This is a genomic window from Acidimicrobiales bacterium (assembly GCA_035316325.1).
GTDB lineage: Bacteria > Actinomycetota > Acidimicrobiia > Acidimicrobiales > VFJN01 > DASXTK01.
The window spans coordinates 1-56790 of the sequence record DATHJB010000170.1 but is presented as its reverse complement, the minus strand read 5'-3'; the positions used below and the strand labels follow the sequence as shown (position 1 = coordinate 56790).

Sequence of the window (56790 nt, the reverse complement as noted above, 5' to 3'; positions counted from 1 at the left end):
GTGCGTCACCAGCCGACCCAGGAACTGGAAGTTGAGCAGCGACTGCTGCAGCCGGTCGGGCAGCGTCCGGAACGCCGACATGTCCTGCAGCGCCGCCACCACCGAGCCGATGTCCTCCTCCGACATGCCGATCCACCAGGTGGCGCAGTACGTGGTGTTGGTCATCCGGGAGAACCGGGAGCCGGCGCCGAGCACCTCGCGGGCGCTCCCCATCAGCCCGTGCCCGTACAGCGACGCCTGCGTCGGCTGGGCGGTGCCGTCGGCGTTGACGGCCGAGTCGGGGATCGTGCAGATGAACCGGGCCGTGGAGGTGCCGTTGCGCTGCGGGATCGGCGAGCGGCCGGGCCCGTCGCCGTTGTTGAGCACCTGGCCGGTGCTGCCGTCGCCGGTGAGGTAGTTGGGCACCTCGAACGTGCCCTGCACCTCGCGCAGCAGGTTGTCCCGGGTGCTCTCCGTCACGCTCGTTACCTGAAAGGCGGGGGCGGCGTCGCCGAGCTGGGCGAAGGCGTCGTCGCGCATGGCGAGCGCCCGCTCCGACAGGCTGCGCTCGCTGGCGACGGTGAAGTCCCAGGCCAGGATCAGGTCGTCGCGCTCGACCCCGTAGTAGCCGAGGGTCCCGAAGAGGCCCTCCATGTGCCAGCGGCGGTTCTCCAGCGCCGGGATGCCGGTGTCCAGGGCGTCGCGGTAGGCGCGGAAGGCGTCGGTGGGGGCGAGGGGCTCGCCGGCGCCGTCGACCAGGCCCCGCAGGGCCACGACGTAGGTGTGGCCCTCCTCGAAGTTCTGGGTGGGACGCACGAACGTCAGCCGGTGGGCGTCGTCGGGAGCACCGACGTCGGTCTCGGCCCAGTAGGAGCGCCGCTCCCCCGTCGCCACGTCCATGATCACGATCGGTGCGTCCTCGTCGAGCGAGCCGGCCATCTTGGTGATCGGGGCGGCACCGCTGGCGGCCAGGTCGACCCCCGGCAGCAGCACCGTCAGCGCCGAGCCCGGGGAGAAGCCGTCGTTGCGGTTCAGCTCGGCGGGGTCGACGTGCGTGCCGGCGGCGTTGGCCGGCAGGGTCTCGGCCCCGAAGTTCACCCGCTTGCCGGTGGCCGTGTCGGCGTCCGGGACGGTGAAGTAGTCGTTGGGGAAGGGCAGGTAGCAGCGCTCGCCACCCAGCGGGTCGCAGCTCGCCGGGTCGTGCGGCAGCGCGACGTCGATCGTGCCGTGGGTGGGCGGGGGATCGCACGCCACCGCGGTCACGGCCAACACGACGACCAGCAGCGCTCGCTTCATCCGAATCCCCCCGAACCCGTTCTGGCCCCGTCGAGCCAGGAGCCGGAGCAGATAGGCCCGTTCGCTCAGGCTACGCGTGGAGATTTGCCGGCCGGATCACAGCCCCACAGCGAGGCTCCCAGCCAGCAGCACCACCACAACGCATTCTCACGCACGCATCCGCTCAGGCGCACGATGTCTACACCAGACCGACGAGGTGCGCGGCGTCGTTGTGGCGCACGAGGCGCCAGGTGGGCTCCGACGGCTGGTGCCAGGGCCACACGTCGGTCCAGTGGAACTCGGTGATGCCGGTGTTCCGGATGTCGATGTGCAGGCCCTGCACGGCCGACACGCCCCACAGGTGGAACGACTGCTCGATCACGCCGCCGTGGCACGCCACGACGACGGTCTGGTCGGGGTGGTCGCGCACGATCCGGCCGAGCGCCCGCTCCACCCGCTCGGCGAACGCCGCCCACGTCTCGCCGCCCGGAGCGCGGAGGGTGTGCGGATCGAACGTGGCCGGCCGGGGGTAGCGCTCGTCGAACTGCTCCCAGGTGAGGCCGTGGCCCTCGCCGGCGTCGAACTCCCGCAACTCCCGCTCCAGGCGTATGTCGAGGTGGCCGAGGGCGGGGGCGATGATCTCGGCGGTCTCCCGGGCCCGGGGGACGGTGCTGGCGTAGAGGGCGCCGACGTCGCCCAGCTCGCCGGTCTCCTTGAGGCGGTCCCGGAGGGCGGCGGCCTGGCGACGACCGTGGTCGGACAGGCCCCGGCAGTGCTCCTCGCCCGCGATGATGCCGTCGAGGGCGACCTGCGCCTCGCCGTGCCGGATGAGGACCAACCGCGTCATGTCCGTCCGCCGTTCATGTCCCCAACCTAACGGTGGGCCGTCGCCTCGACCGACTCCGCGGCGCCGAAAACGCGACGGCCGGCTGTCGCGGGGACAGCCGGCCGTCGTACCCGTCGAGAGACGGGGGTGGGGTCTTTCAGCGAAGGACTAGAAGTCCTCCATGCCGCCGCCGGGCATGGCGGGGGCGTTGTCCTCGGGCTTGTCGGCGATGACCGCCTCGGTGGTGAGGAACAGCCCGGCGATCGACGCCGCGTTCTGCAGCGCCGAGCGGGTGACCTTCGTCGGGTCGGCCACACCGGCCACCAGCAGGTCCTCGTAGTCGCCGGTGGCGGCGTTGAGGCCGAAGGCACCGTCGAGCGACTTCACCTGCTGGACCGCGACGCCACCCTCGAGGCCGGCGTTCACCGCGATCTGCTTGAGGGGCTCCTCGATGGCCTTCGCCACGAGACGGGCACCGGTGGCCTCGTCGCCCTCGAGCTTCTCGGCGGCCGTGAGGATCGCCGCCTGCGAGCGCACGAGCGCCACACCACCACCGGGGACGATGCCCTCCTCGACCGCAGCCTTCGCGGTGGAGACGGCGTCCTCGATGCGGTGCTTCTTCTCCTTCAGCTCCACCTCGGTGGCGGCGCCGACCTTGAGCACCGCGACACCACCGGACAGCTTGGCCAGGCGCTCCTGGAGCTTCTCCCGGTCGTAGTCGGAGTCGGTGTTGTCGATCTCGGCCTTGATCTGGTTGATCCGGCCCTTGATGTCCTCGTCGGTGCCGGCACCGTCGACGATGGTGGTCTCGTCCTTGGTGATGACCACCTTGCGGGCGGTGCCCAGCAGGTCGAGCGTGGTGTTCTCCAGCTTGAGGCCGATGTCCTCGCTGACGACCTGGGCGCCGGTGAGGATGGCGATGTCCTGCAGCATGGCCTTGCGGCGCTCGCCGAACCCGGGAGCCTTCACCGCGGCCGACTTGAAGGTGCCGCGGATCTTGTTCACCACGAGGGTGGCGAGGGCCTCGCCCTCGATGTCCTCGGCGATGATCAGCAGCGGCTTGCCCGACTGCATGACCTTCTCGAGCACCGGCAGCATGTCGCGCACGGCCGTGATCTTCGAGCTGACCAGCAGGACGTACGGATCCTCGAGGACGGCTTCCATGCGGTCGGGGTCGGTGACGAAGTAGGGCGAGATGTAGCCCTTGTCGAAGCGCATGCCCTCGGTGAAGTCGAGCTCCAGGCCGAAGGTGTTCGACTCCTCGACGGTGACCACGCCGTCCTTGCCGACCTTGTCGATGGCGTCGGCGATCAGCTCGCCGATCTCGGGGTCGTTGTTCGCCGAGATCGAGGCGACCTGGGCGATCTGGTCGCGGGACTCGATGTCCTTCGACAGCGTCGACAGGCTGACGAGCGCGGCGTCGACGGCGACCTCGATGCCCTTCTTCAGGCTCATCGGGTTCGCACCGGCGGCGACGTTGCGCAGGCCCTCGTGGACCATCGCCCAGGCGAGCACCGTGGCGGTGGTGGTGCCGTCACCGGCGACGTCGTCGGTCTTCTTGGCGACCTCCTTGACCAGCTCGGCGCCGATCTTCTCGTAGGGGTCCTCCAGCTCGATCTCCTTGGCGACCGAGACGCCGTCCTTGGTGATGGTCGGCGCGCCCCACTTCTTCTCGAGGACCACGTTGCGGCCCTTCGGGCCGAGCGTGACACGTACGGCGTCGGCCAACTTGTTCATGCCGGCTTCGAGGCTGCGACGTGCTTCCTCGTCGAAGGCGATGATCTTCGGCATCCCTGAATTCCCTCCGTTGGGCGGGGTTGAGCTTTTAGCACTCTCTTGGTGCGACTGCTAACCAGTCAAGCACCCTCGGTCAGCACTCGCAACCGCCGAGTGCTAACCGCCCTCGGTGGGGTTCAACCGCCAGCCACTGCGGGGATGATCGAGACCGTCTCGCCCTCGGGGACCGGGGTCTCGAGGCCGGAGAGGAAGCGGATGTCGTCGTCGGCGACGAACACGTTGACGAAGCGGCGCAGGTTGCCGTCGTCGTCGAGCAGGCGGCTGGAGAAGCCGGGATGGGCCTCGTCCAGGTTGGTCAGCACCTCGCCGACGGTCGTTCCCTCCAGCTTCACCTCGGACTGGCCGGCGGTGAGGGTGCGCAGCGTGGTGGGGATGCGAACGGACACGGTCATGGGGAGGACACCTCGGAGAGGGTGGGACGTCGGCGGGCGATCGTACCCAACCCCTCCCGTGATCCCGGCATTCCTCGGGCCTCCTAGGGTGCGGGCGTGGAAGCTCCCCGCCTGGTCGTGCGTGGCCGTGCTGTCGACCTCTCCCGCCCGGCGCTGATGGGCATCGTCAACGCCACGCCCGACTCGTTCTCCGACGCCGGCGAGTACCCGGACGTGGCCTCGCGCGTGGCCCGGGCGGTCGAGCTGGTGGAGCAGGGGGCGACCGTGATCGACGTGGGCGGGCAGTCCGGCATCACCGGCGTGCCCGAGGTGGAGGCCGACGAGGAGGTCCGCCGGGTGCTTCCGGTGGTGGAGGGGATCCTGGCGGCGCTGCCCGACGTGCTCGTGTCGGTCGACACCTACAAGCCGCCGGTGGTCGAGGCGGTGCTGGCGGCAGGGGCGGCGATGGTCAACGACGTGAGCGGGCTGCTCTACCCGGAGATCGCCGACCTGTGCGCCGAGGTCGGGGCGGGGCTGGTGCTCATGCACAACCGCTCCAGGCCGAAGGAGCGGCTCACCGACCCCCTGCTCTACGACAACGTGACCGGCGACGTCGTGTCGATGCTGAACGCCTCGATCGACGAGGCGACGCGGCGGGGCGTGGCCCGGGAGTCGATCGTGCTCGACCCGGGACCCGACTTCTCCAAGACCCCGTACCAGACGGTGACGGTGCTGCGGGAGATCGACCGCGTGCGGGCCCTGGGCCGGCCGCTGCTGCTGGCCCTGTCCCGCAAGGACTTCGTGGGGGCGATCACCGGGCGGCCGCCCCGGGAGCGCCTGGCCGGGACGCTGGCGGCCGTCGGGCACCTGGCCGCCCAGCCGGGCTACGTGTTCCGGGTGCACGACGTGGCCGAGGTCGCCGACTACCTGGCCGTCGCCGACGTGCTGGCGGGCCGGAACGACATCCCCGAGGACCTCGAGCTGCCCGTCCACCTGCGCCGCCAGCCGCCGCCCCCTCGTCTTTGAAGGGAAACGACCCGTATGTGGTCGTTTCCCTTCAAAGACCGCTGTGAGGCGGGCGCTCCACCACGAGGGCTGTGTCGGCCTCCACGCCGGTGCCGTCCCGCCGGGGGCGGACGTACGGCGACCAGGGCGGCACGACGTCGTCGGGCAGCACCCGGGAGGCGAAGCCGTAGAGCACCTCCTGGGCCATGGGCGCCAGGGCGGCCGTGGGACGGGACCGGTTGCGCAGCGAGCCCAGGTCGACCTCCACCACGGCATCGAGGCCCACCCGGTCGACCACGTCGACCAGCATCGCGACCTCCACCGCGTAGCCCGTGAGCATCGGGAGCGACCGCAGCAGCTCGGTGCGGCCCGCCACCTGGCCGCCGAGGGGCTGGTAGAAGCCCGCCAGGTCGGGGCGCCACAGGTTGAGCAGCGGTCGGGCCATCAGCTCGGTGACGCGGCCACCGTCGAACGGATCGGCCGCATCGGCGCCGTCGGGGTTGATGCGGTGGAACGACCCCTTCACGAACTGGGTCTCGGCGCCCCCGAGCACCAGCGGCCCCACCAGGCCCCGCACGAACCGGCCGATGTCCCCCTCCAGGTCGGCGTCGAGGAACGCCACCACGTCGGTGTCGACCAGGGCCAGCGCCCGCCACAGGGCGTCGCCCTTGCCCAGCACCGGGCCCAGTTCGGGCCACACGTCGGCTGCGGCGACCACGTCGGCGCCGGCCAGCTGGGCCTCCAGCATCGTGTCGTCCGACGAGCCACCGTCGACCACCAGCACCCGGTCGATCACGTCGAGCTTCTGCATCACCACCGCGCCCATCACCGTGTGGGCGACGCTGGCCGCCTCGTCGCGCGCCGGCACCACCAGCGTCGCCGTCGCCGTGCGGTCGGCGAAGGGCTCGACGGTGTAGTCCGCAGCCGCGGCGCGTCGGGGTGTGGGCATCGGCATCCTCGTGGCGGTCCGTCCGGAGGGACCGGGCGGGCAGTCAGTCTGCCGAGGGCTCGTCGTCGTCGGCGCTGTCGGTGGCAGAATTCTCCGGATCGTCGCCGCTCTCCGTGGTCGCGGCGTCGTCCGGAGCGTCCGGCTCCGGCTCGGGCACTGTGTCCGAGTCGACCGGGTAGGCGATGCGGTCGAGCGGCTCGCTGCGCTGCTCGACCTTCTCGACGGGCCCGACGCCGGGCTGGGTGTCCATCGCCGCGAACGCCAGCGCCTCGACCTCGATGGGCTGCTGCAGCACGTAGGTACGCCACAGGTGCCCGACCAGGACCTTCAGCACGGCCACGGTCGGCACCGCCAGCAGCAGGCCGAAGAACCCGCCCAGGGTGCCGCCCGCCAGCAGGGTCAGCATGACGACCGCCGGGTGCAGCCTCACCGCCCGCTGCATCACCACCGGGCTGATGAAGTGGTTGTCGATCTGCTGGACGACGACCATCACCACGATCACCCACAGGGCCTTCGTGGGGTCCCCGGTCGTCAGGGCGACCACCACGCCGGGCACGGCGCCGAGGTACGGCCCGACCATCGGGATCATGTTGAAGATGCCGGCCACCATGCCGACCACCAGCCAGAACGGCAGGTCGATGATGGCGAGGCCGATCGACGCCATCGTCCCCACGATCCCCGCCACCAGGAGCTGTCCGCGGAAGTAGCCGCCGATGGCGAGGTTCAGCCGGTGCGCGACCAGCTGCACCTCCTGCTTGCGGGCCTCCGGCACCAGGCTCTCGGTGACGCGCCGGATGTGGGGCAGGTCGATCAGCAGGTAGAAGGCGATGATCGGCGCCAGCACGAAGATCAGGCCGACGTGGAAGATCCGCAGGCCCATCTCGCGGAAGCTGTCGATCTGGTCGAACAGCTCGTCGCGGCGCTGCTCGGCCCGCTCGGCGGCGGTGACGTCGCCGTCGCCGTCGAGGTCGCGGGGGGCGTGGTCGTCGGACAGCGAGTCCTCGAGCTCGTTCCACGTCGGGATCTGGACCGGCCAGTCGTTCTCGGCCGACTGCTCGGCGCGGTCGTCGACCCAGTCCTCCACCTCCTCGCGCAGCTCGGGCCAGTCGTCGGCCAGCTCGTCCCACTGATCGCCCACCTGCGGGGCCAGGAGGAAGCCGACCAGCACGACCAGGCCGACCCCGCCCAGGTAGGTGGCCGCCGTGCCCAGCACCCGGGGCAGGCCGCGGCGGTGCAGCATCGTGACGATCGGGTTGAGCAGGAACACGATGGCGCCCGCCAGGATCAGCGGCGGCCACACCACCCGGATCACCCAGCCGAGGTACAACAGGATGGCCAGCACCACCGCCATCCCCGTCAGCGCCCAGGCGACCTGCCCGGCGCGGCGTATCGCTTCGGTCATTGCTGCGGGGCGCCCGTTCGGCCGGCGGTGGCGAGGGCCTCGGCCGCGACCTCCTCGATGCACTCGACCGGGGCGCTCTCGGCGCGCTCCCGACCGAACCGCTCCACGAGCGACACGACCCGGAGCCGCCCGCCCGGCCCGTCGCTCTCCACTCGATCCACGATGCCCTCCGCCTCGAGGTCCACTGAGTCGCCCACGATGGCGAGGCAGGGTACGCCCAACGAGGCCGCGAGTTCCGCCACCCCTCCCACGACCTTGCCCTCGAACGACTGCTCGTCGAGGAAGCCCTCGGCGGTGATCACCAGGTCGGCATCCTCCACGGCGTCGGGCAGGGCCACCTCGTCGGCGATGGCGTCGAAGCCGCCCAGCAGGGTGCCGCCGGCCGCGGCAAGCCCTCCGGCCAGGCCACCGGCGGAACCGGCACCCTGGAGCTCCAGAACGTCGACGCCGTGGTCCTCCAGGTACACCTCGGCCAGGCGGATCAGGCGGCGGCGCAGCAGCTCCACCTGGGCGGGCGAGGCACCCTTCTGGGGGGCGAACACCTCGGCGGCGTCGACGAACGCCGTGCGCACGTCGCACATCACGATCAGCTCGATGCCCCGCAGCCTCTGGAGGGGGTAGAGGGCGCGCAGGGCGCCCAGGCCGCCGTCGGTGGTCGCCGAACCGCCCAGGCCCACCAGCAGGCGGCGGGCGCCCAACTCCAGGGCCTTCGACAGGAGCTCGCCGGTGCCGACCGTCGACGCCGCCACCGGGTCGTTGCCCTCGGGGCCGCCCACCAGGTCGAGGCCGGACGCCCGGGCCATCTCGACGACGGCGGTCTTCCCGTCGAGGCGCCACTCGGCGTCGACCGGGTCGCCCAGCGGGCCGGTCACGCGGGTCGTGCGGTTGGGGCCGCCGAACACCTCGAGCGTCCCCTCGCCCCCGTCGGCCACCGGCTGCTCGACGCATTCCCAGCCAGCTGCGGCCGCCGCCCGCCCGAGCGCGGCCGCGACATCGTGCGCCGTGGCCGTGCCACGCAGCTTGTCGGGGGCCGCCACCAAGCGCATAGGCCCGCCAGTCTGCCCGCTGCGTGGGGGTCGGTCGGGTGCCTCACGCTTGGGCGTCCTGCGGCTACGGCGCGGGTGGGGTCCGGGTGACGTGAGGCCAGTAGCCCGCCAACCACCCCGCCACCGCCCCAAGCGGTCTCGGCTGCGCCGAGGCAAGTAGCTTCTGCACGGTGGTGGTGGAACGAGACGTGGTGATCGTGTCCAACCGTGGGCCGGTGTCGTTCTCCGAGCGGGAGGACGGCCAACTGGTCGGTCGACGGGGGGCGGGCGGGCTGGTCTCGGGCATCGGGCCGCTGGTCGCCGGCACCCGGGCGACGTGGATCGCCGCCGCCATCTCCGACGCCGACCGCCGCGCCGCCGCCCACGGCACCGTCGAGGCCGACGGCTTCCGGGCCCGGCTCCTGGCCATCGACCCCGACGTCTACCGGCGGGCCTACGACGAGGTCAGCAACCAGGTCCTCTGGTTCCTCCACCACGGCCTCTACGACCTGCCCCGCTCGCCCGCCTTCGGGCGGGAGTTCCGGGAGGCGTGGGGCGCCTACCGCAAGCTCAACCAGGCGTTCGCCAGCGCCGTCATGAACGACGCCCCGACGGGTGCCGCGGTGCTGGTGCAGGACTACCACCTGGCGCTGGTGGCCCACGACCTGGCCGAGCACCGGCCCGACCTGGCGCTGGTCCACTTCGCCCACACGCCGTTCGCCACCCCGACGTGGCTGCGGGTGCTGCCCGACCACGTGGCCGCCGAGCTGCTGGCGGGTCTCTGCGCCTTCAACGCCTGCGGCTTCCACACCCAGCGCTGGGCCGACGACTTCACCGCCTGCTGCCGGGAGGTGCTGGCGCTGACGCCCCGGACGTTCGTGTCGCCCTTGCCGGCCGACGCCGACGACGTGCGCCGAGCCGCCTCGTCGGCCGCCTGCGACACGGCGTTCGCGTCGCTGTGCTCGGCGGTCGGCGACCGGCTGGTGGTCGGGCGGGTCGACCGCATCGAGCTGTCGAAGAACATCCTCCGGGGGTTCCTGGCCTTCGACGACCTGCTCGACCGGTACCCGGACTGGCGGGAGCGGGTCGTCTTCGCCGCCTCCGTGTACCCGTCGCGGGGCGGGGTGCCCGAGTACGTCCGCTACCAGGCGGAGGTCGACGCGGTGGTCGCCTCGATCAACGACCGGTGGGCGACGTCCGACTGGACGCCGATCGTCTACGACACCAGCGACGACTACCCCCGGTCGGTGGCGTTGCTGCGGCGGGCCGACGTGCTGCTGGTGAACCCGGTGCGCGACGGCCTCAACCTGGTCGCCAAGGAGGCGGCGCTGGTGAACGAGCGCGACGGGGTGCTGTGCCTGTCCCGGGAGGCCGGGGCGTGGGCCGAGCTGGGCGACGTCGCCCTGGCTGTCCCCCCGTTCGACGTCGCCGGCACCGCCGACGTCCTCGACCGGGCGCTCCGCATGTCCCCCGACGCCCGCAGCGACCACGCGAAGCGCCTCCGCACGATCGTCGAGCAGCGCACCCCGTCCGACTGGCTCGCCGAGCAGCTCCGCGCGGCTGGGTGACAGGTCGGGCGGGCCTAGGGCGTGTCGCCGGGGACGAGGGTCCGGAGGAAGGCGAGCACCGCGGTTGGGCCGTCGAGGACCAGGTCGGCCCGGTCGACCAGCTCGGCCGGGGCCTCGGCGCTGGCGACGGCGACCTTGAGGGCGTGCAGCTCGGGGTCGGCGGCGGTCAGGCGGTCGAGGGCGTCGAAGGCGGGGAGGTCGCCCCGGTCGTCGCCCACGTAGGCGACCCCCGCCATCCCACCGGCCAGGTCCTCCAGGGCGGTGCCCTTGTCGGCAGGTATGGGCGGGTGCAGCTCCACCGACATGCGGGCCGGCCGGGCCTGCAGCCCCGAACGGGCCGCCTGGCCCTTGGCCCAGGCGAGCACCGCCTCGGCCAGCTCGGGATGCGAGCGGTAGTGCAGGGTGAGCGACAGGCCCTTCGACTCGACGTCCATCCCGTCGGGGCCCCGCGACCGGGACGTCCGCACGACGTCCTCGACCACCTCCCGCCACGAGCCCGCGTAGGGGTGGTCGGTCCGTTGGCCGTCCCGCACCACCTCGAGGCCGTACAGGCCCGAGACGACCAGGCCGGGCGGGAGCAACGGGACGAGGAAGGCCACCGGCCGCCCCGACAGCACACCGACGAGCCGGTACGACCGGGTCAGCTCCTCGAGGACCTCGATCACGCCGTCGAGCGGGCGGGCCGATGCGGGCTCGTCGACGATGGGCGCGAGCGTCCCGTCGAAGTCGAGGAGCACACCGCTCTCGTCGGCGCGACGGACGATGGGAGCGACAAGAGCCGTGGCGGAGCTCACGCCCCGAACCGTATCGGGGGTGGCTATGGCAACAGGGTCAGAGGGCGCTGGCGAGGTCCGCGCCCAGGAGGACGACCAGGTTGGCGCCGGCCGGGTCGACCTGTGGGGGCTCGGCGATGGCTTCCAGGGCGTCCGGCGGCGAGTTGATGGCCCGGGCCATCTCGGCGGCCTCCTGCTCGTAGCCGGCGGCGTAGAGGACCTTGGTGGTCTCGAGCGTCATGCCGGCGTCGTCGGGCTCGACCGCCTGGTAGCCGTTCTGCTGGAGGATCTCGCTCTGGCTGCCGGCGGCGCCCACCACGTCGGTGGCGTTGAGCACCCGGATCGTCACCTCGGACGGCGGCCGCGCCGCCACCGTGGTCGGCGGCAGGGTGGTGGTCGTCCCCCCGGCGCCACCTGCCGCGTCGCCGCCCGCCTCGGCGTCGATCGCCTCGCTCCCCCCGGCGATGCCACCGTCCCAGTTGCGCAGCAGCAGGAACCCGACGATCACGGCGGTCGCTATCAGCGCCACCCCCCGTGCGGGGTTGGCGCGCGGTTGGGTGCGCTCAGGAACCATTCTCCGGCCTCCTGGAAGGTCCGTGTGGGAGATCTCGACGGTACGCCATCGGACGCCGGCGCCGGTGGCGCCGGGTCATTGCACTCGGAAACGTTGGCGTGACGGCCCCCGCGATGCAAGCATCTAGGGCTCGTTGCCGGAATAGCTCAGTTGGCAGAGCAGCTGTCTTGTAAACAGCAGGCCGTGGGTTCGAGTCCCACTTCCGGCTCACTTGCTCACTCGCTCGACCACGGGCCGACGCCGGGGTCGGTGAGGGCGGAGTCGCTCATCCGTATGAATGTAACGGCCTCGGCGAATGCCCGAGACCGCTTGGGGCGGCGGCGGGGTGGTTGGCGGGACTACCGGCGGCCGCCGGAGTCAGGTGGCGGGGTCGGACGCTTCCGCGACGCCCCAGCAGGCGGGTGCGGATGTTCTCGCCGCGGGCCGCGAGGTCCGCCAGCTCCCACAGGAGATCGAGGAGCCGGGGGTCGGGGGCGCCGACGCCGGCGGGGACCCGGAAGCCGGACGACCGCAGGCACAGCACCAGGTTCAAGACGCGGAGGACGAGGTCGTCGGCCGCGTCCTGCAGCGTCTCGCCGTGCCCGTAGGAGAGGCCGACGAGCGTGAGACGGCAGCCCGCGCCCGTCTCGTGCACCCGCAGCTCCGGTGTCCAGCCCGCTGTCACCAGGGCATTCTGGTCGCCCGGGCCGGGGCGGCCGCAAGTCGTTCCGGGGTCAGGCCTTGCGGACCGACTCGTAGCGCCGGAACTGCGTGTGGGCCACGGAGATGAGCGGGACGCCGCCGCGGCGGTGCGCCTCGACCTCCGCCGGCGACTCCACGAGGAACGACACCCCGCCCGTGAGGAGCAGCACGGCACCCGACTGTTCGGACTGGACCATCAGCATCTCGGGTCCGAAGCTACCCCGAGCGGTGGCGGGCGATCTCGAAACAGGCGAGAGTTCCGGCGGCGGCGACGTTGAGCGACGCGAGCCTTCCCCCCAGGGGGATGGCGACCACCTCGTCGCAGCGCTCGCGGACCAGGCGCGACAGGCCCCGGCCCTCGGCCCCGAGCACCAGGCACACCGGGCCGTCGGCCGGGCTCAGGTCGGCGAGCTGCTTGTCGGCGGCGCCGTCGAGCCCGACCACCAGGACGGCCGCCTTCGACAGCTGCGCCAGGGCGGCGGGGAGGCCGCCGACCAGGGCGATCGGCAGGTACTCGACGGCTCCGGCGGCGGCCTTGGTGGCGGCCGGCGTGACGTGCACCGCCCGGTGGCGGGGCAGCACCACGCCCGTGGCGCCGGCGCACTCGGCGGAGCGCAGCACGGCGCCGAGGTTGCCGGGGTCGGTCACGCCGTCGAGGGCGACCAGGAAGGGGGCGACCTTCCGCCCCCGTTGCGTGGAGCCGCTCAACAGATCGTCGAGCGAGGCCTCCTCGAGGCCTGCCGCCATCGCCAGGACGCCCTGGGGCGCCTCGCAGCGGGCCTGGGCGGCGAACTTGCCGCGGCTCACCTCGCGGACCGGGGTGCGGGCCGCGGCGGCCATCTCGCGGATGTCGTCGAGGATGGGGGCGGCCTCGGTGTCGCCGGCGATCCAGATCTCGTGCGCCTTGCGGCGACCGGCCACCAGCAGCTCCCGGACGGCCTGACGGCCCTCCACCTGGTCGCCGCCGACGGTGCGGCGGTCCTTGCTCTGCCCCCGCCGTGCCGAGGGGATCGCGGTGGTGGTCGTCCGGCTCCCCGGCCGCACCCGGGTCGGCGGCGGTGTCCGCCCGGTACCGCTCGACCCCCGGCTGCCCGCTCCCCGGCCGGTGCCACCCCCGGCCGCGCCTCGACCAGCGGCGCCACGGGCTCCCGACCCGACGCCGCGCCCACCGGTCGTCCCGCCCCGCCTCGACGCACCCTTGCCGGCCGGTGCGTCCCGACCGGGAGCACCCCCGCGTCCTCGTCCTCGGTTCGGCTTCATGTGGCGGTGCTCCTGGTGACGAGGGCGACGGCGAGGCAGGCGATGCCTTCGTGGCGGCCGAGGGCGCCGAGGCCCTCGGCTCGTTTTCCTTTGACGGTGACGGGGGCGCCGACGGCCGACGACAGGCGCTCCTCCATGGCCGACCGGTGAGGGGCCAGCTTCGGGGACTCCAGGACGACCGTGCAGTCGACGTTCTGCGGCGACCAGCCGGCAGCCCGGACGTCGGCGACGGCGCTGGTGAGCAGCTCGATCGAGTCGGCGCCGGCCCAGCGGGCGTCGGTGTCGGGGAAGTGCTGGCCGATGTCGCCCAGGCCGGCGGCGCCCAGCAGGGCGTCGGTGACCGCGTGGGCCAGCACGTCGGCGTCGCTGTGACCGGCGAGGCCGGGTGCGCCGGGGAACTCGACACCGCCGATGACCAGGGGGCGCGCCGGGTCGTCGCTGAAGGCGTGCACGTCGTAGCCCTGCCCGATCCGGATGCCGGGCACGCTCCCGCCGTCGCTCATGGGGCGGCCCGGCCGTAGGTGATGCCGGGGAGCAGGGCCTCGGCGAGCAGGAGGTCGGTCGGGTAGGTGATCTTGAGGTTGGTGGGCGTGCCCGACACCAGCTGGACCGTGCCGCCGATGGCCTCGACCAGCGAGGCGTCGTCGGTGCCCTCGTCGCTGCCGGCGTGGGCGGCGCGCAGCACGGCGGCGTCGAACGCCTGCGGGGTCTGGACCACCACCAGGTCGGCCCGGTCGACGACGCCGTCGGTGCGCGACCGCACCGTGTCGGTCACCGGGATGGCGGGCACGACGGCGTCGGCCCCCTGCTCCACGGCGGCGACGACGGCTTCGAACAGGTCGCCGCCGGCCAGGGGGCGGGCACCGTCGTGCACCAGGACGACGGTGGCCTCGGGGGGCACCGCGTCGAGCCCGGCGCGCACCGAGCCGGAGCGGGTGTCCTCACCAGCGACCACCCGGTCGGCGCCGGGCTCGGGCGACTCCGCGTACTCGCTGGGGACCACCAGGACCACACCGTCGGACACGGACCGGGCGGCCTGGAGCGACCAGTCGAGCACCCGGCGATCGCCGAGCGGCTGGTACTGCTTGTGCTGACCGAACCGCCTGGCGCTGCCGGCCGCGACCACGATCGTCCACACCGAGCCCATGACACGAAGAACCTAGCCACGCAAGCTGAGGGCGGTGGCCACCCGGCGGGGTCGGATGCCGGGGGTGGTGTCCACCCAGATGGCGTTTCCGTGGTTAACGTTCCTGAGCGTGACCCCCGCTGACCTGCTTGCAGGCGTCGATCTCTTCAAGGAGCTTCGCCCCGACGAACTGACGCGCCTGGCCAACGAGAGCAGTCGCGAGAGCCTGCGCCGGGGCGATGTCGTGTTCCGTGAGGGCGACGAGCCGGACCGGCTGTACGTGGTGATCCAGGGTCGCATCGCCATCTCCAAGCGCTCGATCGACGGCCGCGAGGCCGTGGTGGCCCTGGTCGAGGACGGGGATCTGTTCGGGGAGATGGGCTTCTTCCTTCCGTTGGGGCGCTCGGCCGAGGCTCGGGCCCTGGAGCCGTCGACGCTGCTGGCCGTGGCCTTCGCCCCGGTGCGGCAGATCTACGAGGAGCGGCCGGAGCTGCTCTGGGGCGTCGTGTCGATGCTGGCCGACCGGGTGCGGATCATGGACGACGTCCTGGCCGACTCGGTGTTCCTCGACGTGACCGGCCGCACCGCCAAGCGGCTGCTGGAGATCGCGTCGGGCAACGACGAGTTCGTGCTGCCGGTGACCCAGGAGGAGCTGGCCGCCATCGTCGGCGCCTCCCGCGAGCGGGTGAACAAGGCCATCGCCAGCTTCGTCCGCCTCGGCTGGATCGAGCAGGCCGACCGCCGCTACAAGATCACCAACCGCGAACAGCTCGAACGCCGCGCCCGGTAGCTCACCACCATGGTTCGCCGTGGTCGGAGCGGGGCTGCGGGTTACGAGTAGCGGTCCAGGATGCTCGTCTCGGCGAGGCGGGACAGGCCCTCCTTGATCGAGCGGGCCCTCGACTCGCCGACGCCGGTGACGTCGTCGAGGTCGTCGATCGTGGCCCGCATGATCTTCTGCAGGGAGCCGAAGCGGTCGATGATCCGGGCCACCACCGACTCCGGCAGCCGCGGGATGCGGGACAGCAGCCGCCAGCCCCGGGGCTCGACGTGGGCGTCGAGGTCGAGCGCCGTGCCCGGCAGGTGGAGGGCCGCCCCCACCGCCTTGAGGTCGAGCAGCTCCTCGGTGCCGAGGTCGTCGAGGGCCGCCATCGCCTGGTCGATGTGCCAGCCCGACTCCTCGTGGAAGTAGTCGAGCACCACCAGGCGGCGGTCGTCCTCCACCCGGCCCATCAGCTCGTCGAGCTGCAGGGACACCAGCCGGCCGTCGACGCCCAGCTCCACGATGTCGGCGGCGATCTCGTCGGCGATGCGGCCCACCATCTCGGTGCGCTGCAGCACTGCCACGACGTCGCGCACCGTGACCAGGTCTTCCACCTCGAGCGCCGCCAGCGAGCTGGTCACAGCGTCGAGCCTGGTGCGGTAGCGCTCCAGCGTCTGCAGGGCCTGGTTCGCCCGGGTGAGCAGCTGCGGGATCGTGGCCAGCGGGTGCTTCCGGTCGCCGACGTAGACGGCGATGATCGCCATGTCCTCCGACACCGAGATCACCGGCACGTCGATCGACCGCGCCACCCGCTCGGCGGTGCGATGGCGGGTGCCCGTCTCCGACGTGGGCACGTTGGGGTTCGGCACCAGGTGCACGTTGGCCCGGGCGATGCGGCTGGCGTCGCTGGCCAGGATGATCGCTCCGTCCATCTTCGCCAGCTCCGACAGCCGCTGCGGGCTGAAGGCCGCATCGAGCAAGAAGCCACCGGAGCAGATGTTCAAGACCTCGGGACCATCGCCCACGACGATCAGAGCACCCTTGTTGGCCTGGAGGATGCGGTCGAGCCCCTCGCGCAGCAGCATGCCCGGTGCCACCGCGGCCAGGGCCGCCAACAGCTCGGGAGTGCGCCGGGTCACCACGCCGCAAGCGTACTGTGCCCATGTCTCACGACCCGTTGACGAGGCGTGTTGCGGTCACCGCTTCGTGCAGGGCGCGGAATCGCCCCACCCGGAGACCGGCGGGTGGATCGGGTGCCGACGCAGGCGCGAGGGCCGACGTGAACCCCAGCCGGGCCGCCTCCGCCAGCCGCCGATCGGTGCCCTGGACCTGCCGCAGGCCGCCGCACAGCCCGACCTCGCCGCAGGCGACCATCTGCGGCGGCAACGGCCGATCGGTCAACGCCGACGCCACCGCCAGGGCGATGGCCAGGTCGGCGCCCGGCTCCCGCACCCGCACGCCGCCGGAGACGGCCACGTGCACGTCGTGTTTGCTCACGAACAGCCCGATGCGTCGCTCCAGCACCGCCAGCACCTGGGCCAGCCGACCGCTGTCGACGCCCTGGGCCGTGCGCCGCGGCATCGGCGCCTGGGTGGGCACCACCAGCGCCTGCAGCTCGACCAGCATCGGGCGCTGGCCGTCGAGCACCGGCGCCACCACCGAGCCGGGGATGCCGACCTGCCGGTCGGTCAGGAACAGGGCGCTCGGGTCGGGCACGCCCATGAGCCCGCAGTCGCCCATCTCGAACAGGCCCAGCTCGTGGGTGCCGCCGAAGCGGTGCTTGGTGGCCCGCAGCAGGCGCAGGGCGTGGTGGCGCTCGCCCTCGAACGACAGCACCGTGTCGACCACGTGCTCCAGCACCTTGGGCCCAGCGAGACCGCCGTCCTTGGTGACGTGGCCCACCATGACCACGGTGAGGTCGCGCCGCTTGGCTTCCGCCACCAGCGTCTGCGCGCAGCCCCGCACCTGCGTCAGCGACCCCGCCGCCGCCCCCAGCTCCGGATCGACCAGGGTCTGTATGGAGTCGACCACCAGCAGCTCGGGCCGCACCTCGTCGAGCAGCGACAGGATGTTCGGCAGCACCGTCTCCGCCGCCAGCCACAGGTTGCCCGCCATCGCCCCGATCCGTTCGGCCCGGGCCGCCACCTGCTGGGCCGACTCCTCGGCGGTGACGTAGAGGCAACGCCGCCCGTCGGACGCCACCGCCGAGGCGAGGTGGAGGAGGAACGTCGACTTGCCGACGCCCGGTTCGCCGCCCAGCAGCGACACCGACCCCGCCACCAGGCCGCCGCCCAGCACCCGGTCGGCCTCGGCGATGTTGGTGGGCCGCGGCGCCACGCCACCCGTGCTGGCCTCGGCGATGGGTATGGCGGGCGCGGCCGGCGCCAGGGAGGCCAGGACTCGCGGCGCCGCGGTCACCTGGGACTCCACCAGGGTGCCCGTCGCCTGGCAGCCGGAGCACCAGCCGGTCCACTGCGGGGCCTCGGCGCCACAGTCGCTACAGCGGTAGACGGTCTTCGTTCGAGCCACACCCCGACCTTATTGAGGGGGTGTGACAGTCAAGGGCCTACCCCGAGGAAGAAGTCCGGCGGCGGAGGAGCAGTACGACGACCAGGGATACCGCTGAAACCAAGGCGATCACGGTGAGGGCCAGCACGGAGCGGTTGTAGACCGTGGACTCCGCCGCCATGTCGACCGGGGCGCCGCCCAGCACGGGCGACCACTCGTCGGTGACGTCGCCGGGGAGGGAGACGTCGACCGAGAGCTTCACCATCTCCTCCAGCGGCGCGCCCAGGCGTTGGGCGATGTCGGCCGGGTCCTCACCGAGGGGCTCGCCGTCGAGTGCCGTGGCCAGGCCCTCGTCGCCGAAGGACTCCAGGCCGCCGCTGAGGTCGGCCACGCCCGAGAACTCGTACGAGGTCTGGCCGTACGACGCCGACCGCGACACCGACAGGTCCTGCAGCCCACCGTCCGGCCCCGTCAGCTCCGCCAGCACCGATTGAGCCTCCCCAGGAGTGCCGAACGGCTTGGTGACCTGCAGCCACACGAAGCCCTCACCATCGGGCGACGACACCTCACCCACCGACCAGCCGGCGGCCGTCAGGTCGTCGACCCGCACCAGCCGCACCAGGTCGGCACCATCGGACACACCGCTGGCGTCGAGATCGGGCACCCGACCCAGGGCCTCGGCGTCGAGCCCGACGGCCACCTCCACCGTCCCCGAGCCGTCGTCCTCGACCGTCACCGTGACCGCCGTACGGACCTGGCAGCCGGCCGTCAACACGACGGCCAGCACCGCCAGGAGTCCGCGTCGATACCTCACAGGGCAGGGGACGTTAGATGATGAGCGAGCGGATCAGCTGTCGCCCGAGGCGGCCGGCGTGGGCTCGGCAGCCGGGGCGGCGGACCCACCCGCGTCGGCCATCTCCAGCGACGGGGGCGTGAAGCCCTCGATCGCCCGGAACACGATGCCCTTCTCGCCGGTCTCCGGGTCTTCCTCGACGTCGACCACGATGATCTCGCCGGCCCGGAACTCCTTGAGCAGCATCCGCTCGGAGACAGGGTCCTCGACCTGCCGCTGGATGGCCCGGCGCAACGGCCGTGCCCCGAGCGCAGGGTCGTAGCCCTTGTCGGCCAGGAGCAGCTTGGCCTCGGTGGTGAGCTCCAGGCCCAGGCCCTGGCCCTCGAGCTGACGCTGGACCCGCTTGATCATCAGGTCGACGATCTGCGTGACCTCGGGCTTGGTGAGCTCGTGGAAGACGATGACCTCGTCGATCCGGTTGAGGAACTCGGGCCGGAAGTGGACCTTGAGGGCGTCGGTGACCTTCTCGCGCATGCGCTCGTAGGTGACGGCCTCGTCGGCCCGGGCGAAGCCCACGTTGGCCTTGCGGAGGTCCTGCGTACCGAGGTTGGAGGTCATGATCAGCACGGTGTTGCGGAAGTCGACCGAGCGACCCTGCGCATCGGTCAGGCGACCCTCTTCGAGGATCTGCAGCAGCGTGTTGAACACGTCGGGGTGGGCCTTCTCGATCTCGTCGAACAGCACCACCGAGAACGGCTTGCGCCGCACGGCCTCGGTGAGCTGGCCACCCTCCTCGTAGCCCACGTAGCCCGGGGGCGAGCCCACCAGGCGGGACACCGTGTGCTTCTCCATGTACTCGGACATGTCGAGCTGGATCAGCGCCGTCTCGTCGCCGAAGAGGAACTCGGCCAGCGTCTTGGCCAGCTCGGTCTTCCCGACGCCGGAGGGGCCGAGGAAGATGTACGAGCCGGTGGGACGCTTCGGGTCCTTCAGGCCGGCCCGGGTGCGCCGCACCGCCTGGGAGACCGCCTTGATGGCGTCTTCCTGGCCGACGACCCGCTTGTGCAGCTCTTCCTCCATGCGGAGGAGCTTCTGGGTCTCTTCTTCGGTGAGCTTGTAGACGGGGATGCCGGTCCACACCGAGAGCACCTCGGCGATGGCTTCCTCGTCGACCTCGTCGAACAGGTCGACGCCCGAGTCCTTGATCTCGCGCTCCTTGGACTCCTTCTGGGCGAGGAGCTCCTTCTCCTTGTCGCGGAGACGGCCGGCCTCTTCGAAGTCCTGCTGCTCGACGGCCTTCTTCTTCGACTCGACGATGCCTGCGAGCTCGTTCTCGAGGTCCTTGTAGTCGGTCGGGGTCTGCATGCGCTTGATGCGCAGGCGGGAGCCGGCCTCGTCGATCAGGTCGATGGCCTTGTCGGGCAGGAAGCGGTCGCTGATGTAGCGGTCGGCCAGGTTGGCCGAGGCGACCAGCGCCTGGTCGGTGATCGTGACCCGGTGGTGGGCCTCGTAGCGATCACGCAGGCCCTTGAGGATCTCGATGGTGTGGCTGACCGTGGGCTCGTCGACCGTGATCTTCTGGAAGCGCCGCTCGAGGGCCGCGTCCTTCTCCAGGTGCTTGCGGTACTCGTCGAGCGTGGTGGCGCCGATCGTCTGCAGCTCGCCCCGGGCCAGCATCGGCTTCAGGATCGACGCGGCGTCGATGGCGCCCTCGGCGGCACCCGCACCCACCAGGGTGTGGATCTCGTCGATGAACAGGATGATGTCGCCGCGGGTGCGGATCTCCTTGAGCACCTTCTTCAGGCGCTCCTCGAAGTCGCCCCGGTAGCGGGAGCCGGCGACCAGCGCGCCCAGGTCGAGCGTGTAGAGCTGCTTGTCCTTGAGGGTCTCGGGCACCTCGTTGGCGACGATGCCCTGGGCCAGGCCCTCGACGATCGCCGTCTTGCCGACGCCGGGCTCGCCCACCAGCACCGGGTTGTTCTTGGTGCGGCGGGACAGGACCTGCATGACCCGCTCCATCTCGCGGGCACGACCGATGACCGGGTCGAGCTTCTTCTCGCGAGCGAGCTGGGTGAGGTTGCGGCCGAACTGGTCGAGCACCAGCGAACCGGTGGGCTGGCTCTCGCCCGTGCCGGTACCGGCGGTGGCGCCGGCCTTCTCGGGACCCTGGCCACCGGAGCCCTGGTACCCCGACAGCAGCTGGATGACCTGCTGACGGACCCGGGACAGGTCGGCTCCGAGCTTCACGAGCACCTGGGCGGCGACGCCCTCGCCCTCGCGGATCAGCCCCAGCAGGATGTGCTCGGTGCCGATGTAGTTGTGCCCGAGCTGCAGCGCCTCGCGGAGCGACAGCTCCAGGACCTTCTTGGCGCGGGGCGTGAACGGGATGTGACCGGACGGCGACGATCCGCCCTGGCCGATGATCTCTTCGACCTGGTTGCGGACGGCCTCGAGGCTGATGCCCAGCGACTCGAGCGCCTTCGCGGCGACACCCTCACCCTCGTGGATCAAGCCCAGGAGGATGTGCTCGGTGCCGATGTAGTTGTGGTTGAGGAGCCGAGCTTCCTCTTGGGCCAGAACTACCACCCGTCGAGCCCGGTCGGTAAACCGTTCGAACAAGACCTGCCTCCCACCCGTCGGGGGAATCCGTGGGGCGAGTGTACCCCGGAGGGTGTTGCGTCCACCCTCGAAGACGATGCGCTCGCTGCCCGTCTCTGCACCGTTCTTCGGAGCGGACAGCAAGAGTTGGTCAGGCTAGTGGTCGCCGGGCCCGGTCGGGCGCCAGACGTCACGGATCTGTGGAATCTCCGGCCTCGGCCAGCATCTGCTCGAGGCGCCGTCGCAGCGCAGCGACCTCGACGCCCTCGGCCCGGAGCGCCCGCATCGCCCCGCCGTCGGGCCGGCTGAGCAGCCACAACAGGAGGTGCTCGCTGCCCATCCGGGGATGTCGGCGCCGGGTGGCCTCGTCGCTCACACCGCTCATGACCGACGCCGCCAGCGAGGTGGGTCGGACGTGCGCGGGCCACGGCGTGCTCGCCGAGGTCACGGTCAGACGGCCCGATGTGACCGAAGGCTCCTCCTCGACCTGACCCCCCGTGAGTCGGGCGGTCACCGCCTGACGCACCTGCGCCGGGGACAGGTCCAGGCGGGGCAGCAGGTCCGACTCCTCGGCCTCGAGCTCCTTCACCAGTCCCAGCAGCAGGTGCTCGGTGCCGATGTAGCTGTGCCCGAGCGACAGCGCCTCGCGGAGCGAGAGCTCGAGCGTCCGCTTGGCGGCGGGGGTGAACGGGATGTGGCCGGACGGGGTGCCGTCGCCGCGGCCCACCAGGTCCTCGACCGCCGCCCGCGCGCCGGGCAGGTCGACGCCGAGATCGGCCAGCGCGCCCCCGGCGAGGCTCTCGTCGTCGTGGACGAGCGCGACGAGGACGTGCTCCACGCCGATGTGGTTGTGGCCCAGGCGGTGGGACTCCTCCTGTGCGAGGACCACCACCCGCCGGGCCTTGTCCGTGAACCGCTCGAACACCTCGCCCCCTTCGTCCGCCTACCCCGCCTCGTCCGCCTACCCCGACGGTAGCGGGTGTGAGCTGGGATTTCGGGGGCTTCCGATCCCGGCCCTAGCGTGACGGTCGTGCCTGCGCCCCACCCCCTGCTCGCGCTGGACGGCATGCCGGCGCTGCGCGATCGCATCGAACAGCGGCTGCTCGCGGCCACCGAGACCCCCCACGCCGACCTGACCGAGATGACCTCGCACCTCGTGCGGGCGGGCGGCAAGCGTCTGCGCCCGGTCCTGGCGGTGGTGTCGTCGACCGTGACGGCGGGCGACGGGGCCACGGTGGCGACGGCCAGCGAGGACGCGGTCATCGGCGGGGTCGCCTGCGAGATGGTCCACGTCGGGTCGCTGCACCACGACGACGTCCTCGACGAGGCCACCACCCGGCACAACGTGGAGAGCGTCAACGCCCGCTGGGGCAACCTGCGGGCCATCATCTCGGGCGACTTCCTGCTGGCCCGGGCGTCGGAGCTGGCCGCCGGGCTGGGCACCGCCATCGCCCAGATGCTGGCCGGCACCATCGGGCGGCTGTGCGTGGGCGAGGTGCAGGAGCTGCAGGTCGCCTACCAGGTCGACCGCGGCGAGCCCGCCTACCTCGACGCCATCGCCGGCAAGACCGCGGCGCTGTACGAGACGGCCTGCCGGATCGGCGGGATGGTGAGCGCGGCGCCCGCTTCGGTCGTCGACGCGCTGGGGCACTACGGCCTCAGCTACGGGATGGCGTTCCAGGTGGTGGACGACATCCTCGACGTGGTCGCCACCGACGACGAGCTCGGCAAGCCCGCCGGCCACGACATGGTCGAGGGCGTCTACAACCTGCCGGTGCTACGGGCGTTCACCGGTCCCGACGGCGACCAGCTCCGGGAGCTGCTGGGCGGGCCGATCGACGACGTCGCCCGGGTGAAGGCGCTGGAGCTGGTGCGGGCGGGTTCGGGCGTCGGTGAGGCGACCGAGGTGGCCCGGCAGTACGTGGGTCAGGCCGTGGGTGCGCTGGCGGACGTGCCGCCGGGACCCGCCGCGTCGGCCCTGGCGGCGGCGGCCGAGCACCTGGTGCTGGGCCTCGACGCCTCGCCCCGGGGCTAGTCGGCTCTAGTCGCTCGCCGGGAGCATCCGGGGGAGGCGGCCGCAGGCGACGATGCCGCCCAACGCCACCAGGCCCGCCAACGTGAAGGCGAAGGTGAGCGACGACGTGGTCGCCCAGCCCCGGCCGTCGCCGAGCGCCACGAACACGCCGGACAGGCCGGTGCCCAGCGACACGCCCAGCACGTCGGACAGCTGGAACGAGGCGCTCGCCGTGCCCTCCTGGCCCGCGGCGGCCAGGCTCAGGACCGTGACCGACAGCGGGGCGTAGCCGATGCCCATGCCCAGCCCCGCCAGGCCCCAGGCGGGGACCACCAGCCAGGCCGGCACCGGCTGGAGGACCACCAGCATGCCGACGATCCCCGCGGCGACCAGCAGGAAGCCCCGCCGCACCAGCCAGCGGGGGCCGACCCGGTGGATCAGCCGCTGCTGCACCCAGGATCCCGCTGTCCAGAGGATGGTGGCGGAGGTGAGGCCCATGCCGGCCAGCCAGGTCGACTTGCCGCGGCCGTCGGTGATGGCCAGCGAGACGAAGAGGTCGGCGCCGAAGAAGGCGAAGGTGAGGATGCCCCGCACGGCGACCGCGGCCGGCATCCCGGCGGCGAGGCGGGCGGTCCCGGCGGGCACCAGGCGCAGGAAGGCCCACACCGCGGGCGCCGCACCCCCGACCACCAGTGCCGCGCCGAGCACCGGCGACGACGCCCCCAGGCCCACGAGCAGCACCGCCGTGCCCGCCACCAGCACCACCGCATCCCGCCGCCGGTCGACGATGCCGGCAGCGACGTCGCCGGACTCGGGAGCCCGCGTGGGGGTGGGATCGTCGGTGACGGGGTGGGCACGGGAGAGGGCCGGGAGGGTCATGGCGGCGGCGACCCCGACCAGAGGGAGGAGGGCCCAGAACACCGCCCGCCAGGAGAGGGCCTCGGCGATGGTGGTCGCGGCGACCGGGCCGATCAGGCCGGGGACGACCCAGGCCGAGGAGAAGACGGCGAACACCCGGGGACGCAAGTCGCTCGGGAAGGCCCGGCCGACCGTGGCGTAGGCCACGGCGGGGATTGCGCCCGCGCCGATGCCCTGGGCGACCCGGCCGGCGACCAGCATCGGCATCGACTGGGCCGCCCCGCCCACCGCCAGCCCGACGGCGAACAGGCTCAGACCCAGGGCGAACGGGAGCCAGGTGCCCCGCTCGTCGCACAGCTGCCCGGCGACCACGATGCCCAGCAGCGACCCGAGGAAGAACCCCGAGAACACCCAGCCGTAGAGGCCGAGGCCGCCCAGCTCGTCGGACACCTCGGGCAGCACCGTCGAGATCGCCAGCGACTCGAACGCCACCAGCGTGACCGTGAGCACCAGGCCGGCGGTCAGACGCCGCCGCCCGGGCATCCACACCCCGGCGGCCGGGTCGGCCGAGGGCGGCGCAAGGGGCAGGTCGTCCACGCCCAGCGACGTCGAGGCGGCGTTCACCGGCGTCGGCAGGTCGGGCATCACGACATCCTGACGGTGAACACCGGCGGCCGACCAACCTGTTCCCGCCGCCCTGCCTACCCGGGCGCGGCAGAATGAGGTTCATGATGGCCGAGGCCGAGCGTGAGGACTCCCTGGTCCGAGGCCTGCTGAGCGGCGTGGCCGTGTTCCGGTGGCTGGCGTGGGCGTGGATGGCGGTGGTCCTGATGCTGAGCCGTCCCGAGATCGACGACCCGGGCACCCGTCCCTGGGTCGCCTACCTGCTGGTCGCCGTCGCCCTGGCCGTGACCGCCTCCGCCACCGTGATGCTGCGGCGCGACGTGCGGCTGCTCACCCGTCCGGCCGTGATCGCCGGCGAGGTGGCGGTGGGGTTCGCCCTGGCCGTCGGCGACGAGCTGGCCTACAACGGCGTCTCCCACGCCCAGATGCTCGGCTCGGTGTGGCCGCTGGCCGGCATCATCACCGCCGGCATCGTCTTCGCCGGGCGCGGCGGCCTCGTCGCCGGGGCGATCGTCGGCCTCGGTTACATGGCCGACGACCTCATCGAGCCCGGCTTCGTCTGGGAGCGCCGCGAGCTGGTGTCGCCGCTGTCGTCGGTGGTGCTCTACGCCCTGGCCGGGGCAACCGCCGGCCTGATCACCGTGAAGCTGCGGGAGGCCGAACGGCTGATCTCGCGGGCCCAGGCCCGGGAGGAGATCGCCCGCACCCTGCACGACGGGGTGCTGCAGACGCTGGCCGTGGTCCAGCGCCGGGCCACCGACGAGGACGTCGTGCGGCTGGCCCACGAGCAGGAGCGGGAGCTGCGGGAGTACCTGTTCGAGTCGCCGACGACGATCAGCGGCGGCGGCGAGGTCGGGTCGCGGCTGCGGGCCGCGGCCGCCCTGTTCGAGGACCGCTACGGCGCTGGCGCCCGGGTGGTCCTGGCCCCGGACCTGCCGCCGGTGGCGCCCGACGTGGCCGACGCCCTGGTCGGCGCCATCGGCGAGGCCCTCACCAACGCCGGCAAGCACGGCGGGGCGCAGACGGTGACGGTGTTCGCCGAGCCGGCGGACGGGTCGCTGTTCTGCTCGGTGAAGGACGACGGGGCGGGGTTCGACGACGGCGCGGTGGCCGACGGCGTCGGGTTGTCGCGGTCGATCCGGGGTCGGATCGCCGAGGTGGGCGGCCGGGTGGAGGTCGACGGCAACCCGGGCCGGGGCACCGAGGTCCGCTGCTGGGTGCCGACCTGAGCGGGCGTCCGCCCTACGCTGAGCAGCCATGGCGAGCGAGCTGAAGGCCGTCCGGGTGGTCGTGGCGGACGACCATCCCATCTGGCGAGCCGGCCTCAAGGCCGACCTGGGGTCGAACTTCCACGTGATCGGCGAGGCGGGCGACGCCGACGAGGCCATCGCCGTCATCAAGTCGACCAAGCCCGACCTCGTCGTCTGCGACCTCAACATGCCGGGCGGCGGCGGGCTGAAGGTGGCCCGGCACTGCGGCGACGACACCTGCATCGTGATGCTCACCGTCAGCGAGCAGGAGCGCGACCTCCTCGACGCCGTCGCCGCCGGTGCCAACGGCTACCTGGTGAAGACGACGCCGTCGGAGGAGCTGCGGCACAGCCTGTGGCGGGCCGCCCACGGCGAGCCGGTGTTCTCGCCGGCGCTGGCGTCGCTGGTGCTGGGCGAGTTCCGGCGGATGACGAAGGCGTCCGGGCCGATGCAGCCGCTGTCGGAGCGCGAGCGCGAGGTGCTGCAGTACGTCGCCCGGGGCCACACCTACCGGGAGATCGGCGAGCAGCTCTACATCGCCGAGAAGACGGTGGAGAACCACGTGCGCAACATCCTCGGGAAGCTCCACCTCAACCGGAAGCAGGAGCTGATCCGCTACGCCCTGGAGCACGGGATCGAGTAATCCCCGCCCCCTGGGGTCCACCCGCCGAGCGGTGGGGGACGCGCCGGGTTCAGCGTCGGGCCGTGGTGGCGGACGCTGCCCGGCATGGCAACGCCAACGACCGACACGACCGATTCGGCGCCCCACGGCTCGCCCGCCGGCGCGATGTGGACGGCGGGGCTGGGAGCGTTCCTCCTCTTCGCCGCAGCCGCCACGTTCATCACGATCCGCTGGGACGACATCCCCGACGGCGCCAAGCTGGGCGCCCTCCTCGCCGTCACCGGCATCTGCCTGGCGGCCCACCAGCGCCTCCGCCCGACGCTGCCGATCACCGCCAGCGCACTGTTCCACCTCGGCGTGCTGCTGGTGCCGATCGACGTGGCCGCCGTGGGCGTGCGGGCCGGCTGGGAGTGGCCACAGATGCTGTTCGCCCAGGGGCTCTCGGCCACCGTGGTCTTCGGGGTGGCGTCAGCCCAGGGCCCCGCCCACGAGCGTTCGGTGGTGCTGCGCTTCGCCACCTGGGCGGGCGTGGTGGTGCTGGCGGCGGGCGTCGGGGGCGTGACGACCGTGCCGGCGGGCGTGGTCCTCTCGTGCGTGGCGCTGGCGGCGGCCGGCCTCGTGGAGCCGCAACGGTCAAAGCTGCGGCTCGACCTGGGTGCCGGCGCCTGGGCGGTGCTGGCCGGGTTCGCCACCCCACTGGCGGCGGCGTCGACGGCGGAGCTGCCGTTCGCCGGCACCCTCACCCAGCTGGGGCTCGTCGGCGGCCCCCGTCCGGCGGCCGCGGCCACCGGGCTGCTGTCGGGCCTGGCGCTGGGCGTGCTGGGGGCCCGTCGCCGCAGCGTGGCGCTGGTGCTCGCCGGGGTCGCCGCCGGCCTGGTGGGGCTGACGGCGACATGGGTCCGGTTCGAGCCCGACGACGCCTCGTCGCTGGCGGCGGTGGCGTTCCTCTGCCTCGCCACCCAGGTGGTGCACCGGGCCTACGCCCGCGATCCGTTCTGGCGGGGGCCGGCCGGTGTCGTCGCCGAGATCGGGATGGCGGTCACGGCGCTGCTGACGATCGGGTTCTCCGTCGTGCTGTTCTGGGGCTCGGTCACGGACGTCGACCCGTCGCCGGTCGCCGGCATGGCGGCCGTGGCGGTCACGGCGACCTGGCTGCTGGCGGCGACGAGCCTGGTGTCGGCGCAGTCGCTGTCGGCCGCGGTCGTCGGCGCTGCGGCGGCGGCGCTGCTGTTCACCGGCCGACCGGAGGCCGCGGCGGTGTCGCTGGGCCTGCTGGGCGCCGCCGCGGTCCTGGTCGCCCCGAGGTTCTCCCGGGCCGCCTCGGCCGACCAGCTCTTCGCGGTCGCCCTCGTGGCCGCCGCACCCCTGGCCGCCTGGGAGATGCTCCCCCTCTCCGCCGCGCTGGCCGCCGTCGGCGCCCTGGCCATCGCCGAGGCTGCCGTCCACGCCTCCCGCCGACCGACCCCGGCGCCGGTGGCCCCGCCTCCAGTGCCGGTTCCAGGGCCATGGGTGGCCCCGGGATTCGGTGCTCGGGCGGCGGCGGTGAGGGCGGCCAAGGAGTCGGCGCGGGCGTTCGAGCTGGCGATGTTGGGGTTGGTGCCGGTGTCGGCGGGGGCGGCGATGTTGGCCCGGGAGGAACGGTGGGCCGCGATGAGCCTGGGGCTCGTCGTGATCGGGTGGGTCATGGCCCTGGTGCTCGACCGGGCGACGCAGGGGCCGGGTGAGGAGACGCTGGCCACGATCCCCCGGGTCGGGATGGTCGTGGCCCTGGTGACCACCGTCTGGCTGTCGCCGCTCGGGGCCGCGGGGGTCGCCGCCCTGGTGATGGGGTTGCTCCTGGCCGACACCCTGCGCCTGGACGAGCCGGCGGGGCTGATCGGGGTCGGCTGCGCCGGGCCGATCGTGGCCGCCGGGCTGGCCGTCGACGTCGGATGGACGCTGCCCGAGGCCGGCATCGTCGTGACCGTGACGAGCCTCGTCTGGCTCGGGCTCGCCGGGAGCCTCCCGGGCCGCTGGGCGCCACCGGCGCTGGTGTCGGCGGTGGTGGCGGGTGGTGCCGGCCTGTGCCTCGGCACCGGCGACGGCGTGGCCTTCTCGACGGTCCTGCTGCTCCTGGGCGCGGGGGTGGCAGCGGTCGGGCTCGTCACCGACCAGCTCGACGTCGGTGTCCTCGGCGGGACCGCCATGACCATCGGCACGTGGGGTCTGCTGTCCTCCGCCGACGTGACCGCCGCCGACGCCTACGTCGCCCCGGTCGCCGTGCTGCTGCTCGCCGTCGGCCTGCAGACCCGCCGCCGGTTCGACACCACGTCGTGGTTGACGCTCGCCCCGCCCGTCGTCCTGCTGGGCGGCGCGGCGCTGGTGGAGCGGGTCGACGGCGGCCCCTCGGGGCACGCCGCGCTGGCCGGCATCGTCGGCGTGCTCGCCGTCGCCGCGGGTGGCGCGTGGCGGCTGGCCGGGCCGCTGTTCGCCGGCACCGCCCTGGTGGTTGCCGTCACCGTCCACGAGACGCTGGGCGTCACCGCCGGCCTGCCCACCTGGGCCTGGCTCGCCGCCGGCGGCGTCACCCTGCTGGCCGCCGGGGTCGCCATGGAGCGCCGCGGCGTCGGCCCCGTCGAGTCCGGCCGCCGCCTGGTCGAGGTCATCGACGAGCGCTTCACCTGAGTGAGCGGCCACCCGGCGACGGCCGGGTGGCCGCGGGTACCGTGCCCACATGAAGGCGTCGTGGCAGCACGCTCTGGGGGATCGGCGGCTGCTGGTGAGCGGGTTCGGGCGCTGGGGCGGGGGCATCTACGACCTGACCGACGGGGAGCCCGAGGCGCTCGACAACATCCCCACCTCGGGCCTGGCGCTGGGCGGTGGGCGGCTGTGGCGGGCGCTGCGGGCGCCGGGCGAGCAGACCGCCGCCTGCGAGCTGCTCTCCTACGACGACCAGGGCGTGCGCAGCTACGAGCGCCTCGACACCATCCGCGACCCCCACGACATCTGCTGGCACGACGACGCCCTGCTCGTCACCTCCAGCTGGGACGGCATCGTGTGGCGCACGGAGCCCGGCCGCCCTCCCACTGTCGTGTGGCGGGGCGGCACGGTGCCCGACTCGTGGCACGTCAACTCGCTGGTCACCGTCGACGGGCGGCTCCACGTCTGCGCCTTCGGCCGCTTCGACCGGCACAAGGCCTGGCGGGCGGGTGACGGCGACGGCGACCGCGACGGCGCGGCCACCGAGGGCTTCGTCCACGACGTCGAGCGGGGCGTCGACGTGCTGTCCGACCTGGCGCACCCCCACCACCCCCGCCGGGTGGGCGACCGGTGGCTGCTGTGCGAGTCGACCCGCGGCACCCTCACCGAGTGCGACGCCACGGGCCGGGTGGTGCGGCGCGTGGGCGTCGACCGGTTCTCACGAGGGCTGGCCGTGGTGGGGCCGTGGGCGATCGTCGGCGGCAACGCCCACCGCGAGGACGACGACGACCGGGCCGAGGTGGTGGTGGTCGACCTGGACAGCTTCACCGTGGTCGGGCGGGTGCGCATGCCCTGCCTCGAGGTCTACGACATCCTGCCCGTGCCACCGGAGCTGGCCCGGGCGGTGGCCGTCGGCTTCGGGGCCAACCCGGCTCGGGCGGTGGAGCAGCACCGGGGCGACGGGCGGGAGCCCGGGCGCCACTCGGCACCGGAGACGGCTCGGGTGCACCTGGTGACGGCGGCGACGGCGGCGACGCTGGCGACCGCGGGCGAGCTGCTCGACCGCGAGGCCGCCGGGCGCTGCAAGGTGCAGGCGACACTGCCGACCGGGCCGCTGCGATCCGGCGGCGCCGGCACGCTCACGGTGACGGTGGTCAACGACTCGCCGCTGGCACTCGCCTCGGTGCCGCCGCACCCCGTCCGGGTGGGCGCCCGCTGGATCCGGAGCGACGACCGGAACCTCTTCCGCCGTGGCCCTCTGTCGGCGCTCCCCCGCCTGCTCCACGCCGACGACCGGGTCGAGGTGGAGGTGCTGCTGGTGGCCCCCGACGAACCCGGCCGCTACGAGCTGCGCCTCGCCCTCCACCAGACGGGCCGGGGCTGGTTCGGCCGCCGCACCAGCGGCGAGGTGGTGGTCGAGGCCGCCGCCGAGCCCGTGAATCCCGTGGAGCCCGAGTCAGCTCCGGTGGAGGGTCAGCCCCTCGGGTCGGTGATGCGGCCGTAGAAGAGGGGGGCACCCGTCTCGTCGTGCTGGACGACGAACAGGAACGGGCGGTCGACGTCGATCGTGAGGATCTCGGACGGCATCGAGGTGACGCCCATGATCAACGTGGCGGCGGCGGCCTCGGTGCCCTTCTCGTCGACGGTGATGTTGGCGGCGTGCACCGCCTGGCCGATCGCCACCGAGGTGCCGGGCGCCACCCTGCCCAGGTCGCCACCGGGGATGGTCAGGCCCAGGGCCGACAGCGGCTCTGCCAGGTCGAGCGCCGAGCTGGCCTCGAAGCGGGGCAGGCTGAGGTCGACCGAGGCGGACTCGAGCCCGTCGAGGATCTGCCCCAGCCCGGCGCCGTCGAGGCCTGACTCGAAGTCGGCCAGCGACGTTCCCTCGTCGGGCACCACCACGACCATCGACAGCTCGTTGCCGTCGTACGGCAGCCGCACCGCCTGCCACCCGTCGCCCTCCGCCGCCGAGGTGTTGAGCGACGAGGCGTGCATGGTCGGCACGTCGACCGTCGAGCCGGACGTGAGCGTGAAGGGTCCGTCGCTCGTGAGATCCTCGGCGAACTGGGTCTGCCACGACGCCTTCAGGTAGATGGCGTTCACGATCGCGACCACGGTCGCCGGATCGATCTCGGAGATCAGGTCGGGGATGCGCTCCCGGGTCACGTCGGACACCCAGCCGTTGATGGCGGCCTTGGCGCCCTCGGGGTCGCCGGCGAAGTCGACCGTGTCGACCCCGGCGCCGTACTGGGTGGCCAGCGTGTCGAGGAACTCCGGCCCGAACTCGAGGCCCTCCTGGCCCCACAGGGCGTTGGCCAGCTCCAGCGTCACGCCTTCCGAGTCCTCGTTGCCGGGGTGGTTGGTGGCGTCGAGCTGCGCGGTGAGGGCGTTCATCGCCTCGTGGACCGCCGGCTGGTCGGGGAAGCCGAAGACCTCGGCGATGTCGGCCGCGGTGGCGTCGGACGCACCGGCCTCGGCCATGGCGAAGGCGACGCCGATGCTGGTGGGCGACAGCACCACGTTCTCGCCGGGGTCCTCGGAGGCGGCGAGGCGCAGGGCGAAGTCGCGCAGGCCCGTGACGACCTGGTCGACAGGAGCGTCGGCGGGCGGGCTGACCCGGGCGAGGTCGGCCTTCACGGTCTGCCCGGCCGGCCCGTCGGCGTCGGAGCTCTCGTCGGCGCGACCGGTGTCGTCGGAGGAACCGTCGCCGCAGGCCGCGGCGGTGAGCAACGAGCAGGCGAGCGCAGCAGCGACCAGTCGGCGCAGGGGAATGGCGGCCATGACACTCAGACTCTCCTCGCAGCCCGCGCGGTTCCCGAGAAACCGCATCGTAGGTCGGCGGTGTTAGGTGCGAGGGTCGGTGACGCGCCCGATGAAGAGCGGCGCGCCGGTCGCCTCGTGCTGCACCACGAAGAGGAACGGCCGGTCGACGGCGATCCGCAACGGTGGGGGCGGCATCCCTGTACGGCCGGCCACGACACCGGTCGCCGCGGCCGCCACGGTCCGCTTCTCGTCGACGGTGATGTTGGCGGCGTGGACCGCCGCGCCGATGAGGGCATCCGGGGCCATGCCGCTCAGGTCACCGCCCGGGATGCGCAGGCCCAGCTCCGAGAGCGGCGGGCCCAGGTCGAGGGCAGTGCCGATGTCCCAGCGCGGGAGGCTCAGATCGACGACGTCGTGGCCGAGCCCGGCGACGATGGCGGCGAGCCGCTCCCCCGTCAGCGACGCCTCGAAGGCGGCCAGTGTGGTCGACCCGGCCGGGACCAGCACCACCATCGCCAGGTCGCCGCCCTCGTAGGGCAACCTCACGGCGCTGTGGTCGGGCTCGACCGCGGCCCGGGTGGACAACCGCGCGTTGTGCATCGTGGCCACGTCGGCGCTCGAGCCGTCGGTCAACGTGAAGGGGAGGTCGAGGGTGCGCGACTCGTCGAACGGCGTGTGCCACGCGGCGTCCAGGTAGACGGCGTTGACGACCGCGAACATCGTGTCGACATCGATCATCCGGGCCGGGAAGAGCTCGGGGATCCGCTCCCGGGTCACGTCCGCCACCCACCGGTTGATCTCCTGGCGGGCCAGCTCGGGGTCGGCGGCGAAGTCGACGGTGGCGACGCCGGCGCCGTAGTGCGAGGCGATCGACGCGAGGAAGCCCGCGCCGAGCGGCAGCCCCACCTGGCCCCAGATGGCGTTGGCGACGTCGAGGGTGACGCCCTCCCGACGCACGGCGTCGAGCCGGACGGACAGGGCGTTGGTCGCCCCGTGGAGGCCCGGCGGTGCGGGGAGGGCGAGCGCCCGCCTTATGTCGGCCGACGTCGACGCGCTCGCACCTGCCTCCACCATGGCGAAGGCGAGGGCAATGCTCGCCGGCGACACGACCAGGTTGAGCTCCGCGGGCTGAGAGGCCATCAACCGCAGGCCGAAGGTCCGCAACCCGGCGACGAGCTCGGCGACGGGTGCGTCGTCCGGCGGGGTCAGGCGCCCGACGTCCGCCTTGACGGTCGGGCTCACCCTTGGTCCTGCTCGGGTCGCAGCGTGGGGAACAGCACCACGTCGCGGATCGAGTGGGTGTCGGTGAGCAGCATGATGAGCCGGTCCATGCCGATGCCGAGCCCGCCGGTCGGCGGCAGCCCGTACTCCAGCGCCCGCACGTAGTCGTCGTCGACCACCATCGCCTCGGCGTCGCCCGCGGCCTTCTGGCGGGCCTGCTCCTCGAAGCGACGCCGCTGCTCGTCCGGGTCGACCAGCTCGCTGAAGGCGTTGGCCAGCTCGCGCCCCGCCACGATCGCCTCGAAGCGCTCGACGGTGTCGGGCACCTCCCGGTGGTCCCGGGCCAGCGGCGACACCTCCATCGGGTAGTCGCACACGAACACGGGGCCCCACAGCTCGGTCTCGGTGGTCTTCTCGTAGATCTCCAGCACCAGCTTCCCCGGGCCCCACGCCGGGTCGGGCTCCACGCCGTGCTCCGACGCGATCCGCCGCAGGTCGTCGAGCGGCATGCGCACGTCGACCCGCACCCCCGCGTGCTCCTCCACCAGCTCGGCCAGCGTCGCCCGGCGCCACGGCGGCGTCAGGTCGACCTCGCGGTCGCCGTAGGTGAGCTTGGTGGAGCCCGTGATCTCGGCCGCCAGGAACGCCACCAGCTCCTCGGTGAGCGACATGATGTCGCCGTAGTCGGCGTAGGCCTGGTACAGCTCCAGCATCGTGAACTCGGGGTTGTGGCGGGTGGAGAGCCCCTCGTTGCGGAACACCCGGGCCAGCTCGAACACCCGCTCGAAGCCGCCCACAACCAGGCGCTTCAGGTACAGCTCGGGAGCGATCCTCAGGTAGAGGTCGAGGTCGAGGGCGTTGTGGTGGGTGGTGAACGGCCGGGCCAGCGCACCGCCGGGGATGGGGTGGAACACGGGCGTCTCCACCTCGACGAAGCCCCGGTCCTCCAGCCAGCGCCGGGTCAGCGACATGACCCGGCTGCGGGCCAGGAACACCTGGCGACTGCGCTCGTTGGCCCACAGGTCGACGTAGCGCTGCCGGTAGCGCAGGTCGGTGTCGGACACGCCGTGCCACTTGTCGCCGAAGCTGCGGCGGGCCTCGGCCAGCAGTTGCCACGACGCCACCTGCACCGACAGCTCGCCCCGGCGGGTGCGGATGATCTCGCCGGTGGCGACCACCCAGTCGCCCAGGTTGAGCTTCTGGAGAGCCTCGAAGCCCTCCGTGGCCTTGAGGGTGGCCATCAGCTGGATCGACCCGCTGGAGTCGCGCAGGGTCGCGAAGACGACGCGGCCCTGGTCGCGCAGCAGCATCACCCGCCCGGCGACGGTGGCGGTGACGCCGGTGCTCTCGCCGTCGGCCAGGTCGGCGTGGGTGGACTGGATCTGGGCCGCCCGGTGCGTCACGTCGACGCGGTAGGGCGGGCGGAGCTCGTCGGTCATGAGGGGCTACAGGTTCTTCTCGTAGATGATGCGCAGGCCATGGAGCGTGAGGAACGGCTCATGGTGCTCGATCGTGGCCGACAGGGGCGTGATCAGGCCCGACAGGCCCCCGGTGGAGACGACCCGGATCTCCGCACCCAACTCGGCCTCGATGCGCTTGACCATGCCGTCGACCAGCGACGTGTAGCCGTAGATCACGCCCGACTGCATCGACTCGACCGTCGACCGGCCGATCACGTGCCGGGGCTCCACCAGCTCGACCCGCCGCAGGGCCGCGGCCCGCTCGAACAGGGCGTCGAGGCTGATGTCGATGCCGGGGAAGATGGCGCCGCCCATGTACTCGCCACGTGCGGAGATGGCCTCGAAGGTGGTGGCGGTGCCGAAGTCGACCACCACGGTGGGGCCGCCGAGCAGGTCGAACGCCGCCACCGCGTCGGCGATGCGGTCGCCGCCGACCTCCTTCGGGTTGTCGTAGAGGATGGGCACGCCGGTGCGGATCCCCGGCTCGATCACGACGGTCGGGAAGCCGAAGTAGCGCTCGGTCATGCGCCGGATCGCCCCGGTCACCCGGGGGACCGACGAGCACAGCACCGCGCCGCCGATGTCCTCGTCGAACGAGAAGCCGTGGAAACCGAGGAACTCCTGGACGACGAGGGCGTGCTCGTCGGCCGTGCGCTCGGCGTTGGTGGCGACCCGCCAGTGGTCGAGCAGGTGCGTCTCGGCCAGGCGCTTCTGCACGTTGTGGCCGTTGTCGGGCTCCAGGTCGTACAGCCCGATGACCGTCTGGGTGTTGCCGACGTCGATCGCCAGGAGCATCACGGCCCGTGAGGCTACGCGCTGGGCTCCGCCGCCCCCGAAACCGCCGCCGGGCGGTCAGCCGGTGGCGAGCGGCGGGGTGGAGCGGTTGACCCAGCCGGGGTCGGCGGAGCGGGCGCCGACCGGGCGGAGGGCGTCGAGGCGGGTGAGGTCGTCGCCGGTGAGCTCCACGTCGAGGGAGCCGAGGTTCTCGTCCAGCCGACCGGGCCGCTTGGTGCCGGGGATGGGGACGACGTCGTCGCCCTTCGCCAGCAGCCACGCCAGCGCCACCTGCGCCGGAGTCGTCCCGTGCGCCGACGCCACGGCCTTCACCTCGTCGACCAGGCGCAGGTTCAGGTCGAGGTTCTCGCCCTGGAAGCGGGGGACGCCCCGGCGGAAGTCGCCGTCGCCGATGTCGTCGTGGCCGGTCACGGTGCCCGTCAGCATCCCCCGGCCCAGCGGGCTGTACGGGACGATGCCGATGCCCAGCTCCCGGCACACGCCGACGATCTCGTCCTCGATGTCGCGGGTCCACAGCGACCACTCGGACTGCAGCGCCGTGATCGGGTGGGTGGCGGCGGCCCGGCGGATGGTGTCGACCGAGGCCTCCGACAGCCCCAGGTGCCGCACCTTCCCGGCGGCGACCAGCTCGGCCATGGCGCCCACGGTCTCCTCGATGGGGACGGACGTGTCGGCGCGGTGCTGGTAGTAGAGGTCGATGTGATCGACGCCGAGGCGGCCCAGCGACGCGTCGCACGCCGAGTGCACGTACTCGGGGCGACCGTCGGCGTTCCTCGGGGGGAACGATTCGAGCAGGATGCCGAACTTGGTGGCGATCACCACGTCGTCGCGCCGCGCCGCCAGCGCCTTGCCGACCAGCTCCTCGTTGGTGGTGGCGCCGTAGATGTCGGCGGTGTCGAAGAGGGTGACGCCGCGCTCGATCGCCCGGTCGATGGTGGCGAGCGCGTCGGCGTCGTCGCCGGGGCCGTAGACGGCGCTCATGCTCATGCAGCCGAGACCGAGCGCTCCGACCGGGAGCGCGTCGGGACCGAGGGTGCGGGTGGGGACGGTCATGTCAGTGCTCCTCGTGCTTCGGGTCGTCGTCGTGGCGTTCGAGCGCGGCGCGGTCCCAGCCGCCCAGGTCGGCCGCCGCGGCGTAGGTGGTCTGCAGGAAGTCGAGCAGCACGGCGTCCGGGTCGTCGGCCGTGCGCACCACCTCGTACGGCAGCAGGAACTCGCCCAGCTGGGCGTCGTAGGTGACGCCGTCCGCCACCGGGTAGGCGGCGTACCCGGCCGGCTCGGGATAGGCGTAGGAGTAGAAGGCGCCCTCACGCCCGCCGGCGGGGAAGTAGCCGGCGCTCGACACCTCGTGGGAGTAGGCCTCTTCCATGACCCAGGCGCCGCAGTTGGGCACGCCGCCCGGGTGCTTGGGGGCGGTCCGGCCGGAGAACCGGGTGAGGGCGAGGTCGAGCCCACCCCAGAACACGTGCACCGGGCTGACCTTCCCCAGGTAGCGGGCGCGGAAGGCACCGAAGACCCGGTCGCAGTGCACCAGGAGCCGCCAGAACCGGTGGGCGGCGTCGGGATCGTAGGAGGCGTGCTCGTAGTCCTCGGCGAAGGGGATGGACTTCTCGACCTCGACCGGCCGGGCCAGGATGTGCACCTCGATGTCGAGGCTCTCCAGCGCCGCCAGCGTCTCCTCGTAGAACACCGCCACCGGCTTCGGTGCCAGGGCGACGGTGCGCCGTTCGGGGTCGTCGGTCTCGATGACCAGCTCGTGGGCCACGAAGTCGAACGTCATGGCGAAGCTGCGGCCGCGGTACGGGATCGGCGACGTGGTGAGCCCCCGGGTCGACACGTACAGCGGCACGTTCCACCAGTGGTTCACCAGCGGCGTGAGCTCCATGCGCACCTTGCCGACGATCTGGGTCCACATGTGCAGGGTGTCCCGAGTGTCGCTCCACTCGTCGACCACCAGTTCCGGCCACATGGTCAAGAGGCTACGACCCCCGTCACTTCACGACGTCGAGGCCGATGTCGAGGACCGGGGCCGAGTGGGTCAGGGCGCCGATCGAGACCAGGTCGGCGCCCGTCGTGGCGTAGGCGCTGATGCGGTCGAGGTCGATGCGGCCGGAGATCTCCAGCAGCGGCCGGGTGGGGTGGTCGGCCCGCACCTTCATCACCACCGACCGCACCGCGGCCGGCGACATGTTGTCGAGCAGCAGGGCGTCGGCCTGGGCCTTCACCGCCTCCGACACCATCTGGGCGTCGGCGCACTCCACCTGAACGGTGCGGCCCGGCCAGCGGCGCCGGGCGGTGGCCACGGCGTCGGTGATCGACATCAGCTCCAGGTGGTTGTCCTTCAGCAGCACCCACTCCGACAGGTTGCCCCGGTGGTTCGACCCGCCCCCGGCCCGCACCGCCGCCTTCTCCAGCGACCGCAGCCCCGGCGTGGTCTTGCGGGTGTCCCACACGCGCAGCGCCCCGCCGGCGGCCTCCACGGCGGCGACGAACCGGGCCGTCAGCGTGGCGATCCCCGACAGGTGGCCGAGGAAGTTCAGCGCGGTCCGCTCCCCCGTCAGGATCGACACCAGCGGCCCACGCACCTCGGCGACGGTCTGGCCGGCGACCACCTTGTCGCCGTCGTCGGCCGACCAGGCGACCTGCACCGTCTCGTCGACCTGCCGGAACGACTCGTCGACGCAGCGGCAGCCGGCGAGCACCCCGTCGTCGCGGGGAACGAACAAGGCCCGGGCCTGGAGGTCGGGTGGCAGCAGCGCCGAGGTGATGTCGCCCAGCGGCGTGAGGTCCTCGACGAGAGCGCGGCCGACCGCCTCGCGGACGGCAGTGACGGGCGCATGAAACTCGTGCATCGGGTGCAGTCTTGCGGGCCACGCGACAGACTCACAGATCGTGGCGACAAGTGGGCGGCATCCAGGGCAAACGCGGCCACGTACGGTGCAGTACATCGCTGTGAGCGCGATCGTGCTGGCCCTGCTGACCACGGCCGGCTCGGGCGACTCGGGCGACGCCTCGGGCGACGAGCCTCCGACGACGACCACCACGTCGGCGCCGGCCCCGATCCCCGACCGCCGGCCCTTCGGCGTCGGCTCGCACACCGAGACGCTGGTCGACGCCGGCCGCACCACGCCCGCGGCACCCGACCGGGGCGTCGCGGCCGCCGACGACCGCACCGTCGGGCTCACCGTCCTGTACCCCACCGACGCCGAGGAGCCGCCCACCGACGGCAGCGGCCTCGCCGACGGCAGCGGCCCGCCGCCCGACACCGACGACGCCGAGCCCGCCACCGGCCCCTTCCCGCTGCTGGTGTTCGCGCACGGCTGGAACGGCTCGGGCGCCAGCCTCGTCGCCCCGGCGAAGCGCTGGGCCAGCGCCGGCTACGTCGTCGCCCTGCCGACGTTCCCGCTCAGCCAGGAGGGCATCGCCACCGACGTCGACCTGGTCAACCAGCCGGGCGACATGAGCTTCGTGATCGACACCCTCCTGGAGCGCGCCGACCGCTCCGACGACCCGCTGGCCGACAGCATCGACCCCGACCGGATCGCCGTCGGCGGGCACTCACTGGGCTCGGCCACGGTCTTCGGGTTCGAGAACAGCTGCTGCGAGGACCCGCGCGTCAAGGCCGTCGTGGCCATCTCGGGCGGCCCGCTGCTGTACCCCACCGGCGCCTACGACGCCGAGTTCGCCACGCCGATGCTGCTGGTCCACGGCCGGAAGGACCCGGGCGTCGTCCCGGCCATCAGCGAGGCCGTGTTCGCCCAGCGGCCGGGGCGGATGGCGTTGCTGCTGCTCGACGAAGGCACCCACACCTCGCTCTTCGGGAGCGCGGACGGGGCGCTCCTCGACCGGGTCCTGGTGGCGTTCCTCGACCGCGAGCTCGACGTCGACCCCACGGCCTGGGACGGCCTGGAGGAGGAGGTCGCCGCGTCCGGTCGCGGCTCCCTCCAGTCCAAGGACGGCTGACCCCAGGCGAAACTTCGACACCAGTGGCGCTCTAGCCACCACTCCTGTCGAGGTTTCGGTGTTGCGCCCTCAGCCGAAGCCGCGGGCGTCCTGCTTCAGGGCGGTGTCGACACCCAGCGCGGCGGCGACCACCAGGGACCGCAACGGTTCCTCCAGCGGCCGGTGGATCTGCACGACGTAGTTGTCGGCCGTGGTGAACATCGTCTTGGCGAAGCCCTCCCACGTCTTGGTGATGCGGGCCACCTCGGCGCCGGTGTGGTCCAGTACGTTGAAGTTCCAGGCCCGCCAGTTCTCGGCGTTGATGGAGCCCCAAGTGGTGCCACCCGACTCGAGCCCGAAGCGGATCTTGCCGATGGCGTTCTGCTGGACGATCTGGCCCACCTCGGTGCCCATGGCGTCCTGCACGATGATGCGCGACTTGAGCACCTTGGCCGGCCGGGTGAGCGCCATCAGCACGTTGCCCTGCAGGTCGACGATCTGCAGCTTGTGGGTCATGAACTGGTCGTAGCTGGTGAAGATCCGGATGGCCTTCTTCAGCGCGTTCTGACCGACCTGGCGCACCGCGCCGAGCTGCTGGCCGTGCTGGTTGTAGATGGCGTACTCGTTGTTGACCTCGATGAGCTTGGCCTTCTGGTTCACCACCAGCACCGGCTCGGTGAAGAGCGTGCCGCCGCCCTGCGGGGTGACGGCGCCGCCGACGCTCTGCACGTCGCGGACGACCTTCTCGGTGGGCCGGTTCACCTGGGGGATGTGGCCGCCGCCCTGCGGGGGATCGACGGCCTGGCGACCGTGCGAGGCGACGTGCTCGCTCCAGTTCGCACCGTCCCACCAGCGCGTCTCGTGGCGGCCGAAGGGGTCGGGATACCAGCCCGGAGCGTGCTGGGGTTGCTGAGTTTGGGCAGGCCCTGGGGCGCCCGCTGCCTGCTGATCTGACATAGGGAGCCCACCGTAGCAACACGGCCCGGCCAGCAATCAGCAGCGTGACAACCGTTACGCCTTGACGACGAACCTCACCGCGAGGTCGGCCGAGCGCTCGGGGAAGTCGCTCCGGGCGTGGGCGCCGCGGGTCTCCTCGCGGGCCGTCGCGGCGGCGCTCAGGGAGGCCCCGACGGTCGCCAGGTTCAGCAGCTCCTGGCCGGCGACGGTGTCGCGGGGGGCGGTCGCCGCGGCGACCTGGGCCGCTTCGAGCGCGGCGGCCAGGGAACCGACCGACCGCAGGACCCCGGCGTGCTCGGTGAGCGCCCGCTGCAGGGCCGCCCGCGCCGCGGGCTCGTCGCCCGGGACGCCGGTCGGCAGCTTGGGTGCCGCCAGCCGCACGCCCGGGATGGCGCGGCCGTCGCCGGGACTGCCGTCGGCCTGCAGGAACGCCCGCATGGCACCGGTCGGGTCGGGGCCGTCCTTGCCCCGCTCCACCGCCTCGACCACCCGGGGGCCGAACACCATCCCGTCGAGCAGCGAGTTCGACGCCAGGCGGTTGGCGCCGTGGACGCCGTTGCCGGCCGCCTCGCCGGCGACCCACAGGCCGGGCAGCGTCGTGGCGCCGTCGAGGTCGGCGAGGATGCCGCCGCAGCTGTAGTGGGCCGCGGGGGCGACGGGCAGCCACTCCGTGGCGGGGTCGAGGCCCACCTCGTCGAGCGCGGCGTTGATGGTCGGGAACCGCTCGGCGAACCGCTCCAGCCCGGTGGCGTCGAGCCACACGTGGTCGGTGCCCTCGTCGAGCAGGACCCGGGTGATGGCCCGGCTGACCCGATCGCGGGGCAGCAGCTCGTCGACGAAGCGCTCGCCCTTCCCGTTCCGCAGCAGCGCCCCGTGGCCCCGGAGCGCCTCCGACAGCAGCGGCTTGGGCCGGGCCGGGTGGTGCAGGGCGGTCGGGTGGAACTGCACGAACTCGACGTCGGCCACGGCCGCTCCCGCCCGCAGCGCCATGGCGATGCCGTCGCCGGTGGCCTCGGCCGGGTTGGTGGTGACGGCGAACAGCTGGCCGGCGCCACCGGTGGCGACCAGCACGTGCCGCGCCCGCACCTCCACCTCGCCGTCGCCGAGCACACGGCCGTGGCCGGCGAGGCCGGAATTGCCGAGCACACGGCCGTGGCCGGCGAGGCCGGGTAGCGCGCGGACCCCGACGCAGCGCCCGTGCTCGACCAGCAGCTTGCTGGCGAAGGTCTGCTCGTAGATCGCCGCCGCGGTCTCCCGCACCGCGGCGACGAGTGCCCGCTCGACCTCGACGCCGGTGGCGGCACCGCCGGCGTGGACGATGCGGGGGTGGCTGTGGCCGCCCTCGCGGGCCTTGGCGAGCGAGCCGTCGGCGTCGAGGTCGAACGTGGCGCCGAGGGCGATCAGCTCGGTGACCCGGGCCGGGCCCTCGTCGACCAGCACCCGCACGGCGTCGACGTCGCACAGGTCGGCGCCGGCGCCCAGCGTGTCGGCCAGGTGGAGGTCGGTGCTGTCGGCCTCGTCGCCGCCCAGCACGGCCGCCACGCCGCCCTGTGCCCAGCGGGTGGTGGCCTGGTCGAGGTCGCCCTTGGTGAGCACCCCGACCCGCAGGCCGTGCGCCTCCGCGGCCCGCACCGCCGCCGACAGCCCGGCGACCCCGGACCCGAGGACCAGGAGGTCGAGCGGCTCGGCCGCCGGGCCGGAGATCGTCAGCTGGCCGGCACCTCCGCGTAGCGGTGGGGCGCGTGCCGCGCCTGCGCCGACGCCAGCAGCTCGGCCGTGGCGTCGTCGACCTGCCGGTTGGCGGCGTCGACGTGCACGATCCGCGGCGCGTAGTCCTCCAGCTCGGCCGACTCGTACTCGGCGTAGCTGATCACGATGATGCGGTCGCCCGGCTGCACCAGGCGGGCGGCGGCGCCGTTGAGGCACATGTCACCCGACCCCGGCCGTCCGGCGATCGTGTACGTCTCGAATCGGGCGCCGTTGTCGATGTCGACCACGGCCACCTGCTCGTGCTCGAGGATGTCGGCCGTTGCCAACAGCTCGGGATCGACCGTGATCGACCCCACGTAGTGCAAGTTCGCGTCGGTGACCGTCGCACGGTGGATCTTCGACTTGAGCATGCGGCGTCGCATGGGCTGTTTGACCTCCTGAGGTGGGTGCCGTCATGCGGTCACCCCCACGTTGTCGATAAGCCTGGCCCGCCCGAACCGAACAGCTGCGAGCAGCCGTAGATTCCCCGAGAGGGTGTCAGGTACCGCCAGTGAGTCTGCTTCGACCACGGCCACGTAGTCCAGTTCCCCGAGGGGTTCCTTGGCGATCATCGCGGCCATCCGCTCCCGCACCGCGGCGGGGTCGCGCTCGCCCTCCTGGATGGCCGCCGCGCCCACGAGGAGCGCCCGGTGGACGACCGGGGCCGCGGCCCGCTCGTCGGGGGTCAGGTAGCTGTTGCGCGACGACATCGCCAGGCCGTCGGGCTCCCGCAGCGTCGGGCAGTCGACCACGTGGACCGGGAACGACAGGTCGGCCACCATGCGGCGCACGACGGCGATCTGCTGGAAGTCCTTCTCGCCGAAGTAGGCCCGGCAGGGGCCGACGATGTTGAACAGCTTGGCGACCACGGTGGCCACGCCCGCGAAGTGGGTGGGGCGGGTGGCGCCCTCCAACCGCTCCGACACCTCGGCCACCGACACCGTGGTGAGCAGCGGCCGGGGGTACATCTCGGCGGCGTCGGGCACGAACAGCAGGTCGACGCCGTTGTCGTTGGCGAGCGCCGTGTCGCGGGCCAGGTCGCGGGGGTAGGCGTCGAGATCCTCGCCGGCGCCGAACTGCAGCGGGTTGACGAAGATCGAGGCGACCACCACGTCGGTCTCCTCGGTCGCCCGCCGCATCAGCGAGGCGTGGCCCTCGTGCAGGTAGCCCATGGTGGGCACGAAGCCGATCGTGCGCTCCACCGAGCGCTCGAAGTCGAGCGTGGTCCGCAGCTCCCCGATGCCCGTCACCTGCAGCGGAGGACTCACCGGGTCACCTCGTGGTTCCCTTCGCCAGGCGACGGGCGGCGGCGGCGAGGGCCTCGTAGGCGGGGCGCTCGTCGTCGGGGAGGGCGTCGAGGTGGCGCTGGACCGTCACCTCGTCGCCGCGGGCGACCGGGCCGGTGAGGGCGTCGGCCGGACCGAGGGCGGCGACGTCGTCGAGCGCGGCCCGGGCCAGGTCGAGGTAGGCCTCGAAGGGCACGCCGGCCACGGCCCCGATCCGCCGCACCTGCCCCATGAGCGCCACGAGGTGGTTGGCGGCGATCGACGCGGCGGCGTGGTAGGTGGCCCGGTGCTCGTCGTCGACGGGGATGGCCCGGCCGTACACGGCGTCGACCAGCGTGCGGACGAACCGGTCGCCCGTCACCGCGAACCAGGCGCCCACCAGGCGCTTCGACCCGATGTCGGGGTTGGGCAGGGCGACCAGGGGATGCAGCGCGGCCCGCCGGGCGTGCGGCGCCAGCACGTCGAGGCCCAGCGACCCCGCCAGGTGGACGACGACCGTCGCCGGGTCGGGCTCGACCGCCTCGGCCACCGCCCCGATCGCGGCGTCGGGCGTGGCGATCACCAGGACGTTCACGTGGTGGGCGGCGCCGCTCAGGTCGTCGTCCCGGCCCAGCATCGGCGCCACGTCGCAACCGGCGTTGGTCAGCGCCAGGGCCAGCGAGGTCCCCGCCCGACCGGGACCGATGATGCGCACGGTGGTCACCACGGATGAGCCTACGACTCGACGCGCTCCACGTGGCCCTCGGCCCCGGCCAGGGCGTCAGCGGAGACCAGGTCGGGGGCCAGGTCGTGCAGCGGCGCCAGCACGAAGCGACGCTCCCACATGCGGGGATGGGGCACGACCAGATCGTCCTCGTCGACCGTGACCCCGTCGATCCACAGCACGTCCACGTCGAGCGTCCTCGGCCCCCAGCGCACCTCCCGCAGCCGGTCCGCCGCGGCCTCCAGGCGCCGGCACACGGCCAGCAGCTCCCGGGCCGACAGCTCGGTGTCGAGCTCCACCACCAGGTTCAGGAAGGCGCCCTGCTCCGGGCCGCCCACCGGGTCGGTCTCGTACCGGGGCGACACGGCCTTCAGCCCGACGTCCTCCAGCGACGCCACGGCCTCCCGCAGGAACCCCTCGCGGTCGCCGACGTTCGACCCGAGCCCGAGGAACGCCCGGGTCACGCCGCCGGTCGGGAGCGGGTGATCCGCACCCCGGAGGTGGCGAGCTGCTGCGGCACGGGCGGACGCAGCTTGCGGGCCGCCACCTCGACGGCGGCGATGCGCACGTCGACGGCGAGCACCGCCTCGGCCACCACCGTCGCCAGCCGCTCCAGCAGCCCCACCGACTCCTTCTGCATGGCGGCCTCGACGACCGCACAGACCTCGCCGTAGTGGATCGTGTCGGTGAGGACGTCCGACGCGCCGGCCGCCCGCAGGTCGGTCACCACGTCGACGTCGAGCTCGATCGGCTGGTCCTGCTCCTGCTCGAAGGGCAACACGCCCACCCGGGCCATGACGACCAGGCCGCGCAGCTCGATCCGGTCGATCCGGTCGGTCACGACGCCTGGTGCTGGCGCAGCAGGTCGGCGTTCGCGACCAGCTGCCGACCCTGCGGGCCCAGCTGCCGCGACGTCAGCCGCTCGGTCACCGAGATCGCCTGCGGCCCGTACGGCACCAGCCCGGCCCACAGCAGGTAGCCGGCGACCAGACCACAGATGCTGTCACCGACCTCCTCGCGGTGGACGAGCACCTTCTCGCCGACCGACAGCAGGTGACGGATCTCGTTGTAGAGCGACGCCTGGAACGAGGGCAGGTCGTCGGTCGGGCGCAACGGACGGTGCAACCAGGCCACGCCCAGCTCGTCGTAGTTGTGCAGGTTGTGGGTGGCGGAGATCAGCGAGATCACCCGGGTGAAGCCTTGCTCCCGGATCCAGATGATCTCCTCCTGCCGGCGGACGCGACGGTGGTTGGTGCCGTAGCCCCCGGGACGTTCGGCGATGGCCAGTCGGTCCTTGAGCACCCACACGAAGTTGCGCGGGGTGATGCCCTGGGCCCACTTGCCCTTCATGGCTGCCACGAGATGCCTTCCTTCCAGATCATGCCGCCGCCATTAGCGCCCGCACTTTGCGCACCACCCGCATGGTCTCCGCAACTTCGTGGACCCGAACCATCGCCGCGCCGCGCCACAGAGCCCACGCCGCGGTGGCCAACGATCCCTCGAGCCGGTCGTGCACCGGGGGCGTTGCGCCCGCCCGATCGGCCTGGCCGAGGAGCACGCCCAGCGAGCTCTTGCGGCTGGTGGCGACCACCACCGGGAACCCCGTGGCGACCAGGTCGTCGAGGTTGGCCAGGAGATCGAGGTTGTGCTCGAGGTTCTTGCCGAACCCGATGCCGGGGTCGATCCACACCTCGCCGACGCCCGCCTTCACCGCCGCCTCGGCCCGCTCGACCAGGAAGTCGCGCACCTCGGCGACCACGTCGCGGTACTGGGGCTCGCGCTGCATGGTGCGGGGGTCGCCCAGCATGTGCATGGCGACGAAGCCGGCCCCGGTCGCCGCGGCCACGTCGGCGAGCGTCGCCGACACGTCGTTGATCAGGCTCGCCCCGGCCGCCACCGCGGCCTCGGCCACGTCGGCCTTGCGGGTGTCGATCGAGACCCGCACGCCCGCGGCGACGAGGCCCTCCACCACCGGCAGGACGCGGCCCAGCTCGTCGGCCGAGGGGACGGGGTCGGCACCCGGCCGGGTCGACTCGCCGCCCACGTCGACGATGTCGGCCCCCTGCGCCACGAGAGCCCGTCCGTGGGCGATCGCGGCTGCGTGGTCGAGGTACCGCCCACCGTCGGAAAACGAGTCAGGGGTGACGTTGACGACACCCATCACCAGCGGAGGCACGGCATTGGACTGTAGTCCCGTACTGGTGGCGGTCAGCGCTGGCCGACCACGAAACGCATCGCTTCCTCGCGGGTGGCCACGTTGGTGCGGAACAGGCCCCGCACGGCCGAGGTCACCGTGGTGGCCCCCGGCTTGCGCACGCCGCGCATGGTCATGCACAGGTGCTCGGCCTCGATCACCACCATCACACCCTTGGGCAGCAGGGTGCTGTCGATCTCGTCGGCGATCTGCACGGTGAGCTTCTCCTGCACCTGCAGCCGCTTGGCGTAGGCGTCGACCAGCCGGGCCAGCTTCGACAGCCCGGTGATCTGCCCGTCGTCGCCGGGGATGTACGCCACATGCGCCTTGCCCACGAAGGGCAGCATGTGGTGCTCACAGAGCGAGTAGACGGGGATGTCGCGGACCATGACCATCTCGTCGTGACCGGCCTCGAACGTGACCGACAGGTGGGTGTCGGCCTGCTCGTGGAGCCCGGAGGTGATCTCCGCGTACATGCGGGCGACCCGGTCGGGGGTGTTCTGCAGGCCGTCGCGGTCGGGGTCCTCGCCGATGGCCTCGAGGATCTCCCGCACCGCCCTGGCGATGCGGGGCTGGTCGATCTGGCTGTCGGTGCGGGTGTCGCCGCGCTTGCCGTTGCCGTCGGTCATGTCGGCCGCGGTGCCCGGGTGCCCAGCCAGCGCGAGAGACGCTGCCGCCAGGTCGGGGCAGGCACCGCCACCTGCACGCTGGAGATGTTCATCGACGCCGCGCCCACCGGCACGCGCCGGCCGTAGTCGTCGTCGTAGGGCTCGTCGTCGCGCGAACGCTCGGGCATCTCGATGCCGGCGCCCTTGTCGATCGGGCCGAACACCTCGGCCAGGTCGGCGTCGTCGAGGGTCTCCTTCTCGACCAGCTCGTCGGCCAGGCGGTCGAGCGTCGACCGGTGGGTCTCCAGGATGGCCCGGGCCCGGTCGTGGGCACCGTCGACCAGCCGCCGCACCTCGCGGTCGATCATGCCGGCCACCTCGTCGGAGTAGGTGCTCTCGTTGCCGCCGCCGTTGGGGCTGGCGAAGCCGGTCTGGCCGCCCGTGGTCAGCTGCTGCGGACCCAGTCGGTCGCTCATCCCGTAGGTGGTGACCATCTTGCGGGCGATCTCGGTGCAGCGCTCGATGTCGTCGCTGGCGCCGGTGGTCGGCTCGCCGAAGACGATCTCCTCGGCGGTGCGCCCACCCAGCAGCATGGTCATCGAGTCGACCAGCTCCGTGCGGGTCTTCAGGTACTTGTCCTCGGTGGGGAGGGCGAGCGTCCAGCCCAGCGCCCGGCCGCGGGCGACGATCGACACCTTGTGGATCGGGTCGGTGCCCTGCAGCACGTGGCCGACCAGCGTGTGGCCGCCCTCGTGGTAGGCGATGACCAGCTTCTCCTTCTCGGACATCACCCGGGTCTTGCGTTCGGGGCCGGCCAGCACCCGGTCGATCGACTCCTCCAGCGCGTGCATGGTGATGTCGGGGGCGCTGCGGCGGGCCGTCAGCAGGGCCGCCTCGTTCATGAGGTTGGCGAGGTCGGCGCCGGTGAAGCCGGGGGTGCGCCGGGCCAGCACCTCGAGCCGCACGTCACCGGCCAACGGCTTGCCCTTGGCGTGCACGTCGAGGATGGCCTTGCGGCCCTCGAGGTCGGGCTGGTCGACCACGATCTGGCGGTCGAACCGCCCGGGCCGCAGCAGCGCCGGGTCGAGGATGTCGGGGCGGTTGGTGGCGGCGATCAGGATGACGCCGGTCTGGGCGTCGAACCCGTCCATCTCGACCAGCAGCTGGTTGAGGGTCTGCTCCCGCTCGTCGTGGCCGCCGCCCATGCCGGAGCCGCGGTGGCGGCCGACGGCGTCGATCTCGTCGACGAACACGATCGCCGGCGCCGCTTCCTTGGCCTTCTCGAACAGGTCGCGCACCCGGCTGGCGCCGACGCCGACGAACATCTCGACGAAGTCGGAGCCGGAGATGGCGAAGAACGGGACGCCCGCTTCGCCGGCCACCGCCCGGGCCAGCAGAGTCTTGCCGGTACCCGGCGGGCCATAGAGCAGCACGCCCTTGGGGATGCGGGCGCCGATGGCCTGGAAGCGCGACGGGTCCTGCAGGAAGTCCTTGATCTCCTGCAGCTCCTCGACGGCCTCGTCGCAGCCGGCCACGTCGGTGAACATCACCGACGGCTGGTCCTTGCTGACCTGCTTGGCCTTCGACTTGCCGAACTGCATCACCCGTCCGCCGCCGCCCTGCATGGCGTTGAGCACCAGCAGGAAGGCCCCGATCAGGATCACCATCGGAAGGAGGCTGAACAGCAGCGACGTCCACACCGACTCGTCCTGCTGGTCGACGGTGACCTCGACCGCGGGCTCGGCGTCGCGCAGCTCCTCGACCATCTCGTCGGCCGACTCGGCGACGAAGGTCGCCCGGTAGTCGGAGTCGTCCCGCAGCTTGCCCTCGACGACGTGGCTCTTGTCCTTGATCGTGGCCGTGACGACGTCGCCGTCGTCGACCTTGTCCATGAACGTCGTGTAGTCGAGGTCTTCGCGCTCCGGTCCCTCGCGCAGCAGCTGCGCACCGAGGAAGAGGACCGCGAAGATGATGAGCAGGTAGACGAGCGCCGAACGAGGGATGCGTTTCACGGTGCGGGCCAGACTACCTGTGAGCGGCCGCGGACTACCCCTCGGCCACGGGGTTCAACCCAACTACTCCGCAGCGTGCTCGCAGACGTACGGAAGGTTCCGGAAGCGCTCGGCGACGTCGAGCCCGTAACCGAGCACGAACGACGGCGGGATCTCGAAGCCGACGTAGCGCAGCTTCAGCGCGGTCTTCTGGTTGCCCTGGCGCACGAACAGGGCGCACACCTCGAGGCTGGCGGGGTCGCGGGCCTGGAGGCTCTTGGAGAGGTAGTTGAGGGTGAGGCCCGAGTCGACGATGTCCTCCACCAGCACCACGTCGCGGCCCAGCAGGTCCATCTCCAGGTCCTTCACGATGCGGACGACGCCGGACGACTTGGTGGACGCCCCGTACGACGACACCGCCATGAAGTCGACCTCCACCGGCAGGTGCACCTCGCGCACCAGGTCGGCGAGGAAGATGAAGGCGCCCTTGAGGACGCAGACGAACAGCGGCGACCGGCCCTCGTAGTCCTTGGTGATCTCGGCGCCCATGACCTTGATGCGCTCGGCGATCTGGGCCGACGACACCACGACGGGGCCGAGCTTCGGGTCGTCGAAGTGATGCTCTGGCGGCGGCGACGAGGGCGGCATGGCGGTAGAGAGTAATGGCCTCGGCGAAGCCCGAGACCGCTTGGGGCGGCGGCGGGGTGGTTGGAACGGGGTAGCGGTCTCAGTCAGAGGGTTGTTGCAGCGTCAACCGGTTCTTCGAGCGGACCACCCGCCACCCGCCGCCCACGTCGCACCCGACGGACTCACCACGGGCCACGGCCAGCACCCGGGCGACCGTCGCGGCGTCCGGCGGGTGCCGCTCCGGACCCCCCGCCTCGCGGAGCCACCGCCGGATCGAGCGGCGGGCCAGGGCGACCGGCGCGTCGCGGATCTCGGTGACGTCGGCGGCGAGGGCGTCGAGCAGCTCGGCGTCGTCGCGGAGGAGGTCGGCCTGACGGGCGAGGATCGGGACGACGTCACGGCCGGCGACGTCGGACAGGAGCGGCAGCACCTCGTGGCGGACCCGGTTGCGACGGAACGCCGGGTCGTCGTTGGAGGGATCGTGGAAGGGCTCCAGGCCGAGCGACCGGCACAGCTCGACGGTCTCGGCCCGGCGCAGCCGCCGCAGCGGACGGCGTTCCGGCGCCATCCCCGCCAGACCGTCGAGACCGGCGCCCCGCAGCAGGTTCAGCAGCACCGTCTCCGCCTGGTCGTCGGCGGTGTGGCCGGTGAGCACCCCCTCGGGCAGCATGGCGTAGCGGGCCGCCCGTGCCCGCGCCTCCAGGTTCGGCCCCGGCTCGACGTCGACCCGGTGTGCCTCGGACCCTGCCCCGAACCGCTCCGCCGCCGCCTGCACGAGCGTCGCCTCGTCGGCGGAGCCGGGACGCAACCCGTGGTCGACGTGGTGGGCGGTGACGACGCAGCCCGCCTCGACCGCCAGCACCAGCAGCGCCAGGGAGTCGGCCCCGCCCGATACCGCCACGTCGACCGCCGTGCCCGCTGACGGGAACGTGCAGCGGGTCAACAGCGCTTCTGTCTTCGCTGAGTACGTCATGACGTGCTCAGCGAAGACAGAAAGGGGACGGCTCGTCAGCCGACGAGCTCTTCGGAGAGGCGCACACGGTCGAGCCACTCCTGGGGGGCGCGGATCTCGGCGAGGGTGGGGAGCCACTCGGGACCGCGCCAGGCGGCCTCCAGGGCGTCCGGCCCGCCGTGGGCCTCCACGTAGGCGATGAAGGCCTCGCCCTGCCGGTACTGGTTCATCTTCGCCTCGATGCCCAGCAGGCGCTGGGCGACCTTGGCCATGCCGCCGGCCTGCTGGCGCCGGTCCCGCAGCGCCCGCGAGAACCGCGGCGCCGAGGGCACCCGGCCCTCGCCGGCCCGGTCCATCGTCACGTCGCCGTGGCCCTCGAGCAGGCTCATCATCCCGCCGATGCGGCCGAACAGCTCGCGCTGCTCCGGCCCGGCCAACAGCGAGGCGATGCCGCCCTCGTCGAGCGGGCTGCGGCCGGCGCGCACCTCGTCGATCACCCGGCCCAGCGCGTCGATGAAGCGCTTCGGGTCGGGGTCGACGGCGTCGAGCGACTTCTCCACCAGCGACAGGAAGTGCTCCCGCAGCCAGGGGATGCCGGTGAACTGGGCCCGGTGGGTGACCTCGTGGAGCGCCAGCCACAGCCGGAACTCCCGGGGCGGGAAGCCGAAGCGCTTCTCCAGCGCCAGCACGTTGGGGCCCACGTAGTAGACGACGTCCTGGTCCTCGGGGCTCTCGTCCTCGATGATCAGGAGGTCGTACTGGCCCAGCACCCGGGTGGACATCCAGCCCAGCAGCACGCCCACCTCGAGGCCCGCGGTGCGGCGCGCGACCTGCGCGGGCACGGCGCGGATGCCCGTGTGGGTGTCGAGCCGCTCGGCCAGTCGCTCGGTGAAGGGCCGCAGCAACCGTTCGAAGCTGGCGAGGTTGGCGCGGACCCAGCCGTCGCGGCCCACCACCCGGGCGCGGGCGGGACCGCCGGCGGAGCGCAGCCCGGTGGCCTCGGCCACCAGCTCCTCGGCCTCGGTGGTGACCTCGGCGAAGTCGGACGTCAGGCGGTCGTAGTGGTAGGACGCCGCCAGCGGCTCCCGACCGGCGACCCGGATCGCGACCCGCTCGGCCATCCCCCAGTCGACCGGCCCGGCCATCTGCTAGCGCTGCTTCCGGGAGGGGTAGCGCTGGGATTCCACCGTCCTGAAGTAGCCGGCGACCATCATGACCACGGTCAGGATGGCTCCGGCCGCCAAGGCGACCCCGAGCCAGAAGTGCCAGATCACGGCAAGCATGCCGCGCATGGTAGGGGACCGCGTGGCGGTCCGCGAACTCCCCCCTGCACCTTTCGTTCCCCGGCTACGCGATCTTGCGTCCCCGTGTGCGCGGCGTGACCGCGCGGTGGTGCAGCGAGCAGTACTCGCTCTCGTTGTAGATCGAGAGACGGGTCCGGCAACCGTCTTCGGAGCAGACCCGGCCGTGCGGAAACGTCCGAGACTGGCTCGAAGCGCTGATGACCCTTTCCCCCGATAGAGCGCGCTCCTCCATGTTCGACCCAACACGGGGACGATTCTCCGTATTCCCGCGCCCCCTCTGAGTAGTCGCAGTTTTGGCCCAATTTCCGCGGGCTTTCGACGCCGGCGCAGTCGCGCTAACGCGCTGCTAACTTTCCGCCCGGTAGGCGATGGGTCCGTCGACCTAGATGGGGAAGACTGGGGGCGACAGGCAGATGGAGCACTCCGGCGACAGCCGCGCCATTGAACCGCGGGCTGGGACGGGCAGCACGCCGGCCTCGACGGCGACTGACGAGCGCGCTGTGCCGCGCGCCTGGGATCCTTCTGCGACCGGCGACGGGCCACAGGCGGACGCCCCGACGCTCGATCGGCGGGATCCTCGGACGGCGCCGACGAGCCGCCCGGGCAGGTCACGTGCCAAGCGCGCGCTCGATCTCGTCGTCGTGCTGGCCGCGCTCCCGTTCATGTGCGTCGTCGGCCTGCTGATCGCCGGCATCGTCGTGGTGACGTCGGGCCGGCCGGCGTTCTTCGTCCACCAGCGCGTCGGGCGCGGCGGCCGCACGTTCGGGATGCTCAAGTTCCGCACCATGCACCGCGACGCCGACGCCATGCTCCGCAGCGACCCGGAGCTGTGGCAGCAGTACGTCGACAACGACTTCAAGCTGCCGCCGTCGATGGACAGCCGGGTCACGCCGATGGGCCGCTTCCTGCGCCGGGCGAGCCTCGACGAGCTGCCGCAGCTGCTCAACGTGCTGCGCGGCGACATGAGCCTGGTGGGACCCCGGCCGATCGTCCCCAGCGAGCTGGAGCGCTATGGCGAGGACGGCGACGCCTACATGGCCGTGAAGCCCGGGCTCACCGGGGCCTGGCAGGTGAACGGCCGGTCGGGCGTGGGCTACCCCGAGCGGGTGGGGATCGACCGCGACTACGTCGACAGCTGGACGTTCTGGCTCGACGTGAAGATCCTGGTGAAGACGCCGCTGGCGGTGCTCACCAGCCGCGGCGCCTACTGAGGCCGCGCCTATTGGGGCGGGACCGGCTCCGCCTCGATGGCCTTGCGGATCTTCGCCATGAGCGACTCGGGCACGGCCTCCGCGCACTTCTTGCGGATGACGAGCCGCAGCTCGGCCTCGAAGTCGTAGGGCTCGGCGCAGGGCTGGCACGTGTCCAGGTGGTGCTGGATCGCGGCCTTCTTGTCTGTGGTCAGCTCGCCGTCGAGGAAGTCGAAGAGCTGATGGAGTGCGTCTTTGCAGTCAGACATGAGCATTCGTGGGATCGGCGTCGGTGAGGTTCCGCTCCACGGCGAACTCGTACAACCGCTTCTGGAGCGCCTTTCTTCCCCGGTGCAACCGACTCATGACGGTCCCGATCGGAATATCGAGTATCTCCGCGATCTCTTTGTACGAGAAGCCCTCGACGTCCGCAAGTAGAACGGCCATGCGGAAGTTCTCCGGCAGCTCCTCGACGGCCTCCTTCACCTCGGACTCGGTGAAGCGGTCGAGCAGCTCGTCCTCGGCGCTGCGACCGGCCATCGCGGCCTCGAGCCCGCCGATGCGGTGGTAGAGGTAGAGGTCCTCCACGTCGTCGAGCTCGGTCTCGTCGGGGCGGCGCTTCTTGGCTCGGTACGAGTTGATGTACGTGTTCGTGAGGATCCGGTACAGCCAGGCCTTGAGGTTGGTGCCCTCCTCGAAGCCGTTGAAGCCCCGGTAGGCCCGCAGGTAGGTCTCCTGGACGAGGTCCTCGGCGTCGGCGCGGTTGCGCGTCATGCGCAGGGCCGCCGAGTACAGCGACGGCATCAAATCCATCGTCTGGTCGGTGAACCGTGCCCGATCGGCCATATGAACGAGACGCTATCGGCTCGTATTGAGGCTCGTTGACATGGGCCCGTCACTACTCCGCCTAGGTGTGGAGGGACAGGGGTAAGTTCGCTACATGTCCAGCTTTCTGACCGACATCAAGACCATCCGCGAGCGCGCGCGGGCGAAGATGGACGAGGGGCCGATCACCGACGCCTACGGGGCCGACCGCAAGCAGGTGATCGAGGTGCTCAACGAGGCGCTGGCCACCGAGATCGTGTGCGTGCTGCGCTACAAGCGCCACTACTTCATGGCCGACGGCATCGCCGCCGGGCCGGTGGCCGACGAGTTCCTGCAGCACGCCAACGAGGAGCTGGGCCACGCCGACCGCATCGCCCTGCGCATCGTGCAGCTGCAGGGCGAGCCGAACTTCTCGCCGATCGGCATCGAGGACCGCTCCCACGCCGAGTACGTCGAGGGCGACACCCTCGTCGGCATGATCAAGGAGGACCTGGTGGCGGAGCGCATCGCCATCGAGTCGTACGCCGAGATCGTGCAGTGGCTCGGCGACAAGGACCCGACGACCCGCCGCCTCATGGAGGACATCCTGGCCGTCGAGGAGGAGCACGCCGACGACCTCCTCAACCTCCTCGCCGACCTGGAGCCGACCGCCTGAACCCGAAACTTCGACAGAGATGGCGCCATAGCAACCAACTCTGTCGAAGTTTCGGTCAGGGGCGGGGGTCCAGAGCGCTCGCCGTGTAGGTGACCGAGGGGTCCCAGAGGACGAAGCCGACCGCGCCCGCGGCGCGCGCCGCGTCGATCTGGGCGCGGATCTCGGCGTCGCCGTAGCCGATGCCGCGGGCGCTGAAGTCCTGCAGCGACGGGACGAACCGGGCACCGCTGTTCTGGGTCACCTCGCCGAAGCGGCTGACGACCCGGGCCACCAGGTCGCCGGGCTGGCGGACGGGGTTGGCGACGCCGAACTCGCCGTTGCCCCAGTAGGCGGGGTGGATGGTGGGCACCACGTAGTCGACGTGGCGGGCCATCTGGGCCACGTCCTGGTCGACGAGGTCGCCCCGGTCGACCGACAGGCCCAGCACCCCGACCCCCTGGTAGGCACCCCGCCGGCGCAGCTCCGTGTGGGCGCCGGCGAGGAAGCCGACCAGCGCCTCGCTGGCCGAGCCCTGCACCCCGGGCACGACCACGTTGGTGGGATCGTCGCCCGGACGGCGAACCTCGTCCCACACGATGTCGTGCACGCCCCGCTCGACGGCGTCGAGGGCGACGTCGAGGTTGTAGCGCTGCACCTCGGCGTTGGCGAAGTTCGTGAACTGGCCGGGCTCGTTGTACGGACCGCCCCCCGGCGCCTGGATCACCTGCTCCCGCCGGCCCGCCGCCCACGCCGCCTGGGCCAGCTTGGGGTCCTTGAAGGCCGCCACCCGGCCGACCACCCGGGCGCCGCGGTCGGTGATGGCGGCGACGGCCGCGTCGAGGTCGTAGTACTCGGTGACGGCGCCGATCTGGTGGGCGAGCGGCACGTCGGTGTCGAAGCCGACGACGCCGGTCTCGTCCTTGAGGTCGAGTTGCACGGCGTCGATGCGCTTCTCGTCGATCAGCTGCAGGACGCGGTTCCGCAGGGCCGGCTCGCTCCAGGCCGCCGCGGTGACGTGGACGGAGCGCACGGCGGGGTAGGTGACCGGCACGACGACGCTGGTGGTGGCCCGGTTGCCGGCGGCGTCGACCGCTTCGAACACCACCGCTCCGGCCGGCGGCTGGGGGAACGACACGGAGAAGGCGCCGTCGTCGGCCACCTCCGCGCGGCGGCCGCCCACCCGCAGCGTCGCCCCTTCCTCCACCTTGCCGGCCACCTCGGCGGGCTGGTCGATGTCGACGGCCTCGACCACCGGCGGCGCCTCGATCGTGGGCGGGGTGGTGTCGAGCGTGAAGTCCCAGCGGAACTGGGCGTTGCTCAGCAGGGCCCGGGGCACCTCCAGCTCCAGCCGATGGCCACCCTCCTCCAGGTCGGCGGGCGGCTTCCAGCGCAGGACCTTGCCCTCGATCTCCGGCTCCTCGACGGGCTCGCCGTCGAAGCGGAGCTGCGACTCCTTGGCCTCGTCGGTCGACTCGAAGGTGATGCGCACGTCGAGCGCGGCGACGCTGAGGGCGTTGAGGGCGCTGTCGTCGTCGAGGCCCGCCTGGTCGACGTGGACGCGCGTGCCCTTGTAGCCGAGCACCAGCACCAGCACGATCGTGCCGACGCCGAGCACCCAGGCGAACACCGCCCCGAAGTCGAGCCGGCGCAGGCGACGGAAGCGGGTGCGCCGGTCCGGCCGCCGATCGTCGCGCTCGAGGTGCAGCGAGCGCGGCCCGAAACCGAGCGATCCGCCGCGGCGGTTCGGGCCCCGGTTCCGGTCCTTCTTCATGATCGACGTCACTGTCCCCGAGTCTCCCATCGCCACCGAGTGGGCGATGACCACACTCCGCGGCCCGAGGGGCTCGGAGTGCGGCCATATTCCGAAAATGTCGCTATTTCGCCGCACATTGTGGCCTCAACGCCGGGTAAGGACCGGTTAAGCCTGTGGCACGATGATCGTCCACACATCACAGGGGAGGTTCAGTGATGTGGGAATCGAAGGGGTAGACGCTGTGGAGCGCCGAACGTTCATCGTGGGAGCAGCCGCGCTGCCGTCGATCGCGTCGATCGACGGGCTCGACTCGATAGCGCCGACCGATCCGCCCGCCCGGGTAGGCACCACCGAGATCGCGCAGATACGCGACGCCGCCGTCTCCGTGAAGCGGGGCGACATGCGCTGGGGCGGTGGCTTCGGCTTCGACGCCGAAGCCACCGCCCCAGCGCATGTCGCCCCGCTTCACGGAGACGGCGGCGTCGCGTATCTGCGCGATCTCGGTGGTGCCTACCC

Annotated in this window: 57 protein-coding genes and 1 tRNA gene (1 of these 58 only partly in view); 13 read left to right on the top strand and 45 right to left on the bottom strand. The window is 72.3% G+C overall.

What is annotated here, in order from left to right; all coding sequences use genetic code 11:
* The 4 genes from VK611_22410 to VK611_22395 form a co-directional block, all read right to left on the bottom strand.
* A protein-coding gene (locus VK611_22410) for a hypothetical protein (protein HMG44102.1) crosses the window boundary here: on the bottom strand, positions 1-1275 show its 5' portion. Its footprint begins 729 nt before the window's first position; 1275 of the gene's 2004 nt are visible here — the first part of the coding sequence; it begins with the start codon at positions 1273-1275; the stop codon falls past the left edge of the window.
* Between the two features lie 178 nt (positions 1276-1453).
* Positions 1454-2101 (bottom strand): histidine phosphatase family protein, encoded by a 648-nt coding sequence (locus VK611_22405; GenBank protein HMG44101.1) that lies wholly within the window; start codon positions 2099-2101, stop codon positions 1454-1456.
* A 147-nt stretch (positions 2102-2248) separates the two neighbouring features.
* Positions 2249-3871, bottom strand: a complete 1623-nt coding sequence (groL, locus tag VK611_22400) for a chaperonin GroEL (GenBank protein ID HMG44100.1) — start codon at positions 3869-3871, stop codon at positions 2249-2251.
* Between the two features lie 122 nt (positions 3872-3993).
* Positions 3994-4269, bottom strand: coding sequence for a ubiquitin-like small modifier protein 1 (locus VK611_22395; protein HMG44099.1), 276 nt, complete (start codon positions 4267-4269; stop codon positions 3994-3996).
* 96 nt (positions 4270-4365) lie between these two features.
* Here VK611_22395 and folP (VK611_22390) point away from each other — a divergent pair, with 96 nt between their 5' ends.
* Complete coding sequence (gene folP, locus VK611_22390; protein ID HMG44098.1) at positions 4366-5274, top strand: dihydropteroate synthase; 909 nt, start codon at positions 4366-4368, stop codon at positions 5272-5274.
* 31 nt (positions 5275-5305) lie between these two features.
* Here the strand turns inward: folP (VK611_22390) and VK611_22385 are convergent, their stop codons facing one another.
* From VK611_22385 to VK611_22375, 3 genes are read right to left on the bottom strand one after another with little or no spacing between them, the layout of a single operon-like run.
* Positions 5306-6202, bottom strand: a complete 897-nt coding sequence (locus VK611_22385; protein HMG44097.1) for a glucosyl-3-phosphoglycerate synthase — start codon at positions 6200-6202, stop codon at positions 5306-5308.
* A gap of 43 nt (positions 6203-6245) precedes the next feature.
* Positions 6246-7604, bottom strand: a complete 1359-nt coding sequence (locus VK611_22380) for an AI-2E family transporter (protein ID HMG44096.1) — start codon at positions 7602-7604, stop codon at positions 6246-6248.
* Positions 7601-8650, bottom strand: a complete 1050-nt coding sequence (locus VK611_22375) for a glycerate kinase (protein HMG44095.1) — start codon at positions 8648-8650, stop codon at positions 7601-7603. The genes VK611_22380 and VK611_22375 overlap by 4 nt, the downstream gene beginning before the upstream one ends.
* A gap of 170 nt (positions 8651-8820) precedes the next feature.
* Here VK611_22375 and VK611_22370 point away from each other — a divergent pair, with 170 nt between their 5' ends.
* Positions 8821-10197 carry a trehalose-6-phosphate synthase gene (locus tag VK611_22370; protein ID HMG44094.1) on the top strand — a complete coding sequence of 459 codons (1377 nt, stop codon included), beginning with the start codon at positions 8821-8823 and terminating at the stop codon, positions 10195-10197.
* 14 nt (positions 10198-10211) lie between these two features.
* Here the strand turns inward: VK611_22370 and otsB are convergent, their stop codons facing one another.
* Positions 10212-10991: a trehalose-phosphatase gene (gene otsB / locus VK611_22365; GenBank protein HMG44093.1), complete on the bottom strand. Its 780-nt coding sequence runs from the start codon at positions 10989-10991 to the stop codon at positions 10212-10214.
* 37 nt (positions 10992-11028) lie between these two features.
* On the bottom strand, positions 11029-11544 hold the full coding sequence (locus VK611_22360; GenBank protein HMG44092.1) for a LytR C-terminal domain-containing protein: 516 nt from the start codon (positions 11542-11544) through the stop codon (positions 11029-11031).
* A gap of 135 nt (positions 11545-11679) precedes the next feature.
* Here VK611_22360 and VK611_22355 point away from each other — a divergent pair.
* Positions 11680-11752: transfer RNA gene (locus tag VK611_22355), tRNA-Thr, on the top strand.
* Positions 11753-11809: 57 nt separating this feature from the next.
* Here the strand turns inward: VK611_22355 and VK611_22350 are convergent.
* From VK611_22350 to ispD, 5 genes are all read right to left on the bottom strand, one after another.
* Positions 11810-12208: a hypothetical protein gene (locus VK611_22350; GenBank protein ID HMG44091.1), complete on the bottom strand. Its 399-nt coding sequence runs from the start codon at positions 12206-12208 to the stop codon at positions 11810-11812.
* Between the two features lie 49 nt (positions 12209-12257).
* Positions 12258-12428: a hypothetical protein gene (locus VK611_22345; protein HMG44090.1), complete on the bottom strand. Its 171-nt coding sequence runs from the start codon at positions 12426-12428 to the stop codon at positions 12258-12260.
* Between the two features lie 13 nt (positions 12429-12441).
* Entirely contained in the window at positions 12442-13269 is an 828-nt protein-coding gene (rlmB, locus tag VK611_22340) for a 23S rRNA (guanosine(2251)-2'-O)-methyltransferase RlmB (protein HMG44089.1), read from the bottom strand.
* 212 nt (positions 13270-13481) lie between these two features.
* Complete coding sequence (gene ispF, locus VK611_22335) at positions 13482-13988, bottom strand: 2-C-methyl-D-erythritol 2,4-cyclodiphosphate synthase (protein HMG44088.1); 507 nt, start codon at positions 13986-13988, stop codon at positions 13482-13484.
* Entirely contained in the window at positions 13985-14632 is a 648-nt protein-coding gene (ispD, locus tag VK611_22330) for a 2-C-methyl-D-erythritol 4-phosphate cytidylyltransferase (protein HMG44087.1), read from the bottom strand. Before ispD ends, ispF begins: the two co-directional genes overlap by 4 nt.
* 109 nt (positions 14633-14741) lie before the next feature.
* Between ispD and VK611_22325 the strand changes: the two genes are divergently transcribed.
* On the top strand, positions 14742-15401 hold the full coding sequence (locus VK611_22325) for a Crp/Fnr family transcriptional regulator (GenBank protein ID HMG44086.1): 660 nt from the start codon (positions 14742-14744) through the stop codon (positions 15399-15401).
* 41 nt (positions 15402-15442) lie between these two features.
* Here the strand turns inward: VK611_22325 and disA are convergent, their stop codons facing one another.
* The 5 genes from disA to VK611_22300 form a co-directional block, all read right to left on the bottom strand.
* Positions 15443-16513: a DNA integrity scanning diadenylate cyclase DisA gene (gene disA, locus VK611_22320; GenBank protein HMG44085.1), complete on the bottom strand. Its 1071-nt coding sequence runs from the start codon at positions 16511-16513 to the stop codon at positions 15443-15445.
* A 28-nt stretch (positions 16514-16541) separates the two neighbouring features.
* The gene (radA, locus tag VK611_22315) at positions 16542-17903 is read right to left on the bottom strand and encodes a DNA repair protein RadA (protein ID HMG44084.1); all 1362 of its coding nucleotides are present in this window, start codon (positions 17901-17903) and stop codon (positions 16542-16544) included.
* 37 nt (positions 17904-17940) lie between these two features.
* The gene (locus VK611_22310; protein ID HMG44083.1) at positions 17941-18696 is read right to left on the bottom strand and encodes a hypothetical protein; all 756 of its coding nucleotides are present in this window, start codon (positions 18694-18696) and stop codon (positions 17941-17943) included.
* 33 nt (positions 18697-18729) lie between these two features.
* Complete coding sequence (locus VK611_22305) at positions 18730-21294, bottom strand: ATP-dependent Clp protease ATP-binding subunit (GenBank protein HMG44082.1); 2565 nt, start codon at positions 21292-21294, stop codon at positions 18730-18732.
* A 169-nt stretch (positions 21295-21463) separates the two neighbouring features.
* On the bottom strand, positions 21464-22198 hold the full coding sequence (locus VK611_22300) for a Clp protease N-terminal domain-containing protein (GenBank protein HMG44081.1): 735 nt from the start codon (positions 22196-22198) through the stop codon (positions 21464-21466).
* Positions 22199-22303: 105 nt separating this feature from the next.
* Between VK611_22300 and VK611_22295 the strand changes: the two genes are divergently transcribed.
* The gene (locus VK611_22295; GenBank protein ID HMG44080.1) at positions 22304-23308 is read left to right on the top strand and encodes a polyprenyl synthetase family protein; all 1005 of its coding nucleotides are present in this window, start codon (positions 22304-22306) and stop codon (positions 23306-23308) included.
* A 6-nt stretch (positions 23309-23314) separates the two neighbouring features.
* On the opposite strand, the gene VK611_22290 is transcribed toward VK611_22295, so the two are convergent.
* Positions 23315-24790, bottom strand: coding sequence for an MFS transporter (locus tag VK611_22290; GenBank protein ID HMG44079.1), 1476 nt, complete (start codon positions 24788-24790; stop codon positions 23315-23317).
* A gap of 83 nt (positions 24791-24873) precedes the next feature.
* On the opposite strand from VK611_22290, the gene VK611_22285 reads away from it, so the two are divergent.
* The 4 genes from VK611_22285 to VK611_22270 all read left to right on the top strand — a co-directional run bounded on the left by VK611_22285 (position 24874) and on the right by VK611_22270 (position 30824).
* Positions 24874-25998, top strand: a complete 1125-nt coding sequence (locus VK611_22285; protein ID HMG44078.1) for an ATP-binding protein — start codon at positions 24874-24876, stop codon at positions 25996-25998.
* A gap of 28 nt (positions 25999-26026) precedes the next feature.
* Positions 26027-26662, top strand: coding sequence for a response regulator transcription factor (locus VK611_22280; GenBank protein ID HMG44077.1), 636 nt, complete (start codon positions 26027-26029; stop codon positions 26660-26662).
* 84 nt (positions 26663-26746) lie between these two features.
* On the top strand, positions 26747-29305 hold the full coding sequence (locus VK611_22275) for a hypothetical protein (protein HMG44076.1): 2559 nt from the start codon (positions 26747-26749) through the stop codon (positions 29303-29305).
* A 49-nt stretch (positions 29306-29354) separates the two neighbouring features.
* The gene (locus tag VK611_22270) at positions 29355-30824 is read left to right on the top strand and encodes a DUF4915 domain-containing protein (protein ID HMG44075.1); all 1470 of its coding nucleotides are present in this window, start codon (positions 29355-29357) and stop codon (positions 30822-30824) included.
* On the opposite strand, the gene VK611_22265 is transcribed toward VK611_22270, so the two are convergent.
* From VK611_22265 to nadC, 7 genes are all read right to left on the bottom strand, one after another.
* Positions 30794-32101, bottom strand: a complete 1308-nt coding sequence (locus VK611_22265; GenBank protein ID HMG44074.1) for a serpin family protein — start codon at positions 32099-32101, stop codon at positions 30794-30796. The genes VK611_22270 and VK611_22265 overlap by 31 nt on opposite strands.
* A 63-nt stretch (positions 32102-32164) precedes the next feature.
* Positions 32165-33325, bottom strand: a complete 1161-nt coding sequence (locus VK611_22260; protein ID HMG44073.1) for a serpin family protein — start codon at positions 33323-33325, stop codon at positions 32165-32167.
* Positions 33322-34743 carry a lysine--tRNA ligase gene (lysS, locus tag VK611_22255; protein ID HMG44072.1) on the bottom strand — a complete coding sequence of 474 codons (1422 nt, stop codon included), beginning with the start codon at positions 34741-34743 and terminating at the stop codon, positions 33322-33324. Before lysS ends, VK611_22260 begins: the two co-directional genes overlap by 4 nt.
* A gap of 6 nt (positions 34744-34749) precedes the next feature.
* On the bottom strand, positions 34750-35559 hold the full coding sequence (locus tag VK611_22250; protein HMG44071.1) for a type III pantothenate kinase: 810 nt from the start codon (positions 35557-35559) through the stop codon (positions 34750-34752).
* Between the two features lie 57 nt (positions 35560-35616).
* A complete protein-coding gene (locus tag VK611_22245; GenBank protein ID HMG44070.1) occupies positions 35617-36612 on the bottom strand; it encodes an aldo/keto reductase in 996 nt (331 codons plus the stop codon).
* Between the two features lies 1 nt (position 36613).
* Positions 36614-37528 carry a DUF5996 family protein gene (locus VK611_22240; GenBank protein ID HMG44069.1) on the bottom strand — a complete coding sequence of 305 codons (915 nt, stop codon included), beginning with the start codon at positions 37526-37528 and terminating at the stop codon, positions 36614-36616.
* Positions 37529-37550: 22 nt separating this feature from the next.
* Complete coding sequence (nadC, locus tag VK611_22235) at positions 37551-38411, bottom strand: carboxylating nicotinate-nucleotide diphosphorylase (protein ID HMG44068.1); 861 nt, start codon at positions 38409-38411, stop codon at positions 37551-37553.
* A gap of 100 nt (positions 38412-38511) precedes the next feature.
* Here nadC and VK611_22230 point away from each other — a divergent pair, with 100 nt between their 5' ends.
* Positions 38512-39522 carry a hypothetical protein gene (locus tag VK611_22230; GenBank protein HMG44067.1) on the top strand — a complete coding sequence of 337 codons (1011 nt, stop codon included), beginning with the start codon at positions 38512-38514 and terminating at the stop codon, positions 39520-39522.
* Positions 39523-39591: 69 nt separating this feature from the next.
* On the opposite strand, the gene VK611_22225 is transcribed toward VK611_22230, so the two are convergent.
* The 15 genes from VK611_22225 to VK611_22155 form a co-directional block, all read right to left on the bottom strand.
* Positions 39592-40458: a phospholipid scramblase-related protein gene (locus tag VK611_22225; GenBank protein ID HMG44066.1), complete on the bottom strand. Its 867-nt coding sequence runs from the start codon at positions 40456-40458 to the stop codon at positions 39592-39594.
* A 54-nt stretch (positions 40459-40512) separates the two neighbouring features.
* Positions 40513-42129, bottom strand: a complete 1617-nt coding sequence (locus tag VK611_22220; protein HMG44065.1) for an FAD-binding protein — start codon at positions 42127-42129, stop codon at positions 40513-40515.
* Positions 42130-42164: 35 nt separating this feature from the next.
* Positions 42165-42590, bottom strand: coding sequence for an aspartate 1-decarboxylase (gene panD, locus VK611_22215; protein ID HMG44064.1), 426 nt, complete (start codon positions 42588-42590; stop codon positions 42165-42167).
* Positions 42591-42620: 30 nt separating this feature from the next.
* On the bottom strand, positions 42621-43475 hold the full coding sequence (panC, locus tag VK611_22210; protein ID HMG44063.1) for a pantoate--beta-alanine ligase: 855 nt from the start codon (positions 43473-43475) through the stop codon (positions 42621-42623).
* A 4-nt stretch (positions 43476-43479) separates the two neighbouring features.
* Positions 43480-44196 (bottom strand): DUF2520 domain-containing protein, encoded by a 717-nt coding sequence (locus VK611_22205; protein ID HMG44062.1) that lies wholly within the window; start codon positions 44194-44196, stop codon positions 43480-43482.
* Positions 44197-44207: 11 nt separating this feature from the next.
* Positions 44208-44660, bottom strand: a complete 453-nt coding sequence (folK, locus tag VK611_22200) for a 2-amino-4-hydroxy-6-hydroxymethyldihydropteridine diphosphokinase (GenBank protein ID HMG44061.1) — start codon at positions 44658-44660, stop codon at positions 44208-44210.
* Positions 44657-45037 carry a dihydroneopterin aldolase gene (gene folB / locus VK611_22195; GenBank protein HMG44060.1) on the bottom strand — a complete coding sequence of 127 codons (381 nt, stop codon included), beginning with the start codon at positions 45035-45037 and terminating at the stop codon, positions 44657-44659. Before folB ends, folK begins: the two co-directional genes overlap by 4 nt.
* A complete protein-coding gene (locus VK611_22190) occupies positions 45034-45546 on the bottom strand; it encodes a hypothetical protein (GenBank protein HMG44059.1) in 513 nt (170 codons plus the stop codon). Before VK611_22190 ends, folB begins: the two co-directional genes overlap by 4 nt.
* Before the next feature lie 28 nt (positions 45547-45574).
* The gene (folP, locus tag VK611_22185; GenBank protein ID HMG44058.1) at positions 45575-46372 is read right to left on the bottom strand and encodes a dihydropteroate synthase; all 798 of its coding nucleotides are present in this window, start codon (positions 46370-46372) and stop codon (positions 45575-45577) included.
* Positions 46373-46404: 32 nt separating this feature from the next.
* Positions 46405-47019 (bottom strand): GTP cyclohydrolase I FolE, encoded by a 615-nt coding sequence (gene folE, locus VK611_22180; GenBank protein HMG44057.1) that lies wholly within the window; start codon positions 47017-47019, stop codon positions 46405-46407.
* Positions 47016-49010 (bottom strand): ATP-dependent zinc metalloprotease FtsH, encoded by a 1995-nt coding sequence (gene ftsH / locus VK611_22175; protein ID HMG44056.1) that lies wholly within the window; start codon positions 49008-49010, stop codon positions 47016-47018. Before ftsH ends, folE begins: the two co-directional genes overlap by 4 nt.
* Before the next feature lie 63 nt (positions 49011-49073).
* Positions 49074-49637, bottom strand: a complete 564-nt coding sequence (hpt, locus tag VK611_22170; GenBank protein ID HMG44055.1) for a hypoxanthine phosphoribosyltransferase — start codon at positions 49635-49637, stop codon at positions 49074-49076.
* Between the two features lie 79 nt (positions 49638-49716).
* Positions 49717-50589: a tRNA lysidine(34) synthetase TilS gene (tilS, locus tag VK611_22165; GenBank protein ID HMG44054.1), complete on the bottom strand. Its 873-nt coding sequence runs from the start codon at positions 50587-50589 to the stop codon at positions 49717-49719.
* 35 nt (positions 50590-50624) lie between these two features.
* Positions 50625-51713 carry a zinc-dependent metalloprotease gene (locus VK611_22160; protein ID HMG44053.1) on the bottom strand — a complete coding sequence of 363 codons (1089 nt, stop codon included), beginning with the start codon at positions 51711-51713 and terminating at the stop codon, positions 50625-50627.
* Positions 51714-51716: 3 nt separating this feature from the next.
* Positions 51717-51851: a hypothetical protein gene (locus VK611_22155; GenBank protein ID HMG44052.1), complete on the bottom strand. Its 135-nt coding sequence runs from the start codon at positions 51849-51851 to the stop codon at positions 51717-51719.
* Positions 51852-52258: 407 nt separating this feature from the next.
* Here VK611_22155 and VK611_22150 point away from each other — a divergent pair, with 407 nt between their 5' ends.
* The gene (locus VK611_22150) at positions 52259-53083 is read left to right on the top strand and encodes a sugar transferase (GenBank protein HMG44051.1); all 825 of its coding nucleotides are present in this window, start codon (positions 52259-52261) and stop codon (positions 53081-53083) included.
* A gap of 8 nt (positions 53084-53091) precedes the next feature.
* Here the strand turns inward: VK611_22150 and rsrA are convergent, their stop codons facing one another.
* Positions 53092-53331 carry a mycothiol system anti-sigma-R factor gene (gene rsrA / locus VK611_22145; protein HMG44050.1) on the bottom strand — a complete coding sequence of 80 codons (240 nt, stop codon included), beginning with the start codon at positions 53329-53331 and terminating at the stop codon, positions 53092-53094.
* Positions 53324-53908 carry a sigma-70 family RNA polymerase sigma factor gene (locus VK611_22140; GenBank protein HMG44049.1) on the bottom strand — a complete coding sequence of 195 codons (585 nt, stop codon included), beginning with the start codon at positions 53906-53908 and terminating at the stop codon, positions 53324-53326. The genes rsrA and VK611_22140 overlap by 8 nt, the downstream gene beginning before the upstream one ends.
* A gap of 94 nt (positions 53909-54002) precedes the next feature.
* Here VK611_22140 and VK611_22135 point away from each other — a divergent pair, with 94 nt between their 5' ends.
* Positions 54003-54542, top strand: coding sequence for a ferritin-like domain-containing protein (locus VK611_22135; protein ID HMG44048.1), 540 nt, complete (start codon positions 54003-54005; stop codon positions 54540-54542).
* 55 nt (positions 54543-54597) lie between these two features.
* Here VK611_22135 and VK611_22130 read toward each other — a convergent pair whose 3' ends face one another.
* Positions 54598-56292 carry a putative glycoside hydrolase gene (locus VK611_22130; protein HMG44047.1) on the bottom strand — a complete coding sequence of 565 codons (1695 nt, stop codon included), beginning with the start codon at positions 56290-56292 and terminating at the stop codon, positions 54598-54600.
* A 223-nt stretch (positions 56293-56515) separates the two neighbouring features.
* Here VK611_22130 and VK611_22125 point away from each other — a divergent pair.
* A partial coding sequence (locus tag VK611_22125; protein ID HMG44046.1) for a hypothetical protein occupies positions 56516-56790 on the top strand: 275 nt, incomplete at its 3' end.

Coding starts and splice junctions, on each gene's coding strand:
- ispD (HMG44087.1), bottom strand. CDS start 14,632: ATGGGCTCGGTGTGGACGATCGTGGTCGCGGCCGGCAGCGCCAGGCGG.
- rsrA (HMG44050.1), bottom strand. CDS start 53,331: ATGTCTGACTGCAAAGACGCACTCCATCAGCTCTTCGACTTCCTCGAC.
- lysS (HMG44072.1), bottom strand. CDS start 34,743: ATGACCGACGAGCTCCGCCCGCCCTACCGCGTCGACGTGACGCACCGG.
- VK611_22280 (HMG44077.1), top strand. CDS start 26,027: ATGGCGAGCGAGCTGAAGGCCGTCCGGGTGGTCGTGGCGGACGACCAT.
- VK611_22290 (HMG44079.1), bottom strand. CDS start 24,790: ATGCCCGACCTGCCGACGCCGGTGAACGCCGCCTCGACGTCGCTGGGC.
- tilS (HMG44054.1), bottom strand. CDS start 50,589: ATGACGTACTCAGCGAAGACAGAAGCGCTGTTGACCCGCTGCACGTTC.
- panD (HMG44064.1), bottom strand. CDS start 42,590: ATGCGACGCCGCATGCTCAAGTCGAAGATCCACCGTGCGACGGTCACC.
- VK611_22380 (HMG44096.1), bottom strand. CDS start 7,604: ATGACCGAAGCGATACGCCGCGCCGGGCAGGTCGCCTGGGCGCTGACG.
- VK611_22135 (HMG44048.1), top strand. CDS start 54,003: ATGTCCAGCTTTCTGACCGACATCAAGACCATCCGCGAGCGCGCGCGG.
- VK611_22155 (HMG44052.1), bottom strand. CDS start 51,851: ATGCTTGCCGTGATCTGGCACTTCTGGCTCGGGGTCGCCTTGGCGGCC.
- VK611_22150 (HMG44051.1), top strand. CDS start 52,259: ATGGGGAAGACTGGGGGCGACAGGCAGATGGAGCACTCCGGCGACAGC.
- hpt (HMG44055.1), bottom strand. CDS start 49,637: ATGCCGCCCTCGTCGCCGCCGCCAGAGCATCACTTCGACGACCCGAAG.
- VK611_22405 (HMG44101.1), bottom strand. CDS start 2,101: ATGACGCGGTTGGTCCTCATCCGGCACGGCGAGGCGCAGGTCGCCCTC.
- groL (HMG44100.1), bottom strand. CDS start 3,871: ATGCCGAAGATCATCGCCTTCGACGAGGAAGCACGTCGCAGCCTCGAA.
- ispF (HMG44088.1), bottom strand. CDS start 13,988: ATGAGCGACGGCGGGAGCGTGCCCGGCATCCGGATCGGGCAGGGCTAC.
- VK611_22160 (HMG44053.1), bottom strand. CDS start 51,713: ATGGCCGGGCCGGTCGACTGGGGGATGGCCGAGCGGGTCGCGATCCGG.
- VK611_22270 (HMG44075.1), top strand. CDS start 29,355: ATGAAGGCGTCGTGGCAGCACGCTCTGGGGGATCGGCGGCTGCTGGTG.
- VK611_22140 (HMG44049.1), bottom strand. CDS start 53,908: ATGGCCGATCGGGCACGGTTCACCGACCAGACGATGGATTTGATGCCG.
- VK611_22345 (HMG44090.1), bottom strand. CDS start 12,428: ATGCTGATGGTCCAGTCCGAACAGTCGGGTGCCGTGCTGCTCCTCACG.
- VK611_22225 (HMG44066.1), bottom strand. CDS start 40,458: ATGTCAGATCAGCAGGCAGCGGGCGCCCCAGGGCCTGCCCAAACTCAG.
- VK611_22250 (HMG44071.1), bottom strand. CDS start 35,559: ATGCTCCTGGCGATCGACGTCGGCAACACCCAGACGGTCATCGGGCTG.
- VK611_22395 (HMG44099.1), bottom strand. CDS start 4,269: ATGACCGTGTCCGTTCGCATCCCCACCACGCTGCGCACCCTCACCGCC.
- VK611_22245 (HMG44070.1), bottom strand. CDS start 36,612: ATGACCGTCCCCACCCGCACCCTCGGTCCCGACGCGCTCCCGGTCGGA.
- nadC (HMG44068.1), bottom strand. CDS start 38,411: ATGCACGAGTTTCATGCGCCCGTCACTGCCGTCCGCGAGGCGGTCGGC.
- VK611_22265 (HMG44074.1), bottom strand. CDS start 32,101: ATGGCCGCCATTCCCCTGCGCCGACTGGTCGCTGCTGCGCTCGCCTGC.
- VK611_22240 (HMG44069.1), bottom strand. CDS start 37,528: ATGTGGCCGGAACTGGTGGTCGACGAGTGGAGCGACACTCGGGACACC.
- VK611_22130 (HMG44047.1), bottom strand. CDS start 56,292: ATGAAGAAGGACCGGAACCGGGGCCCGAACCGCCGCGGCGGATCGCTC.
- VK611_22385 (HMG44097.1), bottom strand. CDS start 6,202: ATGCCCACACCCCGACGCGCCGCGGCTGCGGACTACACCGTCGAGCCC.
- VK611_22275 (HMG44076.1), top strand. CDS start 26,747: ATGGCAACGCCAACGACCGACACGACCGATTCGGCGCCCCACGGCTCG.
- VK611_22285 (HMG44078.1), top strand. CDS start 24,874: ATGATGGCCGAGGCCGAGCGTGAGGACTCCCTGGTCCGAGGCCTGCTG.
- VK611_22190 (HMG44059.1), bottom strand. CDS start 45,546: ATGAAGGGCAAGTGGGCCCAGGGCATCACCCCGCGCAACTTCGTGTGG.
- VK611_22375 (HMG44095.1), bottom strand. CDS start 8,650: ATGCGCTTGGTGGCGGCCCCCGACAAGCTGCGTGGCACGGCCACGGCG.
- folE (HMG44057.1), bottom strand. CDS start 47,019: ATGACCGACGGCAACGGCAAGCGCGGCGACACCCGCACCGACAGCCAG.
- VK611_22360 (HMG44092.1), bottom strand. CDS start 11,544: ATGGTTCCTGAGCGCACCCAACCGCGCGCCAACCCCGCACGGGGGGTG.